General features: G+C 69.4%; 64 protein-coding genes and 1 riboswitch (2 of these 65 cut by a window edge). Of the genes, 47 read left to right on the top strand and 17 right to left on the bottom strand.

Annotated elements, in window-relative coordinates:
* The 4 genes in view from ACZ5J1_RS13845 to ACZ5J1_RS13830 are tightly spaced (at most 36 nt apart) and all read right to left on the bottom strand, a layout consistent with a single transcriptional unit that may run on beyond the window.
* On the bottom strand, window positions 1-363 hold the 5' end (the start) of the coding sequence (locus tag ACZ5J1_RS13845) for a pyridoxal phosphate-dependent decarboxylase family protein (RefSeq protein ID WP_464559747.1). Its footprint begins 1065 nt before the window's first position; 363 of the gene's 1428 nt are visible here — the first part of the coding sequence; it begins with the start codon at window positions 361-363; its stop codon lies beyond the left edge, outside the window.
* Entirely contained in the window at window positions 360-1700 is a 1341-nt protein-coding gene (locus tag ACZ5J1_RS13840) for an MFS transporter (protein WP_464559745.1), read from the bottom strand. Before ACZ5J1_RS13840 ends, ACZ5J1_RS13845 begins: the two co-directional genes overlap by 4 nt.
* A 24-nt stretch (window positions 1701-1724) precedes the next feature.
* Entirely contained in the window at window positions 1725-2930 is a 1206-nt protein-coding gene (locus tag ACZ5J1_RS13835) for an alpha/beta fold hydrolase (RefSeq protein WP_464559743.1), read from the bottom strand.
* A gap of 36 nt (window positions 2931-2966) precedes the next feature.
* Window positions 2967-4364: an alpha,alpha-trehalose-phosphate synthase (UDP-forming) gene (locus ACZ5J1_RS13830; protein ID WP_464559741.1), complete on the bottom strand. Its 1398-nt coding sequence runs from the start codon at window positions 4362-4364 to the stop codon at window positions 2967-2969.
* Window positions 4365-4483: 119 nt separating this feature from the next.
* On the opposite strand from ACZ5J1_RS13830, the gene ACZ5J1_RS13825 reads away from it, so the two are divergent.
* From ACZ5J1_RS13825 to ACZ5J1_RS13785, 9 genes are all read left to right on the top strand, one after another.
* Complete coding sequence (locus ACZ5J1_RS13825) at window positions 4484-4774, top strand: DUF3263 domain-containing protein (protein WP_464559739.1); 291 nt, start codon at window positions 4484-4486, stop codon at window positions 4772-4774.
* A 23-nt stretch (window positions 4775-4797) separates the two neighbouring features.
* Window positions 4798-5310: a LytR C-terminal domain-containing protein gene (locus ACZ5J1_RS13820; RefSeq protein WP_464559737.1), complete on the top strand. Its 513-nt coding sequence runs from the start codon at window positions 4798-4800 to the stop codon at window positions 5308-5310.
* Window positions 5311-5314: 4 nt separating this feature from the next.
* Window positions 5315-7429, top strand: coding sequence for an acyltransferase family protein (locus ACZ5J1_RS13815; protein ID WP_464559735.1), 2115 nt, complete (start codon window positions 5315-5317; stop codon window positions 7427-7429).
* A gap of 64 nt (window positions 7430-7493) precedes the next feature.
* Window positions 7494-8327, top strand: coding sequence for a trehalose-phosphatase (gene otsB, locus ACZ5J1_RS13810; RefSeq protein ID WP_464559733.1), 834 nt, complete (start codon window positions 7494-7496; stop codon window positions 8325-8327).
* A 16-nt stretch (window positions 8328-8343) separates the two neighbouring features.
* Window positions 8344-8479, top strand: a riboswitch (SAM riboswitch).
* A gap of 11 nt (window positions 8480-8490) precedes the next feature.
* Window positions 8491-9738 carry a threonine synthase gene (gene thrC / locus ACZ5J1_RS13805; protein ID WP_464559731.1) on the top strand — a complete coding sequence of 416 codons (1248 nt, stop codon included), beginning with the start codon at window positions 8491-8493 and terminating at the stop codon, window positions 9736-9738.
* 75 nt (window positions 9739-9813) lie between these two features.
* Window positions 9814-10656, top strand: a complete 843-nt coding sequence (locus ACZ5J1_RS13800; protein WP_464559729.1) for an SGNH/GDSL hydrolase family protein — start codon at window positions 9814-9816, stop codon at window positions 10654-10656.
* A gap of 123 nt (window positions 10657-10779) precedes the next feature.
* Complete coding sequence (gene groL, locus ACZ5J1_RS13795) at window positions 10780-12411, top strand: chaperonin GroEL (protein ID WP_464559727.1); 1632 nt, start codon at window positions 10780-10782, stop codon at window positions 12409-12411.
* Window positions 12412-12494: 83 nt separating this feature from the next.
* Window positions 12495-14246: a DUF2207 domain-containing protein gene (locus ACZ5J1_RS13790; RefSeq protein WP_464559725.1), complete on the top strand. Its 1752-nt coding sequence runs from the start codon at window positions 12495-12497 to the stop codon at window positions 14244-14246.
* Window positions 14247-14304: 58 nt separating this feature from the next.
* Entirely contained in the window at window positions 14305-14865 is a 561-nt protein-coding gene (locus ACZ5J1_RS13785) for a LemA family protein (protein ID WP_464559723.1), read from the top strand.
* Window positions 14866-14868: 3 nt separating this feature from the next.
* Here ACZ5J1_RS13785 and ACZ5J1_RS13780 read toward each other — a convergent pair whose 3' ends face one another.
* Window positions 14869-15477 (bottom strand): alpha-ketoglutarate-dependent dioxygenase AlkB, encoded by a 609-nt coding sequence (locus ACZ5J1_RS13780; RefSeq protein ID WP_464559721.1) that lies wholly within the window; start codon window positions 15475-15477, stop codon window positions 14869-14871.
* 99 nt (window positions 15478-15576) lie between these two features.
* Here ACZ5J1_RS13780 and ACZ5J1_RS13775 point away from each other — a divergent pair, with 99 nt between their 5' ends.
* The gene (locus tag ACZ5J1_RS13775) at window positions 15577-16308 is read left to right on the top strand and encodes a GntR family transcriptional regulator (protein ID WP_464559719.1); all 732 of its coding nucleotides are present in this window, start codon (window positions 15577-15579) and stop codon (window positions 16306-16308) included.
* Here ACZ5J1_RS13775 and ACZ5J1_RS13770 read toward each other — a convergent pair.
* The 3 genes from ACZ5J1_RS13770 to ACZ5J1_RS13760 form a co-directional block, all read right to left on the bottom strand.
* A complete protein-coding gene (locus ACZ5J1_RS13770; RefSeq protein WP_464559717.1) occupies window positions 16296-17507 on the bottom strand; it encodes an MFS transporter in 1212 nt (403 codons plus the stop codon). The two genes, ACZ5J1_RS13775 and ACZ5J1_RS13770, sit on opposite strands and share 13 nt — an antisense overlap.
* Window positions 17508-17595: 88 nt before the next feature.
* Entirely contained in the window at window positions 17596-18801 is a 1206-nt protein-coding gene (gene serA, locus ACZ5J1_RS13765) for a phosphoglycerate dehydrogenase (RefSeq protein ID WP_464559715.1), read from the bottom strand.
* Between the two features lie 43 nt (window positions 18802-18844).
* Window positions 18845-20200: a TrpB-like pyridoxal phosphate-dependent enzyme gene (locus tag ACZ5J1_RS13760; protein ID WP_464559713.1), complete on the bottom strand. Its 1356-nt coding sequence runs from the start codon at window positions 20198-20200 to the stop codon at window positions 18845-18847.
* Window positions 20201-20274: 74 nt separating this feature from the next.
* Here ACZ5J1_RS13760 and ACZ5J1_RS13755 point away from each other — a divergent pair, with 74 nt between their 5' ends.
* Both ACZ5J1_RS13755 and ACZ5J1_RS13750 read left to right on the top strand, forming a co-directional pair.
* On the top strand, window positions 20275-20961 hold the full coding sequence (locus ACZ5J1_RS13755) for a hypothetical protein (protein ID WP_464559711.1): 687 nt from the start codon (window positions 20275-20277) through the stop codon (window positions 20959-20961).
* Between the two features lie 48 nt (window positions 20962-21009).
* Window positions 21010-21384 (top strand): hypothetical protein, encoded by a 375-nt coding sequence (locus ACZ5J1_RS13750; RefSeq protein WP_464559709.1) that lies wholly within the window; start codon window positions 21010-21012, stop codon window positions 21382-21384.
* A gap of 42 nt (window positions 21385-21426) precedes the next feature.
* Here the strand turns inward: ACZ5J1_RS13750 and ACZ5J1_RS13745 are convergent, their stop codons facing one another.
* Together ACZ5J1_RS13745 and ACZ5J1_RS13740 are read right to left on the bottom strand one after the other, a co-directional pair.
* Window positions 21427-21921, bottom strand: coding sequence for a hypothetical protein (locus ACZ5J1_RS13745; RefSeq protein WP_464559707.1), 495 nt, complete (start codon window positions 21919-21921; stop codon window positions 21427-21429).
* Window positions 21922-22009: 88 nt separating this feature from the next.
* Window positions 22010-23191, bottom strand: coding sequence for an RtcB family protein (locus tag ACZ5J1_RS13740; RefSeq protein ID WP_464559705.1), 1182 nt, complete (start codon window positions 23189-23191; stop codon window positions 22010-22012).
* A gap of 152 nt (window positions 23192-23343) precedes the next feature.
* Between ACZ5J1_RS13740 and ACZ5J1_RS13735 the strand changes: the two genes are divergently transcribed.
* Window positions 23344-23871 (top strand): GNAT family N-acetyltransferase, encoded by a 528-nt coding sequence (locus ACZ5J1_RS13735; RefSeq protein ID WP_464559703.1) that lies wholly within the window; start codon window positions 23344-23346, stop codon window positions 23869-23871.
* Window positions 23872-24030: 159 nt separating this feature from the next.
* Here the strand turns inward: ACZ5J1_RS13735 and ACZ5J1_RS13730 are convergent, their stop codons facing one another.
* On the bottom strand, window positions 24031-25710 hold the full coding sequence (locus ACZ5J1_RS13730) for a DNA repair helicase XPB (protein WP_464559701.1): 1680 nt from the start codon (window positions 25708-25710) through the stop codon (window positions 24031-24033).
* 82 nt (window positions 25711-25792) lie between these two features.
* On the opposite strand from ACZ5J1_RS13730, the gene ACZ5J1_RS13725 reads away from it, so the two are divergent.
* Window positions 25793-26236, top strand: a complete 444-nt coding sequence (locus ACZ5J1_RS13725) for a cysteine dioxygenase (RefSeq protein WP_464559699.1) — start codon at window positions 25793-25795, stop codon at window positions 26234-26236.
* On the opposite strand, the gene ACZ5J1_RS13720 is transcribed toward ACZ5J1_RS13725, so the two are convergent.
* A complete protein-coding gene (locus ACZ5J1_RS13720) occupies window positions 26208-28190 on the bottom strand; it encodes a helicase-associated domain-containing protein (protein ID WP_464559697.1) in 1983 nt (660 codons plus the stop codon). The genes ACZ5J1_RS13725 and ACZ5J1_RS13720 overlap by 29 nt on opposite strands.
* A 42-nt stretch (window positions 28191-28232) precedes the next feature.
* Between ACZ5J1_RS13720 and ACZ5J1_RS13715 the strand changes: the two genes are divergently transcribed.
* A complete protein-coding gene (locus ACZ5J1_RS13715; protein ID WP_464559695.1) occupies window positions 28233-29498 on the top strand; it encodes an FHA domain-containing protein in 1266 nt (421 codons plus the stop codon).
* 15 nt (window positions 29499-29513) lie between these two features.
* On the opposite strand, the gene lepB is transcribed toward ACZ5J1_RS13715, so the two are convergent.
* Window positions 29514-30227, bottom strand: a complete 714-nt coding sequence (gene lepB, locus ACZ5J1_RS13710; protein ID WP_464559693.1) for a signal peptidase I — start codon at window positions 30225-30227, stop codon at window positions 29514-29516.
* Between the two features lie 50 nt (window positions 30228-30277).
* Here lepB and ACZ5J1_RS13705 point away from each other — a divergent pair, with 50 nt between their 5' ends.
* Together ACZ5J1_RS13705 and ACZ5J1_RS13700 are read left to right on the top strand one after the other, a co-directional pair.
* Complete coding sequence (locus ACZ5J1_RS13705) at window positions 30278-30889, top strand: HAD family hydrolase (RefSeq protein WP_464559691.1); 612 nt, start codon at window positions 30278-30280, stop codon at window positions 30887-30889.
* A 70-nt stretch (window positions 30890-30959) separates the two neighbouring features.
* The gene (locus tag ACZ5J1_RS13700; protein ID WP_464559689.1) at window positions 30960-31358 is read left to right on the top strand and encodes a cold-shock protein; all 399 of its coding nucleotides are present in this window, start codon (window positions 30960-30962) and stop codon (window positions 31356-31358) included.
* 1 nt (window position 31359) lies between these two features.
* Here ACZ5J1_RS13700 and ACZ5J1_RS13695 read toward each other — a convergent pair whose 3' ends face one another.
* Window positions 31360-32712, bottom strand: a complete 1353-nt coding sequence (locus ACZ5J1_RS13695) for an MFS transporter (protein ID WP_464559687.1) — start codon at window positions 32710-32712, stop codon at window positions 31360-31362.
* Window positions 32713-32781: 69 nt separating this feature from the next.
* Here ACZ5J1_RS13695 and ACZ5J1_RS13690 point away from each other — a divergent pair, with 69 nt between their 5' ends.
* From ACZ5J1_RS13690 to trmB, 8 genes are all read left to right on the top strand, one after another.
* The gene (locus tag ACZ5J1_RS13690) at window positions 32782-33558 is read left to right on the top strand and encodes a DUF3027 domain-containing protein (protein WP_464559685.1); all 777 of its coding nucleotides are present in this window, start codon (window positions 32782-32784) and stop codon (window positions 33556-33558) included.
* Between the two features lie 8 nt (window positions 33559-33566).
* The gene (locus ACZ5J1_RS13685; protein ID WP_464559683.1) at window positions 33567-33770 is read left to right on the top strand and encodes a DUF2530 domain-containing protein; all 204 of its coding nucleotides are present in this window, start codon (window positions 33567-33569) and stop codon (window positions 33768-33770) included.
* Between the two features lie 62 nt (window positions 33771-33832).
* Window positions 33833-35098 (top strand): MFS transporter, encoded by a 1266-nt coding sequence (locus tag ACZ5J1_RS13680; protein ID WP_464559682.1) that lies wholly within the window; start codon window positions 33833-33835, stop codon window positions 35096-35098.
* Between the two features lie 142 nt (window positions 35099-35240).
* Complete coding sequence (rpsL, locus tag ACZ5J1_RS13675) at window positions 35241-35612, top strand: 30S ribosomal protein S12 (RefSeq protein WP_464559680.1); 372 nt, start codon at window positions 35241-35243, stop codon at window positions 35610-35612.
* Between the two features lies 1 nt (window position 35613).
* Window positions 35614-36084 carry a 30S ribosomal protein S7 gene (gene rpsG / locus ACZ5J1_RS13670; RefSeq protein WP_464559678.1) on the top strand — a complete coding sequence of 157 codons (471 nt, stop codon included), beginning with the start codon at window positions 35614-35616 and terminating at the stop codon, window positions 36082-36084.
* A 140-nt stretch (window positions 36085-36224) separates the two neighbouring features.
* The gene (fusA, locus tag ACZ5J1_RS13665; RefSeq protein WP_464564799.1) at window positions 36225-38288 is read left to right on the top strand and encodes an elongation factor G; all 2064 of its coding nucleotides are present in this window, start codon (window positions 36225-36227) and stop codon (window positions 38286-38288) included.
* A gap of 83 nt (window positions 38289-38371) precedes the next feature.
* Window positions 38372-39565 carry an elongation factor Tu gene (gene tuf, locus ACZ5J1_RS13660; RefSeq protein WP_464559676.1) on the top strand — a complete coding sequence of 398 codons (1194 nt, stop codon included), beginning with the start codon at window positions 38372-38374 and terminating at the stop codon, window positions 39563-39565.
* Window positions 39566-39671: 106 nt separating this feature from the next.
* On the top strand, window positions 39672-40457 hold the full coding sequence (gene trmB / locus ACZ5J1_RS13655) for a tRNA (guanosine(46)-N7)-methyltransferase TrmB (protein ID WP_464559674.1): 786 nt from the start codon (window positions 39672-39674) through the stop codon (window positions 40455-40457).
* 18 nt (window positions 40458-40475) lie between these two features.
* On the opposite strand, the gene ACZ5J1_RS13650 is transcribed toward trmB, so the two are convergent.
* Genes ACZ5J1_RS13650 through ACZ5J1_RS13640 form a run of 3 tightly spaced genes read right to left on the bottom strand, consistent with a single transcriptional unit; the run spans window position 40476 to window position 43642 of the window.
* A complete protein-coding gene (locus ACZ5J1_RS13650) occupies window positions 40476-41456 on the bottom strand; it encodes a LamG domain-containing protein (RefSeq protein ID WP_464559672.1) in 981 nt (326 codons plus the stop codon).
* A gap of 17 nt (window positions 41457-41473) precedes the next feature.
* Window positions 41474-42307: a hypothetical protein gene (locus tag ACZ5J1_RS13645; protein WP_464559670.1), complete on the bottom strand. Its 834-nt coding sequence runs from the start codon at window positions 42305-42307 to the stop codon at window positions 41474-41476.
* Window positions 42308-42316: 9 nt separating this feature from the next.
* A complete protein-coding gene (locus ACZ5J1_RS13640) occupies window positions 42317-43642 on the bottom strand; it encodes an MFS transporter (protein WP_464559668.1) in 1326 nt (441 codons plus the stop codon).
* 351 nt (window positions 43643-43993) lie between these two features.
* Here ACZ5J1_RS13640 and rpsJ point away from each other — a divergent pair, with 351 nt between their 5' ends.
* From rpsJ to secY, 22 genes are all read left to right on the top strand, one after another.
* A complete protein-coding gene (gene rpsJ, locus ACZ5J1_RS13635; protein ID WP_008360994.1) occupies window positions 43994-44302 on the top strand; it encodes a 30S ribosomal protein S10 in 309 nt (102 codons plus the stop codon).
* Between the two features lie 13 nt (window positions 44303-44315).
* Window positions 44316-44972, top strand: a complete 657-nt coding sequence (rplC, locus tag ACZ5J1_RS13630) for a 50S ribosomal protein L3 (protein ID WP_464559666.1) — start codon at window positions 44316-44318, stop codon at window positions 44970-44972.
* Between the two features lie 2 nt (window positions 44973-44974).
* Complete coding sequence (gene rplD, locus ACZ5J1_RS13625) at window positions 44975-45595, top strand: 50S ribosomal protein L4 (protein ID WP_464559664.1); 621 nt, start codon at window positions 44975-44977, stop codon at window positions 45593-45595.
* On the top strand, window positions 45592-45897 hold the full coding sequence (rplW, locus tag ACZ5J1_RS13620; protein ID WP_464559662.1) for a 50S ribosomal protein L23: 306 nt from the start codon (window positions 45592-45594) through the stop codon (window positions 45895-45897). Before rplD ends, rplW begins: the two co-directional genes overlap by 4 nt.
* 29 nt (window positions 45898-45926) lie before the next feature.
* A complete protein-coding gene (gene rplB, locus ACZ5J1_RS13615) occupies window positions 45927-46763 on the top strand; it encodes a 50S ribosomal protein L2 (RefSeq protein ID WP_464559660.1) in 837 nt (278 codons plus the stop codon).
* A 15-nt stretch (window positions 46764-46778) separates the two neighbouring features.
* Window positions 46779-47060 carry a 30S ribosomal protein S19 gene (gene rpsS / locus ACZ5J1_RS13610; RefSeq protein WP_227782483.1) on the top strand — a complete coding sequence of 94 codons (282 nt, stop codon included), beginning with the start codon at window positions 46779-46781 and terminating at the stop codon, window positions 47058-47060.
* Complete coding sequence (rplV, locus tag ACZ5J1_RS13605; protein ID WP_464559658.1) at window positions 47057-47470, top strand: 50S ribosomal protein L22; 414 nt, start codon at window positions 47057-47059, stop codon at window positions 47468-47470. Before rpsS ends, rplV begins: the two co-directional genes overlap by 4 nt.
* Window positions 47471-47474: 4 nt before the next feature.
* Window positions 47475-48293 carry a 30S ribosomal protein S3 gene (gene rpsC, locus ACZ5J1_RS13600; protein WP_464559656.1) on the top strand — a complete coding sequence of 273 codons (819 nt, stop codon included), beginning with the start codon at window positions 47475-47477 and terminating at the stop codon, window positions 48291-48293.
* A gap of 4 nt (window positions 48294-48297) precedes the next feature.
* Window positions 48298-48717 carry a 50S ribosomal protein L16 gene (rplP, locus tag ACZ5J1_RS13595; RefSeq protein ID WP_464559654.1) on the top strand — a complete coding sequence of 140 codons (420 nt, stop codon included), beginning with the start codon at window positions 48298-48300 and terminating at the stop codon, window positions 48715-48717.
* Window positions 48717-48956, top strand: coding sequence for a 50S ribosomal protein L29 (gene rpmC, locus ACZ5J1_RS13590; protein ID WP_464559652.1), 240 nt, complete (start codon window positions 48717-48719; stop codon window positions 48954-48956). Before rplP ends, rpmC begins: the two co-directional genes overlap by 1 nt.
* 2 nt (window positions 48957-48958) lie before the next feature.
* Window positions 48959-49237: a 30S ribosomal protein S17 gene (rpsQ, locus tag ACZ5J1_RS13585; protein WP_464559650.1), complete on the top strand. Its 279-nt coding sequence runs from the start codon at window positions 48959-48961 to the stop codon at window positions 49235-49237.
* Between the two features lie 179 nt (window positions 49238-49416).
* Window positions 49417-49785: a 50S ribosomal protein L14 gene (gene rplN, locus ACZ5J1_RS13580; RefSeq protein WP_136436435.1), complete on the top strand. Its 369-nt coding sequence runs from the start codon at window positions 49417-49419 to the stop codon at window positions 49783-49785.
* Window positions 49785-50150: a 50S ribosomal protein L24 gene (rplX, locus tag ACZ5J1_RS13575; RefSeq protein WP_464559648.1), complete on the top strand. Its 366-nt coding sequence runs from the start codon at window positions 49785-49787 to the stop codon at window positions 50148-50150. Before rplN ends, rplX begins: the two co-directional genes overlap by 1 nt.
* A gap of 1 nt (window position 50151) precedes the next feature.
* Window positions 50152-50712 (top strand): 50S ribosomal protein L5, encoded by a 561-nt coding sequence (gene rplE / locus ACZ5J1_RS13570; protein WP_464559646.1) that lies wholly within the window; start codon window positions 50152-50154, stop codon window positions 50710-50712.
* Between the two features lies 1 nt (window position 50713).
* Window positions 50714-50899 (top strand): type Z 30S ribosomal protein S14, encoded by a 186-nt coding sequence (locus ACZ5J1_RS13565; protein ID WP_464559644.1) that lies wholly within the window; start codon window positions 50714-50716, stop codon window positions 50897-50899.
* Window positions 50900-50975: 76 nt separating this feature from the next.
* The gene (gene rpsH, locus ACZ5J1_RS13560) at window positions 50976-51383 is read left to right on the top strand and encodes a 30S ribosomal protein S8 (protein WP_464559642.1); all 408 of its coding nucleotides are present in this window, start codon (window positions 50976-50978) and stop codon (window positions 51381-51383) included.
* 29 nt (window positions 51384-51412) lie between these two features.
* Window positions 51413-51952, top strand: coding sequence for a 50S ribosomal protein L6 (gene rplF, locus ACZ5J1_RS13555; RefSeq protein ID WP_464559640.1), 540 nt, complete (start codon window positions 51413-51415; stop codon window positions 51950-51952).
* A gap of 2 nt (window positions 51953-51954) precedes the next feature.
* Window positions 51955-52338, top strand: a complete 384-nt coding sequence (gene rplR / locus ACZ5J1_RS13550) for a 50S ribosomal protein L18 (RefSeq protein ID WP_464559638.1) — start codon at window positions 51955-51957, stop codon at window positions 52336-52338.
* Window positions 52339-52364: 26 nt separating this feature from the next.
* Window positions 52365-53015, top strand: coding sequence for a 30S ribosomal protein S5 (rpsE, locus tag ACZ5J1_RS13545; RefSeq protein WP_464559636.1), 651 nt, complete (start codon window positions 52365-52367; stop codon window positions 53013-53015).
* Window positions 53015-53197 carry a 50S ribosomal protein L30 gene (rpmD, locus tag ACZ5J1_RS13540; RefSeq protein WP_464559634.1) on the top strand — a complete coding sequence of 61 codons (183 nt, stop codon included), beginning with the start codon at window positions 53015-53017 and terminating at the stop codon, window positions 53195-53197. Before rpsE ends, rpmD begins: the two co-directional genes overlap by 1 nt.
* 1 nt (window position 53198) lies before the next feature.
* Complete coding sequence (gene rplO, locus ACZ5J1_RS13535; protein ID WP_464559632.1) at window positions 53199-53639, top strand: 50S ribosomal protein L15; 441 nt, start codon at window positions 53199-53201, stop codon at window positions 53637-53639.
* 174 nt (window positions 53640-53813) lie between these two features.
* A protein-coding gene (secY, locus tag ACZ5J1_RS13530) for a preprotein translocase subunit SecY (protein ID WP_464559630.1) crosses the window boundary here: on the top strand, window positions 53814-53975 show its 5' end (the start). 1146 nt of this gene lie beyond the right edge of the window; the window shows 162 of its 1308 coding nt (coding positions 1-162); it begins with the start codon at window positions 53814-53816; its stop codon lies beyond the right edge, outside the window.

Here is a 53975-nt window from a genome sequence, read left to right as displayed (position 1 = left end):
CGTGGGGATCACCATCCGGGGCCGGGTGATCTCCGGATGGGCGTCCCGCGCCGCCAGCACGGCCAGCAGCACCGATTCGGTGCCGCCGGAGGTGACCGTCCCGACGGCGCCGTCGGGGCCGTCGACGAGGGAGAGGGCGTAGCCGATCAGGTCGTTCTCCAGCTCGACCAGGCTCGGGAACGCCGACGGGTCGAGCCCGTTGGACCCGGCATAGGCGGCGACCGCCTCCCGGGCGACCCGGTCGACCTCGGGCAGGCCGGCGTCGTACACGTAGGCGAGGGTGCGGCCACCGTGCACCGGCAGGTCGGCCTGCTGGGCGGCGGCGAGGCGGGCCAGCACGTCGTTGGACGGGGAGGAGGTCATCGGGAGGTCCCTTCCGGGGTGAGTTCGAGGTCGAGGTCGTAGGAACGCAGCCACCACAGGCTCGCCGCGATCAGCAGCGCCGGCAGCAGGGAGAAGCCGAGCACGATCGCGGTGACGGCGCCGGAGGACTGGGTGATGTCGCCCCCCTCGGAGGAGGCGTAGCCACCGAGCGCCAGGACGAGCGCGTACAGGCCGGGGCCGACCGCGAGACCGAGCGTCTCCCCGGCGGTCCAGATACCGGTGAAGACGCCGATCCGGCTGGCGCCGCTGGTGCGGGCGTCCTCGGCGGCCACGTCGGGCAGCATCGCCATCGGGAACACCTGGGCGCCGGCGTAGCCGATCCCGGCCAGGCCGACGGCGGCGAACACGATCGCGTGCGCCTCGTGCCGGGCACCGATCAGGGTCAGGGCGGCCACCACGAGCATCACCGAGGCGGCCACGTAGCAGCGCTTCTTGCCGAAGCGGCGCCCGAGCGCGGCCCACACCGGGGTGAGGAGCAGACCGGGGGCGACGAAGCAGACGAAGAGGATGGTCGACATCCCGCCGGCGTTGTCCTTGGCCGGATCGGCCAGCACGTGCCGGGCGATGTAGTCGACGCCGGCGAGCATGGCGCCGAAGCCCAACGCCTGGACCACGAAGGTGATCAGCAGCACCCGGAAGTCGCGGACCTTGGCGATCACCGTCAGCTGGTCGCGCAGTCGGCCCGCGGCGGGCTCGATGGTGCGCGAGGTCGTCCTGCGGGTCCCGAAGTAGGCGCCGAGGACACCGATGAGCAGGACACCCGCCATCACGAACCCCATCACCCGGTAGCCGTCGCGGCCGCCGATCGCGTCCCGGATCGCCGGCGCCGTACCTCCGGCGAGCAGGATCGCCAACGCCAGCAGCCCGACCCGCCAGGCCAGCAACGAGGTGCGCTCAGCCGGGTCGTCGGTGATCTCGGCCGGCATGGCGACGTACGGGACCTGGAAGAAGGCGTAGGCGGTCGCGGTCAGGAAGAACGCGATCAGCACCCACCCGACGCTGGCGAACACCGGCAGGTCGGGGGCGGCGAAGAGCAGCGCGAAGCCGGCCACGATGCCGAGCCCGCCGCGCAGCAGCCAGGGCCGACGGGGGCCGCGGGGATCCACGGTGCGGTCCGAGATCCGACCGGCGATCGGGTTCAGCACCACGTCCCAGGCCTTGGGCAGCAGCACCAGCAGTCCCGCCAGGACCGGGGCGACACCGAGGGTGTCGGTCAGGTAGGGCAGCAGCATCAGCCCCGGGACGGTGCCGAAGGTCCCGGTGGCGACCGAGCCGGCGCCGTAGCCGGCTCGGACCCGGGTTGAGAGGTGCGTCACACCCCTGTTTCTACAGGGCCGCCCTCAGGTGGCCGCAGACCGGGACGAACGTCCCAGGCCGCGGGAGTTGGCCGAGGAGTACCGGCGCTTCGGGTTCGACCCGATCGAGGGGCCCGACGCGCCGGTCCCGGGGGCGGTCTCCGGGGACGGGTTCTGGCTGTCGTGCTGGACGATCCAGTCGAGGAGGTGGCGCCAGGTCGTGCCCCGCGCCTTGCGTCCGGTGAGCATGCCCAGGTGTCCTCCGGGGACGATCTCGAACCGGACCTCCGGCGCACCGGTCAGCAGGCCCGTCACCGCCTCGACCGCCCGCACCGGCGCGATCCCGTCGCCGGCGCCACCGAACAGCAGGGTCGGGACCCGCAGGTCACCGAGCCGCACCGTCCGGTCGCGCAGCTCCACGAGGCCGCCGTTGATCAGGAAGTTGCCTCGGAAGAAGCGGTGGAAGAGCTGCCCGAAGGTCCGCCCGGGGTAGGCCGTCATGTTGGCGGTGAAGTGGTCCACGGCTTCGATCTGGGCGAGGAAGTCGGTGTCGTCGAGGTGGCTCGCGATCGCCCACGGCTTGGTGATCAGCTTGTCGACGGAGGTCAGCTGGAACGCCCACCGCACCAACGGCTTCGGCGCCCCGCCGAGCATCTGGTAGGTGGCGGTGACGATCCGTCCGTCGGTGAGGTCGACCAGCGGTCGGACGGGTGCCATCAACGGCACCCGGGAGACGTCGAAGGGGGAGCCGACGATGGTCAGGGAGGCGACCGGCAGAGCGGGGTCGGCGGCCAGCGACAGCGTCGCGAAGATGCCGCCGAGGGACCACCCGACGACGTGCACGGGGCGCCCGCCGGCGTCGCGGGAGGCTGCCCGGATCGCCTCGGGGACGACCTCGTCGACCCAGTGCTCCACGCCGAGCGAGCGGTCACGGAAGGAGACCTCGCCGTACTCCACCAGGTAGGTGCGCCGGCCCAGACCGACCAGGTGCTCGGCCAGGGAGCACCCGCGGCGCAGGTCGTAGCAGATCGCCGGCGCCGCCAACGGGGTCACCAGCAGGATCGGATCGCCGACCTCGGGGACCTCGCCGTCGGCGCGGTACCGGTAGAGCTCACGCAGATGACCCTCGTCGATCAGCGTCCGCGGCATCGGCCGCAGGTCGGCCACGCCGCCGTAGAGGGCCTTGTGGGCGACGTTGCCGGCGGCGGAGACCAACGTCGAACGAGCAGGGAGGCGAGGGAGCAATCGCACACCCGACAACGTAGGTCATCCGTCAACCGACAGGTGTCACTGCGGCGCGGTCGGGGTCTCCAGCTCGGTCATGAACGAGCGTGCCCAGGCGGCGACGTCGTGCCGCTGGATGGTGGCCCGCATGGCGCGCATCCGGCGGGCCAGCTCGTCCGGCTCGGCGTGGTAGGCCTCGAGCAGGGCCGCCTTCATCCCGTTCAGGTCGTACGGGTTGATCAGCCAGGCCTGACGCAGCTCCTCGGCCGCGCCGGCGAACTCGGACAGGACCAGCGCGCCGTCGTCGTCGACCCGGGTGGCGACGTACTCCTTGGCGACCAGGTTCATCCCGTCGCGGTACGGCGTGACGACCATGATGTCGGCCATCCGGTAGAGCGCCGCCATCTCCTCCCGCGGGTACGACGAGTGCAGGTAGTGGATCGCGGGCTGACCGATCCGGCCGAGATCGCCGTTGAGCCGCCCGACCAGCTGCTCAAGCTCGTCACGCAGGTTGATGTAGTGCTCGACCGCCTCACGGCTGGGCACCGCGACCTGGACGAAGACCGCGTCCTCGACGTCGAAGTGGCCGTCCTCCATCACCTCGCCGAACGCCTTGAGCCGGGCCAGGATGCCCTTGGTGTAGTCGAGTCGGTCCACGCCGAGGAAGACCTTGCGCGGATTGCCGAGCGCCTCCCGGATCTCCTTGGCGCGCTCCTCGACCGCCGGGGTGGTGGCCAGCTCCTCGAACCCGCGGGCATCGATCGAGATCGGGTACGCCGCCGCGCGGACGCGTCGCCCGTCGGGGAGGAGCACCTCCTCGCCCTCGGTCGGGTGCCCGACCCGGTCCTTCACCAGGCGGCGGAAGTTGGCTGCCGCCTCCGGGAGCTGGAAGCCGACCAGGTCGGCGCCGAGCAGACCCTCGAGGATCTGGCGGCGCCAGGGGAGCTGCTGGAAGAGCTCGGCCGGGGGGAACGGGATGTGCAGGTAGAAGCCGATCTTGAGGTCCGGGCGCAGGTCGCGCAGCATCGCCGGCACCAGCTGCAGCTGGTAGTCGTGCACCCAGACCGTGGCGCCCTCGGCGGCGAGGTCGGCGACCTTGGCGGCGAAGCGTCGGTTGACGTGCTGGTACATGTCCCACCACTCGCGGTGGAACTCCGGCTTGGCGACCAGGTCGTGGTACAGCGGCCACAGGGTGCCGTTGGACATGCCCTCGTAGTGGCCCTCGATCTCGTCGGTCGACATCGAGATCGGGACCAGCTTGAGCCCGCCGGACTCGAACGGCTCGAGGTCGGTCTCGGTGCCACCCGGCCAGCCCACCCAGATGCCGTCGTGCAGGCTCAGAACGGGCTCGATCGCGCTGACCAGTCCGCCCGGCGACGTGCGCCAGGTCGGCTCGCCTGTGGGCGACTCGACCCGGTCGACGGGGAGTCGGTTCGCTACGACCACGAGGTCGGCTGCCATGTCTCGACCCTAGCCGGTCGCCGGGCGCTCCGAGCGCCCTCCCCGCCTCAGTCGTCCCATCTGTCACAGGCGGGCGGGTTGAACTACATACCTGTCATTCGCTCGTCTACAGTGGCGCTATGTCTGCGACGCCTGCCCGCCACGAGCCCGTGGTCACGAGTGAGCTCAGCGACCGTGACCGCGAGATCCTCGACTTCGAGCGCCAGTGGTGGAAGTACGCCGGCGCCAAGGAGACCGCGGTCCGGGAGAAGTTCAACATGTCGGCGACCCGCTACTACCAGGTGCTCAACGCCCTGATCGACCGCCCGGAGGCGCTCGCCGCGGACCCGCTGCTGGTCCGTCGTCTGCGCCGCCTGCGTGCCGCCCGCCAGCGGCAGCGCTCGGCCCGTCGTCTCGGCTTCGAGATCTGAGCTCCACGCCAGGTGCGTCTGTGATGTCCGTACGTCGACCGAGTAGCTCCCAGCGGGGCTTCGTCCTGCCCTCCCCGGTGGTGCTGCTGAGCATCGTGGCCGTGGTGATGGCCGGCGTCGCCTTCTTCGTCACCCGCGACAGCGGCGACGCCGTCGTCGCGATCCCGACCGCGCCGTTGACCTCCTCGGCCAGTGCGTCCGCGAGCCCGAGCGTCACCCCGACCCCGGCGGCCAGCCCGACCCCGACCGTCGCGCCGGTCAAGCGCGGCAAGGTCGACGTGGTGATCTTCAACAACACCGCGATCAGCGGACTGGCCGGCACCGTGAGCGACCGGGCCGAGAAGATCGGCTGGGACGTCGTCGGTGCCGACAACTGGCACGGTTCGGTCCCGGCCACCACCGTCTACTACCCGCGCAAGCTCAAGGCGGCCGCCAAGCAGCTGGCCCTGGACCTGGGGATCAAGCGCACCGCACCGGCGCAGAGCCCGATGTCGAAGTCGCGCGTGACGGTCATCCTCACAGGACCACTCGACTAGGTCGATGACCGCGCTCGAGGCTCCTGCCGAGTCGGGTAGTACGACGACCTCGGTCGAGACCGAGGTCGTCGCGCCGAGCCGTCACGAGGACCAGCCCCGCCGACGCAAGCGGGGCGACATCCAGGGCCTGCGCGCGCTCGCGGTCGCGCTGGTCGTCGCCGACCACATGGGGCTGCCCGGGATGGACGGCGGCTTCCTCGGGGTCGACGTCTTCTTCGTCATCTCCGGGTTCCTGATCACCGGGCTGGTCCTGCACGAGGCACGCTCCCGGGGCCGGATCTCGCTCTCGGGCTTCTGGGCCCGCCGGGCCCGACGGGTGCTGCCCGCCGCCACGCTCGTCCTGCTGGCGACCCTGGCCGCGACCGCCTACTGGGAGTCCGTCGCCACGACGGAGCAGGCGGCGAAGGACGCGGTCTGGTCGGCCGGCTTCCTCGCCAACGTCCACCTCGCGATGCAGGGCACCGACTACTTCGCCAACGCCGCACCGTCGATGTTCCAGCACTACTGGTCGCTCGCGGTCGAGGAGCAGTTCTACCTCGCCTGGCCGATCGTGCTGGTCCTCGCCGTGCGCTGGGGGGTGGGCAAGTGGCGGATGCTCGCCATCGTCGGCACCGTCACGCTCGCCTCCTTCGCCTGGGCCCTGCACATCACGCCGCTGGACCCTTCGACGGCCTACTTCAACACGCTGGCTCGGGGCTTCGAGTTCGGCGGGGGAGCCTGCCTGGCGGTCCTCGCCCCGCGGTTCCCGCGCTGGATGCAGTGGCTCCTGGGCTTCGCCGGCGCCGCCCTGCTGACGGTCGCGGTGGTCACGTTCAGCAGCGACTCCCCGTTCCCTGGCTGGCGGGCCGCGATCCCGATGCTGGCCACCATGGCGCTGCTGGCCGCACCGCAGGGGCCGGTCTCCCAGGTGCTGCGCTGGGCACCGCTGCGGGCGCTCGGCACGATCTCCTACTCGGTCTACCTCTGGCACTGGCCGGTGCTGCTGCTGGCGCCGGCCCGACTGCCGGCCGGCTGGAGCGAGACCGAGCGGGACCTGGCGATGGTCGGGATCGTGCTGCTGCTGTCCCTGCTGTCGTGGGCACTGCTCGAGGTGCCCTTCCAACGAGGCTGGATCCCCGGCCTGCGGGGTCGGGGCGCGCTCGTGCTCTGGCCGGTGACCTTCGCGCTGGTGGTCGGGGCCGGCTTCGGCGCCACCGCCTACGCCCAGGACCGGCTCGACCAGCGCAACGCCGCCGCAGCGGCCTGGCAGGAAGCGCACCCGGAGCCGACGCCCGCAGCCGCGGCCGCCGCGCCCAGGCTGAGCGAGACCATCGACGCCGCCCTGGACCAGGCCCGCGCCGGCGCCCCGCTGCCGCCCTTCGACCCCGCCGCGCACCGGTCCGACTTCTGGCGCACCGGCTTCGGCTGCTTCGCCGACCAGGCCGACAGCACGGCGCCGACGTGCACCTACGGCGACACCCAGGCCGATCGCGTGGTCGTGGTGCAGGGCGACTCCCACGCCGGCATGTGGCTGCCCGCCCTGGACGCGCTGGGCAAGCAGCAGCACTTCCAGGTGGTGCCGCTGATCAAGCTCGGGTGCGCGCCGTACTTCGTCCCGCAGACCTCGAGCGGGGATCCCTTCCCGACCTGCGCCGCGTTCCGACTGTGGGCGGTGGCGAAGATCCAGGCACTGCGCCCCGACGCCGTGGTGGTGGCCGGCCGTGGGTTCTACGAGACCTCCCCGCGGGCCGGCCAGACCATGGAGCAGACCTGGAACTGGTCGGTGGAACGGCTGATCACCCAGATCGCGCCCGCCACGGGTCAGGTCGTCGTCCTGGGCGACCTGCCGGCGCGGACCGAGCCGCTCGACGTCTGCGCCACCACCCCGGGCAACACCCAGTCCTCGTGCGTGGCCCCGGCCACCGGCGACGGGATCCGCAGCAACCCGTTCACCGAGGCGGCCGCGACCAAGGCGGGCGCCCGGTTCGTCGACACCGTCGGCCTGGTCTGCTCGAACGGACAGTGCCCGGCCGTGGTCGACGGGACCTGGACCTACTTCGACGACGACCACCTCGCCGCCTCCTGGGTGCGACACGTCGCCGGCGAGCTGGGCGACCGGATCGGGCCGCTGTTCGAGTGATGTTCGCCGCTTCCGGGCGCCGACCATTGCCGCGGACACCGCCTGCTGTGGAACGCTGCACGACATGCGTTGGGTGTCGCCGGAGGGAGAACGCCGTTACTCGGCCCTGGTCGAGGTCGGCCACGGGGCGCTGATCGCGCTCGACTTCGACGGCACGCTCTCCCCGATCGTGGACGACCCGACCCGGGCACGGATCCACCCCGCGGCGGCCGAGGTGCTCATCTCGCTGGCCCCGCTGGTCGGTGCCATCGCCGTGGTCACGGGCCGCCCCGCACGCCAGGTGCTCGACCTCGGCGGGCTCGAGGAGGTCGCCGACCGGATGGCCGAGCTCGGCTGCGAGCTGCGGGTCTTCGGCCAGTACGGCGCCGAGCACTGGACCGCCTCGCACCGCACCATCGTCGGCCCCCGGCCGCCGGTGGGACTGGCCTCCTTCCTGCGCGAGCTGCCCAAGGTGCTGCGCGACGCGAACGCCTCCGAGGCGTACGTCGAGGAGAAGGGGCTCGCCGTCGCCGTCCACACGCGGCGGCTCGCCGACGCCGACGCGGCCTTCGCCCGCCTGCTGCCCCCGCTGACCCGGGCCGCCGAGTCCCACGACCTCGAGGTCGAGCCCGGGCGGGCGGTGATCGAGATCCGCGACGGATCGATGGACAAGGGGCTCGTGGTCGACCGGCTGATCACCGGGCTGCCCGCCACCGGGGTCCTCTTCGCCGGGGACGACCTGGGCGACCTGGAGGCCTTCGAGACCATCACCGCGTGGCGGGGCGAGGGGCTGCCCAGCCTGCTGGTCTGCTCCGGCTCCGACGAGGAGGGGGCGCTGGCGGCGCTCGCCGACCTGGTCGTGCCCGGGCCCGACGGCGTGCTCGACTTCCTGAAGCGATTGGCACGCGATCTCTCCTGACCGCTACAGTGACCCCAGCTCATCGAGAGGGACTGAGGGAACGGCCCAGTGAAGTCCCGGCAACCGACCGCGAGTCTCCTCCCCGTCAAGGGTGGGTCGCGGAGCAGGTGCTAAATCCGGCCTGTGCGACCGTCGCCCAGGGAAGATGAGGAGGAGGTTTCTCATGAGCACTGGTCCCCGTCAGGGTGCGTTCGGTAACGCCACTGCCCTTGCCTGTCGTGAATGCGGCACGCAGATCGACCTCGGTCCCCACTACGCCTGTCCGGAGTGTTTCGGCCCCCTCGAGGTGGCCTACGACTTCCCGACGATCACCCGTGAGGAGATCGCCGCCGGCCCGGCCAACATCTGGCGCTACAAGGCGCTGCTGCCGGTCCCGGCCGACATCGAGTCCAGCCCCAACACCGAGCCCGGCTTCACCCGCCTGATCGAGGCGAAGAACCTGGCCGCCGAGCTGGGCATCTCGCGGCTCTGGGTGAAGGACGACTCCACCAACCCGACCAACTCGTTCAAGGACCGGGTCGTGGCCTGCGCCCTGAGCGCCGCGGTCGAGCTGGGCGCCAAGGTGTTCGCCTGCCCCTCGACCGGCAACCTGGCCAACGCCGTCGCTGCCGCCGGGGCCCGCGCCGGGATCCCGACGGCCGTCTTCATCCCGAGCAACCTCGAGCAGCCCAAGCAGATCAACTCCGCGATCTTCACCGACCGCCTGGTCGCCGTCGAGGGCAACTACGACGACGTGAACAAGCTCGCTCAGGAGATCGCCGCCGAGGAGGAGGGCTGGGCGTTCGTCAACGTCAACGTGCGCCCCTTCTACGCCGAGGGCTCCAAGACGCTGGGCTACGAGATCGCCGAGCAGCTCGGCTGGCGCCTGCCCGACCAGGTCGTCATCCCGGTCGCGTCCGGCTCGCAGCTGACCAAGGTGCACAAGGCCTTCCAGGAGCTGATCAAGCTCGGTCTGGTCGAGGCCAAGGACTACCGGATCTTCGGTGCGCAGGCCACGGGCTGCAACCCGGTCTCGACGGCGTACAAGGCCGGCGTGGACGCGATCCGGCCGGTCAAGCCCGACACCATCGCCAAGTCGCTCGCGATCGGCAACCCCGCCGACGGCATCTACGTCCTCGACATCGCCCGCACCACGCACGGCGCGGTCGAGGAGGTCACCGACGACGAGATCCGTGACGGCATCGTGCTGCTGGCGCGCAGCGAGGGCATCTTCACCGAGACCGCCGGTGGCACCACGGTCGCGGTGACCAAGAAGCTGGTCGAGACCGGCCAGCTCGACCCGACCCTCGAGACGGTGATCATCAACACCGGCCACGGTCTCAAGACCCTGGACTCGATCGCCGACCGCGTCGGCCCCGCCGCCACGATCGCGCCCAACTACGACGCCTTCGAGGCCGCGAACATCATCTGAGCGCGAAACCCGGGTTTCGTACCGTCGAAACCCGGGTTTCGCCCAGGGTTCACGTCCGGCGGATAGACACCGGATGTGGATCGCAACGGTCGGCTGCTGATCGGGGTCGGTGCCTCGGCCGCAGTCATCGGCGGAGTCAGTGCTCTCGCGATGGGCGGGTTCGTCGCGCTGCTCAAGCGCCAGGCGGCCCAGGCCCGCGAGACGATCGGGAAACCGCTGGGCGAGGTCGCGATCCCGGCCGACAAGGTCTACCGCCGCCGTCACGGCGCCGGCGTGGAACCGCTCGACCTGCTGGTGCTGGGTGACTCGATCGCTGCCGGGCTGGGCGCCGACCGGGCCAAGGGCACCCTCGGCGCCCGCCTCGCCAAGGAGCTCGCCGACCGGATCCACCGACCGGTGCGGCTGCGCACGGTCGCGAAGGTCGGCGCCGAGACCTGGATGATCCAGGAGCAGCAGCTCGCCATCCTCGAGCCCGGCTACCGCCCCGAGCTGGCCGTCCTGATCGTGGGCGGCAACGACGTCACCCACCGGATCCCGGTGGCCGAGTCGGTCGCCTCGCTCACCGAGGTCATCGACGCCCTCCGCGGTCGCGGCGCAGCGGTCGTGGTCGGCACCTGCCCCGACCTGGGGGCGCTACGACCGCTGCCGGATCCGTTGCGCAGCCTGGCCGGACGGGCCTCGCGGCTGCTCGCGGCCGCGCAGGGCGAGGCGGCGCAGAGTGCCGGGGCCCACGTCGTGTCGCTGGCCCAGGTGGTCGGGCCGTTCTTCGAGACCAACCCCGACGACATGTTCGCCATCGACCAGTTCCACCCGAGCGAGCTGGGCTACCGCCGTACGGCGGAGGCGTTCCTGCCCTCGCTGCTGGCGGCGTTGGGGGAGCGGGACTCGGTGCCGTTCGGGCACCGGCTGCCGATCTGAGAGGCCCTCGCGAACGGCCCCTCTCCTTGCACTCTCAGGGGTCGAGTGCTAAACATGAATCTGGCACTCTCGACCGGAGAGTGACAACCAATGAACTTCGATCCACGAAGGATGCCGAGCGCAATGCCTAAGCTGATTGCCTTCAACGAGGAGGCCCGTCGCGGCCTCGAGCGTGGCATGAACACCCTCGCCGACGCCGTCAAGGTCACCCTGGGGCCCAAGGGCCGCAACGTGGTCCTCGAGAAGAAGTGGGGCGCCCCCACGATCACCAACGATGGTGTCTCCATCGCCAAGGAGATCGAGCTCGAGGACCCGTACGAGAAGATCGGTGCCGAACTCGTCAAGGAGGTCGCCAAGAAGACCGACGACGTCGCCGGTGACGGAACCACCACCGCGACCGTGCTCGCCCAGGCTCTCGTCCGCGAGGGTCTGCGCAACGTCGCCGCCGGCGCCAACCCGATGGGCCTGAAGAAGGGCATCGAGAAGGCCGTCGACGCCATCTCCGCGCAGCTCCTCGAGAACGCCAAGGAGATCGAGACCAAGGAAGAGATCGCGGCCACCGCGTCCATCTCCGCCGCTGACACCACGGTCGGCGAGCTCATCGCCGAGGCCATGGACAAGGTCGGCAAGGAGGGCGTGATCACGGTCGAGGAGTCCAACACCTTCGGTCTGGACCTCGAGCTCACCGAGGGCATGCGCTTCGACAAGGGCTACATCTCGGCCTACTTCGTCACCGACCCCGAGCGCATGGAGGCGGTCCTCGAGGACCCCTACATCCTGATCGCCAACCAGAAGATCAGCTCGGTCAAGGACGTCCTCCCGCTGCTGGAGAAGGTCATCCAGTCCGGCAAGCCGCTCGTCATCCTCGCTGAGGACACCGACGGCGAGGCGCTGTCGACCCTGGTCGTGAACAAGATCAAGGGCACCTTCAAGTCCGTCGCCGTCAAGGCTCCGGGCTTCGGTGACCGTCGCAAGGCCATGCTGCAGGACATCGCGATCCTCACCGGCGGTCAGGTCATCTCCGAGGAGGTCGGCCTCAAGCTCGACACCGCGGACCTCACCCTGCTCGGCCAGGCTCGCAAGGTCGTCATCACCAAGGACGAGACCACCATCGTCGAGGGTGCCGGCGACGCTGCCCAGATCGAGGGTCGGGTCAACCAGATCCGCGCCGAGATCGAGAAGTCGGACTCCGACTACGACCGCGAGAAGCTCCAGGAGCGCCTCGCCAAGCTCGCCGGCGGTGTCGCCGTGATCAAGGTCGGCGCTGCCACCGAGGTCGAGCTCAAGGAGCGCAAGCACCGCATCGAGGACGCCGTCCGCAACGCCAAGGCTGCGGTCGAGGAGGGCATCCTGCCCGGTGGTGGTGTCGCGCTGGTCCAGGCCGCTGCCGCCGTCTTCGAGAAGCTCGAGGCCGACCTGTCCGGCGACGAGGCCACCGGTGCCGCGATCGTCAAGGCCGCCGTCTCGGCTCCGCTGAAGCAGATCGCCATCAACGCCGGCCTCGAGGGCGGCGTCGTGGCGGAGAAGGTCGCCGGTCTCCCGGCCGGCCAGGGCCTCAACGCCGCCACCGGCGAGTACGTCGACCTGCTGGCCGAGGGCATCATCGACCCGGCCAAGGTCACCCGCTCGGCGCTGCAGAACGCTGCCTCCATCGCGGCGCTCTTCCTCACCACCGAGGCCGTCGTCGCCGACAAGCCGGAGAAGGCCGCCCCGATGGGCGACCCGACCGGTGGCATGGGCGGCATGGACTTCTGATCGAGCAGATCACCAGTCGAAACCGAAGGGCCCGATCCGTGTGATCGGGCCCTTCGGCATTTCTGCCCACTAGAGTCACGGGCGTGAAGCGCGCCCTCGCCACCGCCGTGGCCGTCCTGGCCCTGGCAGCGCTGGTCGCGTTCCCGGCGGTGCTCTGGGGCGTCGACACCGACGGCCAGGCCGTCTCGGACCCGACCAGCATCAGCCGGTACGACGCCGACTTCACCGTCGACGCGGACGGCGACCTGGAGGCGACCGAGACGATCGACGTCGACGTCACCACCTCGGACCGGCACGGCATCTTCCGCTTCTTCGACCGGTACGACGCCAACGCACCGCAGGCACGCCGCACCCCGCGCGACATCTCCGTGACCCGGGACGGCCACCAGGAGCCGTGGACGACCGAGGCCCGTGAGGGCGGCCGGTACACCGTGGTCCGGATCGGAGACGCCGACACGTTGCTGACCGTCGGCACCCACACCTACGTCATCCGCTACACGATCCCCGGGGTGCTGCTCCCGGCCGAGAAGGGCGGCTCCACCTTCTACTGGAACGTCGTCCCCGGCGGCTGGCTGCAGTCGATGAGGAACGTCTCGATCCAGGTGCGCTTCCCGGTGCCTGCCGGACCGACGGTGCGCTGCGCGGTCGGGACGGGAGTCGACGCCGTCGCGTGCGCCCCGACCGGAGCCGGCACCGAGCTGGTCAGCCTCCACCTGGACACGCTCACCAACCTGACCCCCGTCACCATCCTCACCCGGTTGGACATGGCGACCCCGGCCGAAGGCGGACACCTGCCGTGGCCGCAACGGTGGGACCGGGTGCTCGGCACCCGCCCGTGGGCGGTCGTCCTGGTCGGCCTGCTCGCCGTCGGTGCCGGCATCGGCGGCGCCCGGCTCGGGGCTCGCTCCCGGGAGAAGGACCCGCCGTTCCCGCTCGTCTACGCACCACCGCCCGGGATCAACCCGGCCCAGGCGGCGTACCTGCTGCGTGAGACCGTGCCCCGGCACGCCTTCATCGCGACCCTCCTCGAGGGGGCCGATCGCGGCGTGATCACCCTCGACCGCGCCGAGGAGGGCTGGAGCATCGCCGCCCACGGCGACATCGTCGAGGGCGATGCCGCCCAGGTGGCGGTCCGGGCGCTCGCCGGCGAGGGCGGCACGTTCACCGCCTCGCGGAAGTCGGTCTCGGCCGGACAGGCGTTGCAGGCCGAGATCGCGCGGTTCACCAGCTGGGTCAAGATCTGGGGGATCGAGTCGGGGAACATGTCCCGGACCGGGTTCGCCGGCACGGGCGTGACCGTGGTCGTCCTGGCGCTGATCGCGATGGGCGTCCTGGTCTTCTGGAACCCGTTCGGCATGTCGCTGGTCGCGATCGTCCCGGGAGCGTTCGCGATCTTCGGCTTCTCGATGGCGATGACCGGCGCCGGCACCCGGCGCACTCGGGCGGGCCGCGAGCTGTGGTCGCAGGTCGGCGGGTTCCGGCGGGTGCTCTCGACCCCGTCGAGCCAGGACCGGTTCGACTTCTCCGGCCGTCAGGAGCTCTACACGGCCTACATCCCCTGGGCGGTCGCCTTCGACTGCGCCGACGAGTGGGCGGCCAAGTACCGCACCGAGGTGGGCAGCGAACCCCCGATGCCCAGCTACTTCGGTGGCTACTACGCCGGCGCGGCGCTCGCGCACGGCGGGGTCGCCGACGTGGTCGGGGACTTCGACTCGACGGTCAACGGCGCGATCGCGTCGTACGCCGCGACCCAGCGGTCGAGCTCCTCGGGCGGCGGTGGCGGGGGATTCAGCGGCGGTGGCGGCGGCGGAGGCGGTGGTGGGGGCTCCTGGTGAGCTCTGCGAACGTCGGGGCCGGGTGACAGCACTGCCCGGATAGGAAAGGATGCCTGCCATGTGGATCGCGATCATCGTGCTCGTCGTCGTGGTTCTCCTCGTCGGCTTCGTCATCGTCGGGTTCAACAGGCTCCGCACGACCGACGTGGGCGCCCAGGAGGCACTCGGCGGGATCGACGTCCAGCTGACCCGACGGGCCGAGCTGATCCCCAACCTGGTCGAGACCGTCAAGGGGTACGCCGCCCACGAGCGTGAGGTGCTCGAGGAGGTGACGCGGGCACGGGCCCAGCTCGTGACCGCGGCAGCGGGCACCGACGTCCCGGCGAAGGCGGCCGCCGACGCGGCGATGGAGCAGTCGCTGGTCCGGCTCAACGCCACCGCGGAGGCCTACCCGGACCTCAAGGCCAACCAGAACTTCCTCGACCTGCAGAAGCAGCTGGCCGAGACCGAGAACCAGATCGCGTTCGCCCGCACCTACTACAACGACGCCGTCTCGACCCTGAACAAGCTGGTCGTGACGATCCCGTGGATGTTCCTCACCGGACTGGCGAAGGTGTCGGCCCGGGACTTCTACAAGGCGCCCGAGGGGCAGCAGACCGCGCCGACGGTCCAGTTCTGAGCCTCAGAACACGTTCAGCGGTCGGAACTGCACGCTGAGCCGCGGCCCGGCATGGGCCACCTTCGGAACGGCGTGCTCCCAGGTGCGCTGGCAGCTCCCGCCCATCACCAACACGTCGCCGTGACCCATCTCGAAGGAGATCGTGTCGCCGCCACCGCGCGGTCGCAGCGCCAGCCGCCGCGGGTCGCCCAACGAGACGATCGCGACCATCGTGTCCTGGGTCCGACCGCGGCCGATGGTGTCACCGTGCCAGGCCACCGAGTCGCGGCCGTCGCGGTAGTAGCAGCAGCCAGCGGTCCGGAACCGCTCGCCGAGCTCGGCCTCGTAGTGGTCGCTGAGCGCCTCGCGGGCAGCGACCAGTGCGGGGTGCGGCAACGCGCCGTCGGCCAGGTAGGTGTGCACCAGGCGCGGCACGTCGACGACCCGGTCGTACATCTGACGTCTTTCCGCCCGCCACGGGACCTCGGCGATCAACGTCGCGAAGACGTCGTCGGCCTCGGGGAGCCAACCCGTGGCGACGTCCACCCAGGCGCCGGCGCTGAGCGGGGTGCGGTGGAGCGCCCGGGTGTCGGGGCCGGCGGGCGCCTCGAACAGCGATCCCTGGAAGTCCATGCCTCCAGATTAGATCATATGTTCGAATGGATGGCGGTGCAGCGTGTCGGATCGAGGGAACGACGGACGGTTCGGCACTGCGCCGCATAAGGTGACGTCATGGGTGGGGGGACCGAGCCTGTACTTGCGCCGGGGCAGCGGTCGCTCAAGCACGAGACGATCCGCGAGTACGTGCGCACTCTGGTCGCGACCGAACCCCCCGGAACGCCCGCCCCGTCCGAGCGTGAGCTCGTCCATCGCTTCGGCGTCGCCCGGATGACGGTCCGTCAGGCGCTCGACGCCTTGGTGGTCGAGGGCCTGCTCGAGCGGATCCCCGGGCGAGGCACGTTCGTCGCCCGACCCCGGCGTCGCTCCACCCCGGTGATGTCCTTCACCGAGGAGATGTCCCGTCGCGGCAAGCGGGCCGACGCCCGCTCGCTCGCCACCGAACGCCAGGGCGCCTCGGAGTCGGTCGCCCGGGCGATGGGCCTCTCGCCGGGGGACGCCGTGATCCACTGGCGCCGGCTCCGCACCGCCGACGGGCAGCCGGCCTGCCTGGTCGACGCGTGGCTCAACGAGGTCATGCTGCCGGGCTTCATGCACGGTCCGATGCCGACCAGCCTGTACGACGACCTCGGCGCGCGCGGGCTCCGGCCGACGTGGGCGGAGGACATCGTGACGGTCTCGCCGGCCACGGAGGACGAGAGTCGACTGCTCGAGGTGCCGGCCGGCGACCTGGTCGTGCGCGGGCAGCGACGGGCCTTCGCCGGAGAGACGATCATCGAGGTGAGTCGGAGCGCGTGGCGCTCCGACGTGTTCCAGCTGAGGTTGCAGCTGGGTCAGGCCGACTGACCGACCGGTTCCGTCTCGAGCTCGGCGAGTGCCTCGGCGCGGCGGTCGAAGCTGCGCGTGACGACGAGGGCGATCACGGCGACGGCCAGACCACCCAGGCCGGCGTACGCGAAGCCCGCCGACCATCCGCCGTGGTCCAGGGCGATGCCGATGAAGGGCGCGCCCAGGGCCGAGCCGAGCGTGAGCGCCGACCCGTGCCACCCCATTGCCTCGCCCCGGATGCTGGCCGGCACCTGGCGGGAGAGCGCGTCGACGGTCGCGGTGATGGTCGGGGCGCAGAAGCCGCCCGAGATCAGGAGCAGCACGACGAACATCCAGGTGGTGTTCGCCAGCGCGATGAGGGCGGTCGAGCCCGCGAGTCCGATCAGCAGGACCGCAGCGCCCGGGGGACGCTTCATCGCGCCGTACACGAGGGCCCCGACGCCGGACCCGGCGCCCCACAGGGCGAGCACCCAGCCGATGTGGGACGGGGTGCCCCACTCCCGCAGCGCCGCCACGGTGGACAGGTCCTCGGCGGTGAGGATGGCGGTCGAGATCGCAGCCATCGCGAGGATCGCGATCGCCGACGGGGTCAACCAGTCCCGCGGCGGGATGTGCCCGGCCGAGATGTCGGAGTGGACGCTGAGCAGGGGCGGGTTGACCCACCACAGCGCCGTCGCGCCCGCGATGACCGCCATCTGGCAGAGCAGCAGGGCGATGTCGGTCGGCAGGTAGGTCGCGGCCAGCACGCCCAGCACCGGGCCGAAGAGGTAGCTCATCTCGACGGCGATCGAGTCGATCGACAGGGCCGTCACCCGCTGCTCGTCGGGCACGTGGCTGATCAGCACCTGCCGGATGATGGTGAAGGTCGGCACGGTGAAGAGGGCGGCCAGACCGGCCAGTGCCGCCAGCGCCCAGAAGCCGACCCACGGCGCGATCACCCAGACGGCGGCACCGATGAGGAGCGAGGGCAGCAGGGCCTTGCGCAGGCCCAGGCGGTCCATCCGCCGGCCGCGCCACGGACCGCTGATCGCCATGCCGGCCGAGACGATCATCGCCACCAGCCCGGCCTCGGCGTACGACCGGCCCAGGGAGGTCACGATGTGCAGGGTCAGCACGATGTTGGCCGCCCACAGCGGGATGCGGATGACAAGGCCCAGGAGGACGGTCCGACGGATGACCGGCTCCCTCAGCACCTCGGTGTACGTCGCGAATCCCACGGTTCCATTGTCCGTTGCCGAATCGATTCAGTCGAATCGTTAAAAACGCCCCCTCCGACGGGTCGGAGGGGGCGTTCTGAGGGCGTTGTCAGGCGCTGAAGTGCCTCAACCACTGGGTGTGCGGCGACGCGGACAGCTTGGCGAGTGCGGTCTCGGGGAGCTCCCCGGCGAGGTCGGTCACCACGTAACCTTGCTCACCTCGGGTGGCCAGGTACTGGCCGGTGACGTTCGCGCCCTCGCTGGCCAGGACGTTGTTCACGTCGGCCAGGACGCCGGGGACGTTGGCGTGCAGGAAGCCGACCCGGGTGCCCTCGACCAGGGCCGGGGGCTGCACGGCGGGGAGGTTCACCGACAGCTCGGTGGAGCCCTGCTGCTGGAAGTTCTTCAGCTTGCTGGAGACGAAGTAGCCGATGTCCTCCTGCGCCTCCTGGGTCGAGCCGCCCACGTGCGGGGTCAGGATGACGTTGTCGAGACCGCGCAGCGGCGACTCGAACACATCGCCCTGGGCCTTGGGCTCGATCGGGAAGACGTCGAGCGCGGCACCGGCGATGTGGCCCGACAGGATGTTCTCGCGCAGCGACTCGGTGTCGACCACCATGCCGCGGGCGGCGTTGATGAAGAGGCTGCGCGGCTTCATCGTGGCGAACTGCTCGGCGCCGAAGATGCCGGCGTTGCCCGGGCGACCGTCGACGTGCAGCGAGACCACGTCGGCCTCGGCGAGCAGCGCGTCCAGGCTCGGCATCCGGCGGGCGTTGCCGTGCGCGAGACGGTCAGCGATGTCGAAGAAGATCACGTACATGCCGAGCGCCTCGGCGAGGTTGGACAGCTGGGTGCCGATGTTGCCGTAGCCGACGATGCCCAGGGTGCGCCCGCGGACCTCGTGGCTGCCCTTGGCCGACTTGTCCCAGACGCCGGCGTGCATCTTGTCGGTCTTCTCCGGCAGGCGGCGGGCGAGGCTGATGATCTCGGCGATCACGAGCTCCACGACGCTGCGCGTGTTCGAGTACGGCGCGTTGAAGACCGCGACCCCGCGCTCGGCCGCCGCGACCAGGTCGACCTGGTTGGTGCCGATGCAGAAGCAACCGATCGCCTTGAGGTCGGGCGCAGCGTCCAGCACCCGCGCCGTGACGTGGGTGTTGGACCGGATCCCGATCAAAGAGACGCCCGGCAGGGCCTCGATCAGCTCGTCCTCGGACATCGAGGCGCTGCGCAGGTCCACCTCGAACCCGGAGCGCTCGAGGTTCTCGACCGCGACGGGGTGGATGTTCTCGAGCAGCAGCACCTTCTCAGCCATGACCCAATCCTAGGTGGCGGCCGAGGAGGTGCTGCGCCGGGATTCAGATGGCGGGCACGGTGGCCAGTGCCGCCTGGAGCGCGTCCTCGGAGAGCGCGTCATCCTCGAGGGTGCCGGAGAGGAACTGGGCGTAGGCGCCGAGCTCGAGCAGACCGTGGCCGGACAGGCCGATCACGATCACCTTCTCCTCGCCGGACTCCTTCGCCGCCAGCGCCTCGGCGCGGGCCGCGGCCAGCGCGTGCGCCGACTCCGGGGCCGGCACGATGCCCTGCGTCCGGGCGAACTCGACGCCCGCCTCGAAGCACTCGTTCTGGTGCAGCGCGACCGCCTCGATCATGCCCTCGTGCACGGCGTGCGAGACCAGCGGAGCCATCCCGTGGTAGCGCAGACCGCCGGCGTGGATCGGGCTCGGCACGAAGTCGTGACCCAGCGTGTACATCTTCATCAGCGGCGTCATGCCGGCGGTGTCGCCGAAGTCGTATCGGTACTCGCCCCGGGTCAGGGTCGGACAGCTGGTCGGCTCGACGGCGACGATCCGCGTCGTCGTACCGGCGGTGAGGTTCCGGCCGAGGAACGGGAAGGTGAGGCCGGCGAAGTTGGAGCCGCCGCCGGCGCAGCCGAAGATCACGTCGACCTTCGTCTCGCCGGCCTTCTCCAGCTGCTTGAGCGCCTCCTGGCCGATGACGGTCTGGTGCAGCAGCACGTGGTTGAGCACCGAGCCCAGGGCGTACTTGGTGTCCTCGGCCTGGGCGGCGACCTCCACGGCCTCCGAGATCGCGATGCCGAGCGAGCCCGGATGTCCCTCGGGGAACGCCTTGCCGGACTCGGTCAGCTGGCTGGGGGAGCGGTGGACGGTGCCGCCGAAGACCTCGATCAGGGTGCGGCGCTGCGGCTTCGTGTCGTACGACGCCCCGACCTGCCACACCTCGCACTCGACCCCGTAGAGCGCCGAGGCGTACGACAGGGCGGTGCCCCACTGGCCGGCACCGGTCTCGGTGGTCAGCCGGCGGATGCCGTGCAGTGAGTTGTAGTAGACCTGCGGCACCGCGGTGTTGACCTTGTGGCTCCCGGCCGGGGAGACGCCCTCGTACTTGTAGTAGATCCGGGCGGTGGTGCCGAGCAGCTTCTCCCAACGGCGTGCGCGGTAGAGCGGGCTGGGTCGGTACTGGCGGTAGACCTCGCGCACGGCGTCGGGGATCTCGACGTACTTCTCGGCCGAGACCTCCTGCAGGATCAGCTCGATCGGGAACAGCGGGGCGAGGTCGTCGGGGCCGACGGGCTCGTGCGTGCCCGGGTGCAGCGGCGGCGGCGGAGGCGTCGGAAGGTCGGCGACGATGTTGTACCAGTGCGTGACCTCCTCGTCGGGGCCGAGCGTGTACATGACCTGGTCGTCGCTCATCGGGATCGCCTTCACAGCCGGAGATGGGTGAAAAGAACGTAGCGAGCAGGGGATCGGGGTGTCACCCTTTTTCGGTGCCTCTCGACGCCGACTCCTTCGCCGCCCTCGCGCGGTCCTCGCCCTGGCGGTTCTCGAGCGTGCACTTCCGTTACCGGTGCGTGGAGTTCGACGAGGACGTCGAGGCGTGGCTCGAGCGCCCGGGGATGCTCCGGGTGCGACGCCCCGATGGCAGCGAGTCCGTCGAGCGGGGGATTCCGGAGTCGCGCGCGGTGATGGAGATCAGCGACTCGGGCGTGGTGTCGTCCCGGGTGGTCACTCTGCGGCCGCCGACCGAGTTCACTCCGCTGCTGCGGGCCGACGGGCTCGTCGCCGTACGCCCGGACGACCCTGACGTCGGCTACGGCGACCCGATGTACAACACCTATCGCTGGGTCGCGATGCTCGACCCGGTCGAGCTCTCTCACCACGTGGAGATCACCGAGGTGCGGGCCGACCAGGTCGCGGGCCGGACGGTCTGGCGAGCCCGCGTCGCAGCGGCGGAGGGCTACGAGCCCCGGTGCGGTTGCTGTCCGCTGCTGAACTCCTGGATCGCCGCCCGCGACGAGCACCAGTGCGGTGGCCCGGACCCGCGGCCGCTCGAGGACTACCCGACGGCGTACGACGTCGCGCTCGACCGGCAGACCGGGATCGTCGTCTCGCTCGATCCCGTCGGCGGCGTCCTCAGGGACGGGTTCACCGTCGAGATCCACGAGGCACGCTGATTCCGCATCCGGAGGGTGGCGGACGCACGGGAGTGGGAGACTCCCGTCATGCAGGACCAGATCGAGCAGGCTGAACCCCCGACCCTGCCGGCTCCGGTGAGGACGCCGTGGGGACCGATCGTGGTGTCCGTGTGCGCCGTCGCCTTCGCAGGCTTCTGGACGCTGATCCACCTCCTCGGCCTGAGCATCCTGCTCTCGTTGCCCGAAGGGATCGCCCCGCCGGGCGTCACCGAGGTCGGACCACGGGTCGGCGACATCGTTGGTCTGATCGTCCGGATCGTGGTGCTCCCCCTGCTCACGGTAGGTGCGGGAGCACTGACCTGGTGGTGGTCGTTCCGTGGACGTCGGCGCGACGCATGGCTCGCTGCCGGCGGAACCGTGCTGGCGGCCTTGCTCACGACGGGATGGGCGCCCTTCATCTGACCCGTGCCGTGACATGAGCGCCACCGTGAGGTGGCCCTGGTGTCACGCCTCCAGGTCGGCCATCGCCTCGAGGTCGTGGGCGAGCAGGCCCTCGAGCCGGGCGAGGAGGTCGGGGTTGTCGCCGGCGACCGTGGTCTTGGCGATCAGACCCAGGATGCCGATCGCGTTCTCCCGGTGACGCTCGAGCAGGCTCTGCAGGGTCACCGCCAGCTCGGGGTCGTACTCCGGCGTGGCCGGGTCAGCGACGCGGGCCGGGGAGCCGAGCTCGAGGTTCTCGGTGGGGCCGGACTGCTCGATCGTGACGACCATCTCCTCCAGCGAGGTGATCATCTCGGGCTCGGCACCCTCGCCGAGCGCGGCGGCCAGGGAGCCCCGGGCGCGAGCCAGGCTGAGCCGGTGCAGCGCGATGCCGTTGCGCTCGACCTGCTTGAGCCGGGCGTCGAGTGCCTCGAGCGCCTCGTCCTCACTCAGTCCGGCCACGCTGGCCGAGACCTCTTCCAGGCGGCGGGCGAACTCTTCGTCAACGTTCTCGGACATGGTGTCCAAGCGTACGTCGCCGAGACCGGGCGGCCGAACGGTGGAGCGCCACGGTCACCTGGTGACCATGACGCCCCACCGTCTCGCGTCAATCTCCCTTCACGTTCACGATCTGACGCAGCGTGTGCCGGATCTCGACCAGGTCGACGGCGTCCGCCATCACCTGGTCGATGTCCTTGTACGCCGCCGGGATCTCGTCGATGAACGCGTCGGTGTCGCGGTACTCGATCCCGACCATCGCCGACCGCAGGTCCTCGGCACTGAACTGCCGACGTGCTGCCGACCGGGAGAAGTTCCGCCCGGCGCCGTGCGGTGCGGAGTTGAGCGCCACCTTGTTGCCGAGCCCGGAGACGACGTACGACGCCGTGCCCATCGAACCCGGGATCAGGCCCGCGCGCCCGGCCTCAGCGTTGATCGCGCCCTTGCGGGAGAGCCACACCTCACGACCGAAGTGGGTCTCCACCTCGGTGTAGTTGTGGTGGCAGTTGATCTCCTCGAGCCGCTGCACCTCGTCGGCGGAGGACAGTCCGACCCACTCGGCGAACTGACGCACGACCCGATCCATCATCTCCTCACGGTTGAGCAGCGCGTAGTGCTGCGCCCACCGCATCTCGCGGATGTAGGCCCAGAACTCGTCGGTGCCCTCAGCGAGGTAGGCGAGATCCTTGTCGGGCAGACGGATCCACCACTTCTCGCACAGAGCGGCCGCGACCTTGATGTGCCGCTGCGCGATCCGGTTCCCGACCCCACGGGAGCCCGAGTGCAGGAAGAGCCAGACCTGGTCGAGCTCGTCGACCGTGACCTCGATGAAGTGGTTCCCCGAGCCGAGCGTGCCGAGCTGCAGGTCCCACGCCTTGGCGTACGCACCGGGCTCGAAGCCGGCCTGCTCCGCCTCGGCGGTGAGCAGGTCGAGTCGGGCCTGGGTGTGGTCGCGGCTGACCTTGCGGTTCGCGGCGCCGGCCGAGAGCGGGATCGCGCGCTCGATCGCCTCACGCAGTGGGCGCCGATCGGCGGGCAGCTGGTCGCGGTGGAACTGGGTCCGCACCGCGATCATGCCGCAGCCGATGTCGACGCCGACGGCCGCCGGGATGATCGCGCCGAGGGTCGGGATGACCGATCCCACCGTCGCGCCGAGCCCCAGGTGAGCGTCCGGCATCAACGCCACGTGCGGGAAGACGAACGGCATCGTGGCCGTGGTCTGCGCCTGCGCGCGGGTGTTGTCCTCGAGGATCGAAGCCCAGTTCATGAGCTTCGGAGTGATCTTCTCCATCGTGGTTTCCTCTGGTCTGTCCTCTCGTGAGAGTTCTGCCCACGCTCTGTGGGCACGGCGGAGGAACCTACGGACGCAGAAACCGCTTGTACGACGGGTTTTCGGCGTGCCTGTTGGGCGACCGCCCGACGAGCGGCCCTAGGGTCTCGGACATGACGCAGCCGACCCTCCGTGGCGATCAGGTCATCCTCCGCCCCTGGGACGAAGGCGATCTCGACTTCGTCCTGTCTGCGGCGATCGATCCGGACATTCCAGCGATCAGTGAGGTTCCGGCCCGATGCGACCTCACAGGAGCCCAAGCCTTCATCGAGGCGCAGGCCGATCGGATTGCAGCGGGCAAGGGTTGGGCGTGGGCGGTCGAAGCAGACAGCGAGACGGTGGGTTACGTCGGTGCCCTGTGGATTTCGCGCCCGGCCGGTCGAGCATCGATCGGGTACTGGGCCGGTGCTGCGAATCGCCGACGAGGGCGGACGGCCGACGCGGTGGCGACGGCGACGCGGTGGCTGCTGAGCGAGGGTGGCGTCGCTCGCCTTGAGGCTTTCATCGAGCCCGGCAACCAGGGATCGATCCGGGTGGCCGAGTCCGCAGGATTCACCAGGGAGGGCCTGATGCGGTCGTTCGCGCCGATGCGAGGAACCCGTCGAGACGCTTACCTGTTCGCGAGGATCGCGGGCGACTGACCGTTCGTGCGCGAGTGCGGAACGACACGCCGCAGGAGTCGGTGTGTCGCGCTCCGGCGGTGCACGTGCAGTCAGGCGTCGGGCGCCCGATCCAGGTCGTCGGCAGAGCGCCCGCGGGCGCTTGCCTCCTCGCTCGCCACATGACGCGAGCAAGCTCGGTCATGGGCTCACTTCGTCGGCATCGACGATCCGGTACGCGTACCCCTGCTCGGCCAGGAACCGCTGCCGGTTCGCGGCGAAGTCGGCGTCCACGGTGTCCCGCGAGACCACGGTGTAGAAGTGCGCCACCTTGCGTGAGCCGTCGGGCAGCGGGTCCCCGGGCCGGAGCAGGCGACCCAACCGCTGAGCCTCCTCCTGCCGCGAGCCGTAGGAGCCCGAGACCTGGATCGCCACCTCGGCAGAAGGCAGGTCGATGGAGAAGTTCGCGACCTTGCTCACCACCAGCAGCTTGATCTCGCCGGCACGGAAGGCGTCGTAGAGGCGCTGCCGCTCCTTGACCGTGGTCTCACCCGAGATCACCGGGGCGTCGAGCTTGTCGGCCAGCTCGTGCAGCTGGTCGAGGTACTGCCCGATCACCAGCGTGGGCTGGCCGGCATGGCGGTCGAGCAGGGAGCGGACCACGTCGATCTTGTGGTGCGTGCACGAGGCGAGCCGGTAACGCTCCTCGGGTTCGGCGGTGGCGTAGACCATCCGCTCCGACGACGGCAGCGTCACCCGCACCTCGACGCAGTCGGCCGGCGCGATGTAGCCCTGCGCCTCGATGTCCTTCCAGGGGGCGTCGTACCGCTTCGGCCCGATCAGGGAGAAGACGTCGCCCTCGCGGCCGTCCTCGCGCACCAGGGTGGCGGTCAGGCCGATCCGGCGGCGGGCCTGCAGATCGGCGGTCATCCGGAAGATCGGCGCAGGAAGCAGGTGCACCTCGTCGTAGACGATGAGGCCCCAGTCGCGGGCGTCGAGGAGTTCCAGGTGCGGGTAGACACCCTTCCGCTTCAGCGTCAGCACCTGGTAGGTCGCGATCGTGACCGGCCGGATCTCCTTGGTGGTCCCGGAGTACTCGCCGATCTCGTCGGCGGTCAGGGACGTGCGCTTGATCAGCTCGTCCTTCCACTGCCGCGCCGAGACCGTGTTCGTCACCAGGATCAGCGTGGTCGCACCGGCGTGCGCCATCGCGGCCGCACCGACGATCGTCTTCCCCGCCCCGCACGGGAGTACGACGACCCCGGACCCGCCGTGCCAGAACGACTCGGCCGCCTCGCGCTGGTAGGGCCTCAGCGTCCAGCCGTCCTCGGCCAGGTCGATGGGGTGCGCCTCGCCGTCGACGTACCCGGCGTAGTCCTCGGCCGGCCAGCCGAGCTTGAGCAGCGCCTGCTTGAGGTTGCCGCGCTCGGAGCCGTGCACGACGACGGCGCCGCCCGAATAGTCAGGGTCCGGGCCGATGTCCTCCACGCGGGCGCCGAGCATGCCCGCGACCTTCTTGGAGCGGACCACCTCCTCGAACACGGCACGGTCCGAGGAGGCCAGAACCAGGCCGTGGGTGGGGTGCTTCTCCAGCCGAAGTCGGCCGTAGCGCGCCATCGTCTCGGCGATGTCGACCAGCAACGCGTGCGGGACGGCGTACCGGCTGTAGGCCAGCAGCGCGTCGATGACCTGCTCGGCGTCGTGACCGGCGGCCCGGGCGTTCCACAGGCCGAGCGGGGTGAGGCGGTAGGTGTGGATGTGCTCGGGGGAGCGCTCCAGCTCGGCGAACGGCGCGATCGCCTTGCGGGCCTCGCCGGCAGCCGGGTGATCGACCTCCAGCAGCAGCGTCTTGTCCGACTGAACGATCAGGGGCCCATCCATAACGGGCCATTCTAGGAGTGGTGTCCCAAGGGGCGGACCATCTCGACTTTAAAGTCTAGTGAATCACTGTAGTATTTCGACCATGACCGCCCTGACCGTGCTGCCGCTGCTCGAAGCGCTCCGTGAGTTCGCCGCCGACCCCGAGCTCGTGGACCTCGTCGAGGCGCCGGCCGAGGGGCGGGAGTTCCTCCTGCTCCAGCGCACCCCCGAGCTCGAGGTGTGGCTGATCGCCTGGGCGCCCGGCGCGGAGACCGGCTACCACGACCACGGGTCGGCGGCCGGGGCGCACGCGGTGCTCCAGGGGGCGCTGGTCGAGTACAACGTCGACGGGGGCCTCCAGCTGGCCGACCTGGTGCCGGGGGAGTCGCGGGCCTACGCGGCCGGCCACGTCCACCACGTCCGCAACCTCAGCGACGCTCCGGCGATCTCGATCCATGCCTACTCACCGCGGCTGGACGCGATGAACCACTACGACTTCCGCGGCGACCGGCTGGTGCTCACCGCGGCTGAACCCGGACGTCCCTGATCCGGTGGACCGCGAAGGCGCGGTCCTCTCCGCTGCGTTCGTCGAGGGCGCGCAGCATCCCGTCCAGCAGCGCGCGTGGCCGCACCGGGCGGTCGCTCAAGGTGCCGTGGTTGTCGACGTAGGTCAGCACCACGGTCTGGTTGAGCTCGATCGCGGTGCGCAGGGCGCCGAGTGCGTCGGCCGGTGAGAGTGGACCCTCGGCCCGGGGGCGGGCGGCAGCGGCGGCGTCCCCGGCCCTGATCGCGGCGACCACGCCGGGGATCCGAGCAGCCTCCCGTGCCACCGCCGCCGTGCGGTGCCGGTCGCGGGGCTGGCGGGCCCGGTGGTGGTCGGGGCGGGCGACGTGTACCGACCCGTCGAGCGACTCGACCACCGGCGCGACGCCCCACTCACGCAGCCGCGGGAGCAGCACCTCCAACGGGGTCGCGGAGATCAGCACCGTCGGCGCGATCAGGCGCAGCCCGAGCCGCTCGGCCTGGGGATGGTGGACCAGGGCGAGCAGTGCCTCCTCGTCGTCGGAGCGCAGGAACGTCTCCGCGTGGCCGACCCGCACCGTGCCGAAGGTCCGGGCACAGTCGTCGACCAGGTAGGTCAACGGCTGGGGGACCGGCGTGGCCGAGATCGTGGTGAGGAAGGCGTGGATCTCCGCCGCGCTCCACCCGGCGTCCAGGCCGCGACGCATGCTGTCGGCGCTGAAACGGTAGACCGTCGCACCGCCGCCCGACTCGACGTCGGCCAGCAGCCCGAGGTCCCGGGCCAAGCCGCTCTCCAGCGGGCCGGGCGCCACCGCGGTGAGATCGGCCTGGATCACGACGTGGTCGATCGGTGCGGGGAGCACGGTGGCGAGCGCCGCCACCGCTTCGGCCGCGTCGCCGGCGATCAGGTGCCGGGTCCAGGTCGCGGCCCCGTCGAGGCCGAACAGGCCCAGCTCGGCGGCTTCGGTGAGGGTCCATCCCACCTGGCGTTCGCGCTCCGGGCCGCGCCGTGGGCGCTTCCAGCCGAGCGCGGCGAGGAGCCCGGGCAGTCCGGTGCCGGCGGCCAGGGTGACGTCGGGCCCCAGTTCGGCGACCGTCGCCAGGGCCGCGGTCCGCGACTCGACGATCCCGATCGCGCCGAGCTCGGGGGCCAACGCGTTGATCGGCTTGTCCTGACCGTCGCGTTCGCCGACCAGGGCCGGTGCCCGGGAGAGCGCCAACCAGGTTCGCGCCAACGGGATCCAGCGTTCGGCGGGATCCTGGTCCAGCCAGGTGTCGTAGGCATCGGTCGGCATCCACGCGGGATCCCCGTCGGCGTTGGCCGCGGTCGTGGCCAGGCCGGCCGCGGCGGCGATCTCGACCAGCAGTGCCGCCTGGGCGGGGGTGACCAGCAGGGTTCCGGCCAACGACCGCAGGTCGCGCACCCCCAGCCCGCCGGCACGCAGCGCGGTCACCGGTCGGTGGCTCCAGGTCTCCAGCACCAGCTCGATCCGGCGGACGGCCTCGAAGGCAGCACCCGCCGCAGCACGGTCGATCATCGACTGGTCGCGCGCCGCGGTCGGGATCGCCGGTGCCGCCGGCGACGTGCTGGTGGGGAAGCCGCCCGGGCCCAGTGCCTCGGCCACCCCGGACACCACGCGCAGGCCCTCCGGCGAGGGCCACACCAGCGCGCGTTCCTCCAGGGTCCGTACGGCGTCGGCGACCGCGGCACCGCGGCCGGTCAGGTCGTCGCGGGGGACCGGCTGGGCGGTCAGCACCGCACCGATGATCGCCAGCTCGAAGTGGGTCAGGTCGTCGAGTGCTCGGGCCGAGCTCGCCCGGGTCGAGATCCGGGACGCCAGCTGGGAGGAGTCCTGGGGCGCGGGGGTGGCGAGATCGGGTCGGGTGCGCAGCAGCGTGCCCAGGGCGCCCTCGTCCCACCCGCGCAGGTGATCGGCCAAGGAGCGTGCGCCGCCGGAGGTCGCCGATTGCGTGCTCATCCCTCCAACGGTAGCGAGCCTTGATGTGATGGGATGACTCCCGTGACCGAACGGACCCTCACCTATCGTCCCGGCAGCTGGCTCGGCGTCATCGGAGCGAACGCGACGGTACTGCTCCCCGGGTCGGAGAAGGCCCGCGCCGCTGCGCTGTGGCCCTTGGTCGACGACGGGGCCGAGTTCGACGCCGTGCTCGACGCACTCGTCGCCGGCGGACTCTCCTCGCTGCCCGGGTTCGTGCTGCTGACCATCACCCCGGAGACCGTGCGGATCCTCGTCCGTGGAGGCGCGGTCGCGACCCTCGAGACCGAGGACGGAACGACCCGCGTCGCGGCCGACCCCGGTGCGATGTGGACCGAACGCACCGTGCACGCCACCGACTTCGCGATCGCGCTGCCCGACGAGACCGCCGACGGAGCGGCCCTGGCCGTGGTCGACGGGCTGGTCCGTCTGGGTGCGCTCGAGACCCCGGTGGTCGCGCCCCCCAACCTTGCTCCGGTGGTCCAGCTCGCGCCCGTGGCGGTCCCGGCGGCCGACCTGGATCTCGACGACGACCTCGAGCACGACCTCGACGACGACATCGACGACGAGGTGGACGGCGAGGTGGACAGCGACCTCGAGGACACCGGTGCCGACGGCGTGGCTCCGCTCGGTCCGCCCCCCACCTGGACCCCGGGCGCACCGTCCGCCCCGCCGCTGCCCCCGGTCGCGTTGGCGCCGGTGGTCGCGGTGCCCGTCGACGTACCCGACCTCGACGCGCCGGACTTCGACGACGCCGAGACCGACATCCTGGGAGTGATCCAGGAGCCGATCGCCGTCCCGGACCCGTTGACCGACCCCCTCGACGAGCCCGAGGCCGTTGCCGATGACGAGCCGACGGGTCAGGCGGAGCCGATCACCGAGACGTTCACCGGGCCGATCGCCGCGGACAACCTCGTCACCGAGGCCCTGGTGCCGCCGCCGGTCACGGTGGCGCACCTGGTGTTCTCCAGCGGGGAGGAGGTCGACGTCGAGGGCCTGGTGGTGATCGGGCGCCGTCCCGACGCCGGCCGCTTCCCGCCGGAGGACCAGCCGCGACTGGTCGCCGTCCCGAGCCCGCACTCGGAGATCTCCTCGACCCACCTCGAGGTCCGGCCCGGTGCCGGCGCCGATCTCGGCAAGGCCGTGGTCACGGACCTGGGCTCCACCAACGGCACCCTGATCGTGCAGCCGGGTCAACGGCCCGAGGAGCTCCGGCCCGGGATCGCCGTCGTGCTCGACAGCGGTGCCCTCGTCGACCTCGGCGACGGCCTCACCATCCGGGTGCGCTGACCCGGGGATCTCCGGCTACTGCGGTGCGGCGACGTTCTCGAACGTCGCCGGCCGGTGCTCGATCTTGAACCGGCTCAGCGGCCACACCAGCGCGATCACGCGGCCGACCACCAGGTCCTCGTCGACGTAGGCGTCGTCGGGGTCGCAGGTCGCCTCGGTCCCGGGCTGGCACAGGTGGAACGAGCTGTCGGCCGACTCGTCGCGGTTGTCGCCCATCACGAAGAGCTTCCCCGCCGGGACGACCGCCTTCCAGCCGCGGCTGCAGTCCGCCATCGGGCCGTTGCACTCGGTCTGGGGGTCGATGTAGTCGTCCTCGTCCAGCGGGGTGCCGTTGACCGAGATCCGGCCCTGCTTGTCGCAGCAGACGATCGTGTCGCCGCCGACCCCGATCACGCGCTTCACCAGGTGGCCGCCGCTGGGGTACAGGCCGATCCGCTCCAGCGTCTTGGAGACCACGCCGGCAGGCGCCGCGCTCTCCGCTCCGGCGAGCCAGTCGCCGGGATCGCTGAACACGATGATGTCGCCGCGCTGCGGGTGGCCCCACCAGTAGGAGGGCTTCTCCACCAGGATCCGGTCGTTCACCTGCAGACCGGGTTCCATCGACCCCGACGGGATGTAGAACGCCTGGACGAAGAAGGACTTCACGACCACCGCCAAGGCGACGGCCACGACGACCAGGAACGCGGTCTCCCGAAGGACCTTCCACCCACTGCGTTGTTCTGCGGCCACGACCGGACACTACCGGCCGGGTGGATGGACCGGTGGGTAGGCTCGTGCCCATGTCCGGTCAGCTGGTGGTGGGGTTCGATCTCGACATGACGCTGATCGACACCGCGCCCGGTTTCGCGGACGTGCTGCGTGCGCTCGGCGCCGAGATCGGTGTCGACCTTCCGGCCGAGGAGCTGGTGACCCGACTCGGTCCGCCGATCGACCAGATGCTCGCGCCGTACGTCGCCGCCGAGGAGATGGCCGGTGTCACCGACCGCTTCCGGGCGCTCTACCCCGAGCACGCGATCACCAGCGTGCCGGCCCTGCCCGGTGCGCACGAGGCGATGGACGCGGTCCGGGCCCGTCAGGGCCGGGTCATCATCGTGACCGGGAAGTTCGAGCCCAACGCCCGGCTGCACGTCGAGCACCTCGGCTTCGACATCGACCACCTCGAGGGGTGGGTCTGGGGCGTGGGCAAGGCCGACGTCCTGCGTGCCGAGGGTGCCTCGATCTACGTGGGCGACCACATCCATGACGTCGAGGGGGCGCTCGCCGCCGGGGTCACCAGCGTGAGCGTGCTCACCGGCGGGTGCACCCGAGCCGAGCTGCTCGAGGCCGGAACCCACGTCGTGCTGGACTCCCTCGCCGATTTCCCTGCGTGGCTCGAGGGCCATCTGGGCTAGGCTCTGTCGGCCCGGCCAGCGGTCGGATCAGCACAGTCAGCAATGTTCGACGCAAGAAGAGGTCAGCTCGGTGCCCAGTGGCAAGGTGAAGTGGTTCGACGCGGAGAAGGGCTTCGGCTTCCTCTCCTCCGACGACGGTGCCGACGTGTACGTGCACGCCGACGCGCTGCCGGCCGGGGTCGCCAAGACCCTGAAGGCGGGCACGCGGGTCGAGTTCGGCATCGCCCAGGGACGCCGGGGGGAGCAGGCTCTCCAGGTCCGGATCCTCGACGCCCCGGCCTCGGTCTCCCGCAACGTCTCTGCCTCCAAGCGGCGCAAGCCCGAGGAGATGGAGCTGATCGTGGAGAACGTGATCAAGCTGCTCGACGACATTCGTGAGGGCTACGCCCACGGTCGTCCGCCGACGCGCGACCTCGGCCGCAAGATCGCCCCCGCCCTGCGAAATCTCGCCGACGAGTTCGAGCTCTGAGCTAGGCCGCGCTGCGCGTGCGTCGGGCGCCGCTCAGGACAAAAGAGGTCCAGGCTCCGAGCACCACGGTGGCGACGCTCATCCCCAGGTGCGGGTTGAGCGGCAGCGCGATCCCGACGAATCCGCCGATCACCCAGGCGAGCTGCAGCGTCGTGTCGGCCCGGGCGAACGCCGAGGTCTGCACCGAGGGCGGGATGTGGCTCTGGACCGAGGAGTCGAGCGAGAACCTCGCCAGTGACGCGCCCAGCCCGGTCACCAGGCCGAGCAGCACCAGGACCGGCACGGAGTAGAACAGCGCCGCCACCAGCACGGCGGCGGTGTCGGCGACCATCACCACCGAGACCGTCACGGCCGGCCGGATCTGCTTGACCAGGGACGCGGTCACCACGCCGATCAGGTTCCCGAGACCGGCGCTCCCGGCGACCAGTGCCAGCAGCACCGTGGGGGACCAGTCCCCGATCGGTTCGGCCTGCAGCAGGAACGCCATGAACATCAACAGGAACCCGTAGAGCCACTTCGGTGCGCAGTTCGCGCGCAGCGCGTAGGCGACACCCGCCGGCATCGGCATCAGCACCTGCCCGGCGACGGTGGAGCCGTCGCGGCGCAGCGCGAGGGAGCTCTCGCCCACGTTGGAGTCGACGCCCTTCGGCAGCCGGATCGCCATCACGGTGCCGCCGATGAAGACGACGAAGGCCCAGCGCAGCACCCACTCCGAGCCGATCAGCGACACCAGGCCAGCGACCGGAGCCGAGATGGCGACGCCCACGATCCCTGCCATCGCGACCCGGCCGTTGGCCTTGACCAGGGTCACCCCCTCGGGCACCAGACGCGGAACGGTCGCAGCCTTGCTGACGCCGTACGCCTTGGAGGCGACCAGCACGCCGAGGGCGGCGGGGAAGACGAGCGGCGACTCGTTCGCGAACGCCCCGGCCAGCACCCAGCACAGGAATGCGCGCAGCGACATCGTGATCCCGATCGCCCACCGGCGTCCGTGGGCGACCCGGTCCAGCACCGGCCCCAGCAGGGGCGCCACGATCGCGAACGGCAGCATCGTCAGGGCCAGGAAGAGCGCCACCGACTCCCGCGAGGAGGAACCGCCGGAACCCGGCATCTGGAAGAAGAGCGAACCGGCCAGGGCGATCGCCACCGCGGCGTCGCCGGCGGTGTTGAACGCGTGCATCTCGATCAGGCGGGACAGCCCGGTGGACTCGGCGCCCTCGGCCGACGCGGCCCGGCGGGCCTGGCGGTACGCGTAGCGCGAGGCCCGCCCGACTCCGCGGGCCGTCGCGGCCGTGCCGCGGCCCACCGATCCGGCCACCCGGCCGGTCGTGCCGCCCTTCTCGCCCTCACTCACGCCGCCCATCATGGCAACCCGGACCACCCCGAGGAGACAGCGCACCGCCGGATCGGCGATGATGACGCCATGTCTGGTTCGCCCTTGGCCTCGAGCCTCGCCACCGACGCTCCGTCGGGCGAAGTCGACGCCGCTCGCGCCGCTCTCTCCACCGAGTCCGGAGTGGGCCGCTGGCTCGGCTTCGTCGCCGAGGATGACGACGCTGCCGGGGTGCGCACGCACTACTTCCTCACCGACCAGCCCGGCTACGTCGGCTGGCACTGGGCCGTCACCCTCGTCGTGATCGACGGCGTCCCGACCGTCGACGAGGTCGTGCTGCTGCCGGGCGTCGACGCCATCATCGCGCCGGCCTGGGTGCCCTACCGTGAACGGATCCGCCCGGGCGACCTCTCCCCGGGTGACCTGCTGCCGGTCTCCGACGAGGACCCGCGGCTGGTGGCGACGTACTCCTTCGGCGACGACGACCTGGACGCCGACGCGAAGGCGCAGGTCCGCCAGGTCGCGGCCGACCTCGGGCTGGGCCGCGTCCGCACGCTCTCCTCGGAGGGCCTCGACCAGGCGGCACAGCGCTGGTACGACGGCCTCGGCGGTCCGGCCGCCCCGCTCGCCCAGTCCGCGCCGCACCCCTGCCACTCCTGCGGGTTCATGGTCCGCCTGGTCGGTTCGCTCGCGTCGACGTTCGGGGTCTGCGCCAACCGGGACGCCAACGACGACGGCCGGGTGGTCGCGTTCGGGCACGGCTGCGGGGCGCACTCCGAGGTGCGGCTGGCCCGCAAGCACGAGCCGCGCCCGCTGCCGGAACCCGTCATCGACGACCTGACCTCAGAGCTGCTCGAGACCTTCTGAGTCCGGCCGTGGAGCGTCCTCCTCTCGACCTGGCCCGACTCTTCTGGATCGGTTCGATCCTGTGGGCGATCGCCCTGGTCGGCCTGCTGCCCTTCGCCGGTGTCCTCGCCGACGCCGGACGCACCTGGTGGATCTGGTGCTGCGTCGCCGGCACCGGGATCGGACTCCTGGGCTGGGAGTTCATCCGCTGGCGCTCGCGCCGCGTCGTCTGACCCGCTGAGCCGCCGAGACACTCGGCGGAATACTCTGGGCAGATGCATTGTTCGGCTATGCAGTGAGCCAGACCTTCCGCGCCCTGCGCAATCCCAACTACCGCCTCTACCTGGCGGGGAGCCTGGTGTCGAACACCGGCACCTGGATGATGCGCATCGCCCAGGACTGGTTGGTGCTCAAGCCGCTCGACGGCGGCGGTGCGGCGGTCGGGCTCGTGACCGGACTCCAGTTCCTCCCCGTGCTGCTCCTGACCCCGTACGCCGGGGTGATCGCGGACCGGGTGCCCAAGCGGGTGCTGCTGCAGATCACCCAGGCGGTGATGGCCCTGGCATCGCTCGCCAGCGCGGTCGTGGCGCTGACCGGGCACTCCTCGCTCTGGTTCGTCTACCTCTGCGCGATCGTGCTCGGCATCGGCGCGGCCTTCGACGCGCCCGCCCGGCAGTCCTTCGTCTCCGAGATGGTCGGCCCTGAGGACCTGACCAACGCGGTCGGCCTGAACTCGGCCAGCTTCAATGCCGCCCGCCTGGTCGGTCCCGCGTCGGCGGGACTGCTGATCGCGCTGTGGGGGAGTGGTCAGGCAGCGACCGGTGGCGTCTTCGCGCTCAACGCCGTGTCCTACCTCGCCGTCATCGTCCAGCTCGCCCGGATGGACGTGACCCTGCTGCGGCCCGAGCCCCGGCAACAGCGCCGGCGGGGAGCACTCGTCGACGGGGTGCGGTACGTCGCCGGCCAACCGCGGATGATCTACGTCCTCATCCTGGTCTTCTTCGCCGGCACCTTCGGACTGAACTTCCAGCTCACCAGCGCGCTGATGGCGACCGAGGTCTACGGCAAGGGGGCCGGGGAGTTCGGGGTGCTCGGTTCCGCGTTGGCAGTCGGATCGCTGGCCGGCGCCTTGATGGCCGCTCGGCGCATCCGGATCCGGCTGCGCCTGCTCGCCCTGGCCGCGATCGGCTTCGGCGTCGCCGAGATCATCGCCGGCTCGCTGCCGACGTACCTGCTCTTCGCCCTGTTCTCCCCGGTGATCGGGTTCTGTGCGCTCACCCTGCTGAACTCGGCCAACTCGACGATGCAGGTCGCTGCCGACCCGGCGATGCGCGGGCGGGTGATGGCGCTGTACCTGACCGTCGTCCAGGGCGGCACCCCCATCGGGGCACCGATCGTGGGGTGGATCGGTGCCACCTACGGCGCCCGCTGGACGTTGTGGCTCGGAGGTGGTTTCGTGGTGCTCGGAGCCGTGCTCGCCGTCGGCGTGCACAGCCGCCTCAGTACCACGGCCAGAGCCACCCCGGTTGGCGTTTTGACCCCCTCACCGGCACGCCGGTAGCCTTGGGGATCGTGTCTGGGACGACCAGGCCGCATCGCATTCCACGAACCGCCCCTTCTCACGGGTGGATGCACACGTGGAAGCGCGAACCTCCGGGGCATGGCGCCGCGGAGAGACAGTAGACAGGAAAGGGAACCACCCGGTGCCCACTATTCAGCAGCTGGTCCGTAAGGGCCGCCAGGACAAGGCGTCCAAGTCCAAGACGCCTGCCCTGAAGGGATCTCCGCAGCGCCGTGGCGTCTGCACCCGCGTTTACACCACCACCCCGAAGAAGCCGAACTCCGCCCTCCGGAAGGTCGCCCGCGTGCGCCTCTCCTCCGGCGTCGAGGTCACCGCTTACATCCCCGGTGTTGGCCACAACCTTCAGGAGCACTCCATCGTGCTCGTCCGCGGTGGTCGTGTGAAGGACCTCCCCGGTGTCCGTTACAAGATCATCCGCGGCACGCTTGACACCCAGGGTGTCAAGAACCGCAAGCAGGCCCGTTCGCGCTACGGCGCGAAGAAGGAGAAGTGACATGCCTCGTAAGGGTCCCGCTCCCAAGCGTCCGATCGACGTCGACCCGGTCTACGGGTCGCAGCTCGTCACGCAGCTCGTTTCCAAGGTCCTGAAGGACGGCAAGAAGCAGGTTGCCCAGCGCATCGTCTACACCGCGCTCGAGGGTTGCCGCGAGAAGACCGGCACCGACCCGGTCCTGACGCTCAAGCGCGCCATGGACAACGTCAAGCCGGCCATCGAGGTCAAGTCCCGCCGCGTCGGTGGCGCGACCTACCAGGTTCCGATCGAGGTCAAGGGCACGCGTGGCACCACGCTCGCGCTGCGCTGGCTCGTCGGCTACTCGCAGGCCCGCCGCGAGAAGACGATGGCCGAGCGCCTCATGAACGAGATCCTCGACGCGAGCAACGGCCTGGGCGCCGCTGTGAAGAAGCGCGAGGACACCCACAAGATGGCCGAGTCCAACAAGGCCTTCGCGCACTACCGCTGGTGATTCTCTGAGGGCGCCGGCCGGCGCGAACCGTTGGCCGGCGCACTCTTCACCGATCCACACTTCATCCAGTCCTAAGGAACACAAAGACAGTGGCTGTCGACATCACCACGGACCTCAAGACCGTCCGCAACATCGGCATCATGGCGCACATCGATGCCGGCAAGACCACCACCACCGAGCGCATCCTCTTCTACACCGGTATCTCGTACAAGATCGGTGAAGTCCACGAGGGTGCCGCCACGATGGACTGGATGGAGCAGGAGCAGGAGCGCGGCATCACGATCACGTCCGCCGCGACGACCTGCTGGTGGAAGAAGCACCAGATCAACATCATCGACACCCCCGGGCACGTCGACTTCACCGTCGAGGTGGAGCGTTCGCTCCGCGTCCTCGACGGCGCCGTCGCCGTCTTCGACGGTGTGGCCGGTGTTGAGCCCCAGTCCATGACCGTGTGGCGCCAGGCGAACAAGTACGCCGTGCCCCGGATGTGCTTCATCAACAAGCTCGACCGCACCGGTGCTGACTTCTACCGCGTCGTCGACACCATCGTCAGCAAGCTCAACGCCACCCCGCTGGTGCTCCAGCTCCCGATCGGTGCCGAGTCCGACTTCATCGGCGTCGTCGACCTGGTCGAGATGAACGCCAAGGTGTGGCGCGGCGAGACCAAGACCGGCGAGGACTACGTCGTCGAGGAGATCCCCGCCGACCTGGCCGACAAGGCCGCCGAGTACCGCGAGAAGCTCGTCGAGACGCTGGCCGAGGCCGACGACGCGACGATGGAGACCTACCTCGAGGAGGGCGACGTCTTCGACGTTCCCACCCTGAAGGCTGCGATCCGCCGCGCGACCCTCGCCGACAAGCTCAACCCGATCCTCACCGGCACCGCGTTCAAGAACAAGGGCATCCAGCCCCTGCTCGACGCCGTGGTCGACTACCTGCCGTCGCCGATGGACGTCGACTCGATCGTGGGCCACAAGCCCAACAACGAAGAGGTCGAGATCACCCGGCAGCCGTCCGACGACGAGCCGCTGTCCGCGCTCGCCTTCAAGATCGCGACCGACCCGCACCTCGGCAAGCTGATCTACGTCCGCGTCTACTCGGGCAAGCTCGAGGCCGGCGGCACCGTGGTCAACGCGACCAACGGCCGCAAGGAGCGGATCGGCAAGGTCTACCAGATGCACGCCAACAAGCGTGAGGAGATCGCGTCCGTCGGTGCCGGCCAGATCGTCGCCGTCATGGGTCTCAAGGACACCAAGACCGGTCACACCCTGGCTGACCCGCAGAACCCGGTCGTGCTCGAGTCGATGACCTTCCCGGCCCCGGTGATCGAGGTCGCCATCGAGCCGAAGACGAAGTCCGACCAGGAGAAGCTCGGCGTCGCGATCCAGCGTCTGTCCGAGGAGGACCCGACCTTCGTCGTCAAGACCGACGAAGAGACCGGTCAGACCATCATCGCCGGTATGGGTGAGCTCCACCTGGAGATCCTCGTCGACCGGATGAAGCGTGAGTTCAAGGTCGAGGCCACCGTCGGCAAGCCGCAGGTCGCCTACCGCGAGACCATCCGTGGCACCGTCCGCGGTCACGGTTACACGCACAAGAAGCAGACCGGTGGTACGGGTCAGTTCGCCAAGGTCCTCATCGACCTGGAGCCGAACATCAACCCGGAGACCGGCCTCGGCGCTGGCTACGAGTTCGTCAACACCGTCACGGGTGGTCGCGTCCCGCGCGAGTACATCCCGTCGGTCGACGCTGGTGCCCAGGACGCGATGCAGTTCGGTATCCTCGCCGGCTACCCGATGGTGGACGTGAAGTTCACGCTCACCGACGGTGGCTACCACGACGTGGACTCCTCCGAGCTCGCCTTCAAGATCGCCGGTAACCAGGCCTTCAAGGAGGCCGCCCGCATGGCCAAGCCGGTCCTGCTGGAGCCGATGTTCGCCGTTGAGGTCACGACCCCCGAGGACTACCTCGGTACCGTGATCGGTGACATCAACTCCCGTCGTGGCCAGATCCGCGCGCAGGAGGAGCGTCACGGCGATCTCGTCGTGTCCGCCCTTGTGCCGCTGTCCGAGATGTTCGGGTACGTTGGCGACTTGAGGTCCAAGACCTCGGGTCAGGCCTCGTACTCGATGGAGTTCGACTCGTACGCCGAGGTTCCCACGAACGTCGCCGACGAGATCATCAAGAAGGCTCGCGGCGAGTAATCGTCCGGGGATTTGTCCCCGAGAGCCTGCGGCATCACCCTTAAGTACGAGTCAAGTAACACATCACACAGGAGGAGCCCACAGTGGCTAAGGCGAAGTTCGAGCGGACCAAGCCGCACGTCAACATCGGCACCATCGGTCACATCGACCACGGTAAGACGACGCTGACGGCGGCGATTACCAAGGTGCTGCACGACGCGTACCCGGACCTCAACGAGGCTTCGGCGTTTGACCAGATCGACAAGGCTCCCGAGGAGCGCCAGCGCGGTATCACGATCTCGATCGCGCACGTCGAGTACCAGACGGAGTCGCGTCACTACGCGCACGTCGACTGCCCCGGTCACGCGGACTACATCAAGAACATGATCACCGGTGCGGCCCAGATGGACGGTGCGATCCTCGTCGTCGCCGCCACCGACGGTCCGATGCCGCAGACGCGTGAGCACGTGCTGCTCGCTCGCCAGGTCGGCGTGCCGGCCCTGGTCGTGGCGCTCAACAAGTGCGACATGGTCGACGACGAGGAGCTCATCGAGCTCGTCGAGATGGAGGTGCGCGAGCTCCTCACCGAGTACGAGTTCCCGGGCGACGACATCCCGGTCGTTCGCGTTGCCGCCTTCCCGGCGCTGCAGGGCGACGCCAAGTGGGCCGAGTCCGTCCTCGAGCTCATGAAGGCCGTCGACGACTACATCCCGACCCCGGCTCGTGAGACCGACAAGCCGTTCCTCATGCCCGTCGAGGACGTCTTCACGATCACCGGTCGTGGCACCGTCATCACCGGTCGTATCGAGCGCGGCATCGTCAAGGTCGGTGAGGAGGTCGAGATCATCGGCATCCGCGAGGTCGCCCAGAAGTCGACCGTCACCGGTGTCGAGATGTTCCGCAAGCTCCTCGACGAGGGCCAGGCTGGCGAGAACGTCGGTCTGCTCCTCCGTGGCACGAAGCGCGAGGACATCGAGCGCGGCATGGTCGTGATCAAGCCGGGCACGACCACCCCGCACACCAACTTCGAGGCCAACGTCTACATCCTCTCGAAGGAGGAGGGCGGCCGTCACACGCCGTTCTTCAACAACTACCGTCCGCAGTTCTACTTCCGTACGACTGACGTGACCGGCGTTGTGACCCTTCCCGAGGGCACCGAGATGGTCATGCCGGGTGACAACACCGAGATGTCGGTCGAGCTCATCCAGCCCATCGCCATGGACGAGGGCCTTCGCTTCGCGATCCGTGAGGGTGGCCGCACCGTCGGCGCCGGCCGGGTCACCAAGATCACCAAGTGATCCCCGCGGCCTAGGCCGCACCTGCTTCATCGGAACGCCCCGGGCTTCGGCCCGGGGTGTTCTGCATTTCCGCCTGGGGCGAGGCGGCAGGGACAATGGACCTGCCATGAACTCCGCGATGAACCCCGAATCCCACGACAAGCACGGCAAGCTCGCCCGGAGCAGGAACGCCTCTCCGGAGGCTCGTCCGACCGTGCGGCTCAACGAGGACGGCCGTCCGTTGCGCGAGGTGCTGTCCTACGCCCGGCGCGGCAGCCGGTTCACGGCGCGCCAGGCCGACGCCTGGGACCGGCTGGGACCGTCGTGGGTGTTCGGTGCTGACGCCGTCACCGGGTTCACCGGGACGCTCGACGTCAACCGCGCCTGGTTCGACCGGGACGCGCCGCTCTACGTCGAGATCGGTTCCGGGGTGGGGGAGACGACGGCGTCGTACGCCGCGGCCCATCCTGAGGTCAACGTGCTCGCCTTCGAGGTCTGGCAGCCCGGTGTCGCCGACACCCTGTACCGGCTCGAGCAGGCCGGCGCCGAGAACGCCCGGCTGTGCACCGTCGACGCGGCCTGGTCCATCACCGAGCTCTTCGCGCCCGGCTCGATCACCGAGCTGTGGACGCTGTTCCCCGACCCGTGGCACAAGAAGCGGCACCACAAGCGGCGACTGGTCAACCAGCCCTTCGTCGGTACGGCGGCCTCACGCCTGATCCCCGGCGGGGTGTGGCGGTTGGCCACGGACTGGGGTGACTACGCCGAGCACATCGACGAGGTGATGGCCTCCGAGCCGACGCTCACCGGTGGGCGGGTGGAGCGGTGGGTCGACCGACCGTTGACGAAGTTCGAGCGTCGCGGGATCGCCGAGGGCCGCGAGATCGCGGACTTCAGCTACCGCCTCAGCTGAGGCGGTAGCCGGGTCCGGTCAGCAGGGCCCGATCGAGGAGGCCGCCGTGCGGGCCAGCACCGGCGCGTGCGCCAGGGCCTTCCGCTTCTTCTTGTTCTTGGTCGTCTTCTTCAACGTCCAGTACCGGGCCCAGTCCATCTGGGTCGCGGTGAAGGCGGTGTGCAGGCTCGGGTCGGTCGAGCCGAGGATCGACTCGCGGAACATGAAGGGGACGTTCTGCGTCGAGGCCGGACGTGGTGCCCGACGGGTCACCTTGCCGTCCATGAACCACGTGATCGTGGTCGGCTTGAGCTCGACCCCCCACACGTGCCAGGCCGACTTCTTGGAGTTGACCGGGCCGGTCCACTGCCGCTTCGACGACAGGTCGCCGACCTGCGACCACGGGGTCACGGTGCCGGCGTAGGAGGCCGACGGGGAGGTCACACCGATGGTCGCGGTCCGACGCGCGGCCGGGTTGTAGCCGGCCATCAGGATGCTGGTGGGGGAGCAGCGCTGGGCCGGGGTCCCGGCGGGGACGAGCTCGAGCCGGATGCCGGCGTCGACGCCCTTGACCCAGTCGTAGTACCCGTCGGCGTTGCGGACCGGGACGGTCGCCGATCCTGCGTCACGCTGCGACATCGACCGGAAGCGCACCTCCCAGCGACCGTTCACCCAGGACTGCGTCCAGTCGGTGTGGGAGTCTCCGCTGTCGGCGAGCATCTTCACGGCCAGGGTGCCGCTGCCGACCTTCCCTGCTGCCCAGACGTCGGTCGTTCCGGTGCGGCGCCAGGACGGCGGCGGGGTGGTGCCCTGGGCGGTCTTGAACTCGTACCGCTTGGCCTCCGGCCACCAGCCGTAGGTCGAGCCGGCGTGGATCAGCTCGAACTTCGTGCAGCCGGCCTTGCGGCCGCAGCTGCCGGGCTTCGCCTCGGCGGGAGCGCTGACCAGGAGGCCGGCCGCAAGGGCTGCGGCGACCGTGGCTGCGAGAACGGACAGGCGCGGAGCACGGCGCAGGTTCATGGGAGGGACGGTACCCGTCAGCAGGCGGCCTTATTCACGGTTTGGCGAGGAGCGGGCGCCTTGCCGAGCGCCTTGCCCTTCTTCTTCATGCTCCAGTAGCGGGCCCAGTCGAGCTGGAGCCGGGTCTTCTCCATGGTGGCGCCCTCGGTCGGGATCAACCGGGCCTGCATGGTGAAGGCGGCCCGGGAGAGTGCCGCCGGGCGCTTCTCGATCGCGGCGACCCGGCCGTCGATGAACCAGGCGATGTGCTTCTTGGTGACCTCGACGCCGAAGACGTGCCACTCGTCGCCGCCGACCGGACGGGACAGCGACTTCTTGTAGGTGAAGCTCAGCGCGGGTCGGGTGTGGGCGGCGACCTTGACCGTCGAGCGACGCTTCGGGGTGTAGTCGAGGAAGGTGACGTCCTGAGCACCGCAGTACCGCTGCTTGTGGTTGGCCGGCACGAGCGCCAGCTGAACCCGGAACGGCGTCCCCTTGCCGTAGGTCCGGGTGCGCATCCGGGACTCCCAACGGCCCTGGCTGTAGGAGACACCCGACCAGGTCGAGGCCACCTCGCGGCTGTGCACGCCGGGCTTGCCGACGATGGTCAGCATGCCGTTCTGCTGGTACTGGGAGGCGCGTCCGCGGATCTTCCACTGCTTCGGTTCGGTGCGGCCACCCTTGAACTCGTAGCGCCACGCGACCGGGTACCAGCCGTAGGTGGCACCGGCGGAGACGAGCTCGAAGCGGGTGCAGCCGCTCACCCGACCGCAGGCCAGGGCCTGGGCGGGGGCAGGCACGAGGGGCAGCAAGCAGGCGAGGATCGACACCAGCGCGGCGAGCCGGAGGCGTGAGGTCATCTTCTCGGACATTCCGGCACGCTAACCCGCGCTTCGTGGTGCCTCCGAATCGTCGATCCGCGCTCCGGCACCGTTCCGAGCCGCAGGAATGGTCAGGCAGACGCCCGCGGCGACCAGGCACAGCACCCCCGCCGTGATCCAGGCCGCGAGGTAGGAACCGGTGCTGTCCCGGGTCCATCCGGCGAAGCTCGCAGCGACCCCGGCGCCGACCATGTGCGCCGCGAAGACCCACCCGAACACGACCGCGGAACTCTCCAGCCCGAAGTGGATCCGACACAGCGCGACGGTCGGCGGCACGGTCGCGACCCAGTCGAGCCCGTAGAAGAGGACGAACAGGAAGAGACTCGGGTGGATGGTCTCGCCGAGGAGCTGGTCCACCCAGAGCAGCGAGAGCCCGCGCAACAGGTAGTAGAGGAACAGCAGCAGGCGCGGATCGACCCGGTCGGTGAGCCAGCCCGAGGCGATCGTGCCCACGATGTCGAAGATCCCGATCAGGGCCAGCAGGCCGGCCGAGGTGGTCTCGGCCATGCCGTGGTCGTGGGCCGCGGGGATGAAGTGGGTGCCGATCAGGCCGTTGGTCGACCACCCGCACACCCAGAACGTCGCGAACAGCGCCCAGAACGTCCAGCGGCGCGAGGCGAACGCCAGCGTGGTCAGCGCGAGCCTGGCGGCGCCCTCCGTGCGTGGCACCACCACCGGCACGACCTCGGGCGGGGAGCCGTACGGCGTCGTGCCGACGTCGCCGGGGGAGTCACGCATCACCAGCCAGACCACCGGTGCCAGCAGCAGCGCGAACCCGGCGACCAGGAGCGCCGCCCACCGCCAGCCCGGACCGTCGGCCAGCACCGCGATCAGCGGCAGGAAGACCAGCTGGCCCGTCGAGCTGGCCGCCGAGAAGACACCGGTCACCAGTCCGCGCCGGGTGGCGAACCAGCGGTTGGCCACGATCGCCCCGAAGACGAGCGCCAGGGCGCCGGTGCCGATCCCCACCACGAAGCCCCACAGCACCCACAGGTGCCACGGCTCGGTCATCACCACGGCCAGACCGGCGCCGGCCGCGGTCAGCAGCAGCGCCAGGGGGACGACCCGGCGCATCCCGAACCGACCCATCAGCGCGGCCGCGAACGGGGCGGTGAGGCCGTAGACGATCAGGTTGAGCGAGACCGCGCCGGAGGTGACCGTCCGGGACCAGCCGAAGTCCTCCTCGAGCGGGATCAGGAGGGCACCGGTCGAGCTGCGGAACCCTGCCGCCGCGACCAGGGTCAGCAGCGTGACCGCGGCGATCGGCCACGCCCGGTGCAGTCGCGGCCGTCGTACGGGTGCCAGAACTTGATCGGACGCTGCCACAGGCCTCATGCTGGTGCCTGGCTCGACCAGATGCCATCGTTATTCCGCCTGCCGTCGCCGATTTGGCGCCGGTGCGAGACGGTGGCAGACTTTCCGAGTTGCTCCGGCAGGTTTCCGGAGCGCGGCTACATCTTGATTACTGAATCGCTTCTCCTGAGCCTCGCGCTCAGTCGTGTGTCAGTGGTCGGGCTGTGTCCGTGCTGACGGAGACCCGATTCAGCCTGACAGTCCCCTGGCAGGCGTAGACCAAACCGAGCAGACCGTCCCTGACAAGGGCGTGGTGCGCGAAACACTCGCGACACGCCCGACCGCGGGGGTCGGAGCTGCTGAAGAGAAGGACGAGAGAGACAGATGGCGGGACAGAAGATCCGCATCAGGCTCAAGGCCTACGACCACGAGGTCATCGACACCTCGGCGCGCAAGATCGTCGACACGGTCACGCGCACGGGTGCGAAGGTTGCCGGCCCGGTGCCGTTGCCGACCGAGAAGAACGTCTACTGCGTTATTCGCTCGCCCCACAAGTACAAGGACTCTCGCGAGCACTTCGAGATGCGCACCCACAAGCGCCTCATCGACATCATCGACCCGACCCCCAAGACTGTCGACTCCCTCATGCGCCTGGACCTCCCGGCGGGTGTCGACATCGAGATCAAGCTCTGAGGCGGGTGACGACATGACTTTCGAACGTAACGTCAAGGGACTGCTCGGCACCAAGCTCGGCATGACCCAGGTCTGGGACGAGAACAACAAGGTCATCCCGGTGACCGTCGTTGTCGCGTCGACCAACATCGTGACCAAGATCCGCCAGCCCGAGGTCGATGGCTACAACGCCATCCAGGTCGGCTTCGGCGAGATCGCGAGCCGGAAGGTGACCAAGCCGGTCGCCGGCCAGTTCGCCAAGGCCGGTACCACCCCGCGCCGCCACGTCGCCGAGATCCGCACCGCGGACGCTGCTGGCTACACGGTCGGCCAGGAGATCGCCGTTGACACCTTCGCCGAGGGCGACGTCATCGACGTCACCGGCACCTCGAAGGGTAAGGGTTTCGCCGGTGTCATGAAGCGCCACGGATTCCACGGCGTCTCGGCGTCCCACGGTGCTCACCGCAACCACCGCAAGCCGGGCTCCATCGGCGCCTGCGCCACCCCCGGCCGCGTGTTCAAGGGCGTCCGCATGGCGGGTCACATGGGTACTGACACTGTCACCACCCAGAACCTCACCGTGCACGCCGTCGACGTGGAGAAGGGCCTCATCCTGCTCAAGGGCGCCGTTCCCGGCCCCCGCGGCGGTCTGCTGGTTCTGCGCTCCGCCGCGAAGAAGACGGAGAAGTGACCATGGCTCTCAAGACTGTCAAGGTCGACCTGCCCGCCGACATCTTCGGCGTTCCGGTCAACATCCCGCTGATCCACCAGGTCGTCGTCGCCCAGCAGGCTGCTGCGCGTCAGGGCACGCACGCCACCAAGACCCGCGCCGACGTGCGCGGTGGTGGTCGCAAGCCCTACAAGCAGAAGGGCACCGGCCGCGCCCGTCAGGGTTCGACGCGTGCTCCGCAGTTCGCCGGCGGTGGCATCGTGCACGGCCCGCAGCCGCGTGACTACTCGCAGCGCACCCCCAAGAAGATGATCGCCGCGGCTCTGCTCGGCTCTCTCTCGGACCGCGCCGCGAACAACCGCGTCCACGTGGTCGAGGGCTTCGGCGTCGCCGACAAGCCGTCGACCAAGTCGGCCCTCGAGGGTCTGCGCGGTTTGACCGAGCGTCACAAGTTCCTCGTGGTTCTTGAGCGCGACGACGAGATCACCTGGCTCTCCCTGCGCAACGCGCCGGAGGTCCACCTGATCGCTGCCGACCAGCTCAACGCGTACGACGTGCTGGCCGCTGACGACCTCGTCTTCACCAAGGGCGCGTTCGACGCGTTCGTGGCGAAGAAGGCCGCAAGTAAGGAGATTGCCCAGTGAGCACCCTGCACAAGGACCACCGCGACATCCTGCTCGCGCCGGTCGTCTCGGAGAAGAGCTACGGGCTCCTCGACCAGAACAAGTACACCTTCCTGGTGCACCCCGACGCCAACAAGACCGAGATCAAGATCGCGGTCGAGAAGGTGTTCAACGTCAAGGTCACGTCGGTGAACACGATCAACCGGAAGGGCAAGGTGCGTCGCACCAAGTTCGGCCTGGGCAAGCGCAAGGACACCAAGCGCGCCATCGTTTCACTCGCTGAGGGCCACCGCATCGACATCTTCGGGGGTCCGGTCGCCTGACCGGGTCTTGACTAAGGACTGATCGAACAATGGCTATTCGCAAGTACAAGCCGACTACCCCGGGCCGTCGCGGCTCCTCGGTGGCCGACTTCGTCGAGATCACCCGGACCACGCCGGAGAAGTCGCTGGTTCGCCCGCTCTCCAAGACCGGCGGTCGCAACAACCAGGGTCGCATCACCACCCGTCACAAGGGCGGCGGGCACAAGCGTGCCTACCGCGTGATCGACTTCAAGCGCTACGACAAGGACGGCGTGCCGGCCAAGGTCGCTCACATCGAGTACGACCCCAACCGCACCGCCCGGATCGCGCTGCTGCACTACGCCGACGGCGAGAAGCGCTACATCATCGCGCCGAAGGACCTGTCGCAGGGCACGGTCATCGAGGCCGGTCCGACCGCCGACATCAAGGTGGGCAACAACCTGCCGCTGCGCAACATCCCCGTCGGTAGCACGATCCACGCGATCGAGCTCCGCCCCGGTGGTGGCGCGAAGATGGCTCGTTCGGCCGGTATGTCGGCCCAGCTGGTCGCCCGTGAGGGTAGCCGCGCGACGCTGCGTCTGCCCTCGGGCGAGATGCGCTACGTCGACGTGCGCTGCCGCGCGACGATCGGCGAGGTCGGCAACGCCGAGCAGTCGAACATCAACTGGGGTAAGGCCGGCCGCATGCGGTGGAAGGGCGTTCGCCCGACCGTCCGTGGTGTGGTCATGAACCCGGTCGACCACCCGCACGGTGGTGGTGAGGGTAAGACGTCCGGTGGACGTCACCCCGTCTCCCCGTGGGGTAAGCCGGAGGGCCGCACGCGCCGCCGCAAGGCATCTGACGCCCTCATCATCCGACGCCGCAAGTCCGGCAAGAACAAGCGTTGATAGGGGAGTAGTCCAATGCCTCGCAGCCTGAAGAAGGGTCCCTTCGTCGACGGCCACCTCGAGAAGAAGGTGGACGCCGAGAACGACAAGGGCACCCAGAACGTCATCAAGACCTGGTCGCGCCGCTCCATGATCCTGCCGTCCTTCATCGGACACACGATCGCGGTGCACGACGGTCGCAAGCACGTCCCGGTCTTCATCACCGACTCGATGGTCGGCCACAAGCTGGGCGAATTCGCACCGACGCGGACCTACAAGGGTCACGTCAAGGAAGACCGGAAGGGGAAGCGTCGATGAGCACCACTGAGCGCCGTCGCGTCAGCGCCCGTCGCGAGTCCGTCCTCGGCGACCAGGTCGGTTCCTTCGCGAGTGCCCGCTTCGTGCGGATCACCCCGCTGAAGGCCCGTCGTGTGGTCGACATGGTTCGTGGCCTCCCGGTCGACGACGCCCTGTCCCTGCTGCAGTTCGCGCCGCAGGCCGCCTCGGAGACCGTCTACAAGGTCCTCGAGAGCGCGATCGCCAACGCCGAGACCACCGAAGGCCTCAACCGTCGCGACCTGATCGTGTCGGTGGCCATGGTGGACGAGGGTCCGACCATGAAGCGCTGGCGCCCCCGGGCCCAGGGCCGCGCCACGCGCATCAACAAGCGCACCAGCCACATCACCCTGGCCGTGCAGCCTGCCGATGTCGTCAAGAAGGTGAAGTGAACTAATGGGTCAGAAGATCAACCCCAACGGCTTCCGCCTCGGCATCTCGACGGACCACAAGTCGCGTTGGTACGCCGACAAGCTCTACAAGTCGTACGTCGGCGAGGACGTCGCCATCCGCAAGCTTCTTGCCAAGGGCATGGAGCGCGCTGGTATCGCCCGCGTCGAGATCGAGCGCACCCGTGACCGCGTGCGTGTCGACATCCACACGGCCCGTCCGGGCATCGTCATCGGTCGCCGCGGCGCCGAGGCCGACCGGATCCGGACCGAGCTCGAGAAGCTCACCGGCAAGCAGGTCCAGCTGAACATCCTCGAGGTCAAGAACCCCGAGGTCGACGCTCAGCTGGTCGCCCAGGGTGTGGCCGAGCAGCTCTCCGGCCGTGTCCAGTTCCGTCGCGCCATGCGCAAGGCGATGCAGACCACGATGCGTTCGGGCGCCAAGGGCATCCGTATCCAGTGCTCGGGTCGTCTGAACGGTGCTGAGATGTCGCGGACCGAGTTCTACCGCGAGGGTCGCGTCCCGCTGCACACGCTGCGTGCCGACATCGACTACGGCTTCTACGAGGCCCGGACCACCTTCGGCCGCATCGGCGTCAAGGTCTGGATCTACAAGGGTGAGGTGTCCGGCAGCCGCGCCGAGCGTCAGGCCCAGCAGGCTGCCCGCGCCGGCGTCCCCGGTCGCAGCGGTCGCCCGGCCCGTGGTGGCAACGACCGCCCGAGCCGTGGCTCGCGTGGCGCCCGTTCCGAGGCTGCTGTCGAGGCGCCCGCCGCTGAGGCGAGCGTCGAGGCCGCTGCCGCTCCGACCGAGACCCAGGAGGGCTGACCCCATGCTGATGCCCCGTCGGCTCAAGCACCGCAAGCAGCACCACCCCAAGCGGGATGGCGCTGCCAAGGGCGGCACCTCGCTCGCCTTCGGTGACTTCGGTATCCAGGCGCTCGAGGGTCACTACGTGACCAACCGACAGATCGAGTCGGCTCGTATCGCCATGACGCGTCACATCAAGCGTGGCGGCAAGGTGTGGATCAACATCTACCCGGACCGCCCGCTGACCAAGAAGCCTGCCGAGACCCGCATGGGTTCCGGTAAGGGTTCCCCCGAGTGGTGGGTCGCCAACGTCAAGCCCGGCCGTGTCATGTTCGAGCTTTCCGGTGTGCCGGAGGACGTGGCCCGCGAGGCCATGCGCCGCGCGATCCACAAGCTCCCCATGAAGTGCCGGTTCATTACGCGAGAGGCTGGTGAGTTCTGATGGCAAACCAGATCACCGCGAACGAGCTCGACGAGCTCAACGACGTTGACCTCGAGGCGAAGCTCCGTGAGTCCAAGGAGGAGCTGTTCAACCTCCGCTTCCAGGCGGCCACCGGCCAGCTGGAGAGCCACGGTCGCCTTCGCACGGTCAAGAAGGACATCGCTCGGATCTACACCGTGGTGCGTGAGCGCGAGCTCGGTATCCGGACCGCTCCGGGCGCGAACAACGAGGAGGCCTGATCATGGCTGAGACCACTGAGCAGACTGAAGAGCGCAACAGCCGCAAGGTGCGTGAGGGCCTCGTCGTCAGCGACAAGATGGAGAAGACCATCGTCGTCGTTGTCGAGGACCGCGTGAAGCACCCGCTGTACGGCAAGGTCATGCGTCGCACGAGCAAGCTCAAGGCGCACGACGAGCAGAACAGCGCCGGCATCGGCGACCGCGTGCTGGTCATGGAGACCCGCCCGCTGTCGGCCACCAAGCGGTGGCGCCTGATCGAGATCATCGAGAAGGCCAAGTGAGCCTGGCGCCCTGCGCCAAGTGACATCGGCGGCTCCCTCGCCGCCAAATTGACCATCTGACCGGGTGCCGGGGACACTTAAGTGTTCCCGGCGCTCGTTCGGGTAAACAAACCACATCAGTTCGGCAAGGCTCGTACGCCCTGGATGCGTGCGAGAACCGGCTCGACAAGGAGTTATCCATGATTCAGCAGGAGTCGCGGCTCAAGGTCGCCGACAACACGGGTGCCAAGGAAATTCTCTGCATCCGCGTTCTCGGTGGCTCTGGTCGTCGCTACGCCGGCATCGGTGACACGATTGTCGCCACTGTCAAGGACGCGATCCCGGGCGGCAACGTCAAGAAGGGTGACGTCGTCAAGGCTGTCATCGTGCGCACCGTCAAGGAGCGCCGTCGGCCCGACGGTTCCTACATCCGCTTCGACGAGAACGCGGCCGTCATCCTGAAGAACGACGGTGAGCCGCGTGGCACCCGTATCTTCGGCCCCGTCGGTCGTGAGCTGCGCGAGAAGAAGTTCATGAAGATCATCTCGCTCGCCCCGGAGGTGCTGTGATGCCCGGTAAGTCGTTCAACATCAAGACCGGTGACGAGGTCAAGGTTCTCGCGGGCAAGGACAAGGGTGCGACCGGCAAGGTCATCCGCGTCTTCCGCGACGAGGACCGCGTCATCGTCGAGGGCGTGAACATCATCAAGCGCCACGTCAAGGCTGGGCAGAACGCTGCCGGCCAGTCCACCCAGGGCGGGATCGTCGCGGCTGAGGCCCCGATCCACGTCTCGAACGTTCAGCTGCTCGAGGACGGCAAGCCCGTCCGGATCGGCTTCCGTCGCGACGCGGTCACCAAGCGCCGCCCCGACGGTTCGACCTACTCGGCCGAGCGCAGCGTCCGCGTGTCGCGCAAGAGCGGCAAGGAGATCTGAGATGACTGACACCGCCACTCAGCCGCGCCTCAAGGCGCGCTACCGGAGCGAGATCGCCCCGGCGCTGCAGCAGCAGTTCGAGATCGCCAACGTCATGCAGATCCCCGGTCTGACCAAGATCGTGGTCAACATGGGTGTCGGCGAGGCCGCCAAGGACTCGAAGCTGATCGAGGGGGCCATCAAGGACCTCACCGCGATCACCGGCCAGAAGCCGCTCGTCAACCGGGCCAAGAAGTCGATCGCGCAGTTCAAGCTGCGTGAGGGCATGCCGATCGGCGCGCACGTCACCCTGCGTGGCGACCGCATGTGGGAGTTCCTCGACCGCCTGCTGGCGCTCGCGCTTCCCCGCATCCGGGACTTCCGTGGTCTCAACCCCAACCAGTTCGACGGCCGGGGCAACTACACCTTCGGTCTCAACGAGCAGGTCATGTTCGTCGAGATCGACCAGGACAAGATCGACCGTACCCGCGGTATGGACATCACCCTGGTTACCTCTGCCACCAACGACGACGAGGGTCGCGCGCTGCTGAAGGCGCTCGGCTTCCCGTTCAAGGAGAACTGACATGGCGAAGACCGCGCTCAAGGTCAAGGCTGCGCGCAAGCCGAAGTACGCCGTTCGTGGCTACACCCGCTGCCAGCGGTGTGGCCGCCCGAAGGCCGTCTTCCGGAAGTTCGGCCTGTGCCGTATCTGCCTGCGTGAGATGGCCCACCGTGGCGAGCTCCCCGGCGTGACCAAGTCCAGCTGGTGACTCCCAACTTCTAGTCAAAGCAGGTCGCTCCAGCCCTCGCTGGCTGTGCGAAACCACTTCGAGAAAGTAAGCAATCATGACGATGACTGACCCGATCGCAGACATGCTGACCCGTCTGCGTAACGCCAACCAGGCGTACCACGATGCTGTGACGATGCCGCACAGCAAGATCAAGCAGGGCGTTGCCGAGATCCTCCTCCAGGAGGGCTACATCGCCTCCTTCGAGGTCAAGGACCCCGCCGAGGGCGAGGTCGTCAAGACCCTCACCCTCACCCTCAAGTACGGCCGCAACCGTGAGCGTTCGCTCGCCGGCGTGCGCCGCATCAGCAAGCCCGGCCTCCGCGTCTACGCCAAGCACACCGGTCTTCCGCGTGTCCTCGGCGGCCTCGGCGTGGCGATCATCTCCACCAGCCAGGGACTGCTCACCGACCGTCAGGCCAACCAGAAGGGCGTGGGCGGCGAAGTCCTCGCCTACGTCTGGTGACCCGGGAATAACGGAAGGAAACCAAGAGCATGTCTCGCATTGGAAAGCTTCCCGTCCCGGTTCCCGGGAACGTGGATGTCCAGATCGAAGGCCAGACCGTCACGGTCAAGGGCCCCAAGGGTTCGCTGACGCACGTCGTCGCCGAGCCGATCACCGTCGAGAAGGGTGACGGCGTCCTCGACGTCAAGCGCCCCGACGACGAGCGCCTGTCGAAGTCGCTTCACGGCCTCTCCCGCACGCTGATCTCCAACATGGTCGTCGGTGTCACCGAGGGCTACGAGAAGAAGCTCGAGATCGTCGGCGTCGGTTACCGCGTGCTGCCGAAGAGCCCGACCCAGCTGGAGTTCCAGCTCGGTTACAGCCACGTGATCATCTTCGACGCCCCCGAGGGCATCACCTTCACCACTGAGGGTCCGACCAAGCTCGGCGTCGTCGGTATCGACAAGCAGCAGGTCGGCGAGGTTGCGGCCAACATCCGCAAGCTCCGCAAGCCCGAGCCGTACAAGGGCAAGGGTGTTCGTTACGCCGGCGAGAACGTCCGCCGCAAGGTCGGAAAGGCTGGTAAGTGACCATGGCCATCTCGCTGTCCAACAACAAGCACACCGCTGCCCGTACCAAGGCTCGCCTCGCGCGCCAGGTTCGCGGTCGCAAGAAGATCTCCGGTACCGCCGAGCGTCCGCGCCTCGTCGTCACCCGCTCGGCCAAGCACATCACGGCCCAGCTGGTCGACGACCTGGTCGGCAAGACCGTCGCGTCCGCGTCGACCCTCGAGGCCGACCTGCGCGCCGGTGACGGCGACAAGACCGCCAAGGCCAAGGCCGTCGGTCAGCTCGTCGCTGAGCGTGCCAAGGCTGCTGGGATCGAGGGCGTCGTCTTCGACCGCGCCGGCAACAAGTACACCGGTCGCGTTGCGGCCCTGGCTGATGGCGCCCGCGAGGGCGGCCTTCAGTTCTGACCGCGAACGAGAGAAGAGGACATCTGATGAGCGCAACCGCTCCCCAGCGTGACGGCCAGCGTGGCCAGCGCGACGGTCGCGGCCGTGGTCGCGACGATCGTCGCGGTGGCCAGGCCGAGAAGAGCACGTACATCGAGCGCGTCGTCGCGATCAACCGTGTCGCCAAGGTCGTGAAGGGTGGTCGTCGCTTCAGCTTCACCGCCCTCGTGATCGTCGGTGACGGTGACGGTCTGGTCGGCGTCGGCTACGGCAAGGCCAAGGAAGTTCCCGCGGCCATCGCCAAGGGCGTCGAGGAGGCGAAGAAGAACTTCTTCCGCGTCCCGCGCATCGGCGGCACCATCCCTCACCCGGTTCAGGGTGAGAAGGCTGCCGGCGTCGTCCTGCTCCGTCCGGCTGCCCCCGGTACCGGTGTGATCGCCGGTGGTCCGGTCCGCGCCGTGCTCGAGTGCGCCGGCATCCACGACGTGCTGAGCAAGTCGCTCGGTTCGTCCAACCAGATCAACATCGTCCACGCGACGGTCGAGGCGCTTCGCCTGCTCGAGCAGCCGGAAGCTGTGGCTGCCCGCCGCGGTCTCCCGCTCGAGCACGTGGCTCCGGCCGCCCTGCTGAAGGCCCGCGAGGAGGCTGCCGCTGAGGCTGCCGCCGCTCCGGTCGAGACCGCCGAGGTGAGTGCGTGATGGCTCAGCTCAAGGTCCGTCAGAACAGGGGCCTCGTCGGTCTCAAGCAGAACCAGCGCGACACGCTTCGCTCGCTGGGTCTGAAGCGAATCGGCGACGTGGTCATCAAGGAAGACCGCCCGGAGATCCGCGGCATGGTCAACACCGTCCGTCACCTGGTGACGGTCGAGGAGGTTGAGTGAGATGACTCTCAAGCTGCACCACTTGCGTCCCGCTCCGGGCGCCAAGACTGCCAAGACCCGCGTCGGTCGTGGTGAAGGTTCCAAGGGTAAGACCGCGGGCCGCGGTACCAAGGGTACGAAGGCTCGCTACCAGGTTCCCGTCGCCTTCGAGGGTGGCCAGATGCCGATCCACATGCGTCTGCCCAAGCTCAAGGGCTTCAAGAACCCGTTCAAGGTGACCTTCCAGGTCGTCAACCTCGACAAGCTGAACGACTCGTTCCCGGCCGGTGGCACCGTCACCGTCGCGGACCTGGTCGCTGCTGGTCTGGTCCGGAAGAACGAGCCCGTCAAGGTGCTCGGTTCAGGCGAGATCTCGGTCAAGGTCGACATCACCGTGGACGCTGCTTCGGCCGCGGCCAAGGAGAAGATCGAGGCCGCTGGCGGCTCGGTCACCGTCGCCTGAGGTTTGCTTTCGTAGGAACGCGGCCAGGGATCCTCGATGAACGGCTCACGCCGGTCGTCGCAGGGACACCCTGGCCGCGTTTCTTCGTACCTGCCCCTGTTAGGCTTCCCCGGGCCTCAGTGCATCCTGGATGCACGGCCCTGACCTGCTCATTGTCGAGAAGAGGAATACCCCGTGCTTGGCGCTTTCGCGAACGCGTTCCGTACCCCGGACTTGCGTCGCAAGTTGCTGTTCGTCCTGTTGGTCATCGTGATCTTCCGGGCGGGGTCCCAGCTGCCGGCTCCTGGCGTGAACGTCGCCAATGTCGAGGACTGCATCAACTTGACGAAGGAGGGC

This window comes from Nocardioides sp. JCM 18999 (assembly GCF_055391175.1).
Note: the sequence above shows the minus strand (reverse complement) of the source record. Positions and strands in the feature narration are given on the sequence as shown.

Bases quoted from the DNA above. Each gene is read 5' to 3' on its own strand.
- ACZ5J1_RS13690 (WP_464559685.1), top strand. From the start codon at position 32,782: ATGTCTGGTTCGCCCTTGGCCTCGAGCCTCGCCACCGACGCTCCGTCG.
- rplB (WP_464559660.1), top strand. From the start codon at position 45,927: ATGGCTATTCGCAAGTACAAGCCGACTACCCCGGGCCGTCGCGGCTCC.
- rpsJ (WP_008360994.1), top strand. From the start codon at position 43,994: ATGGCGGGACAGAAGATCCGCATCAGGCTCAAGGCCTACGACCACGAG.
- ACZ5J1_RS13785 (WP_464559723.1), top strand. From the start codon at position 14,305: ATGTGGATCGCGATCATCGTGCTCGTCGTCGTGGTTCTCCTCGTCGGC.
- ACZ5J1_RS13730 (WP_464559701.1), bottom strand. From the start codon at position 25,710: ATGGATGGGCCCCTGATCGTTCAGTCGGACAAGACGCTGCTGCTGGAG.
- rplO (WP_464559632.1), top strand. From the start codon at position 53,199: ATGACTCTCAAGCTGCACCACTTGCGTCCCGCTCCGGGCGCCAAGACT.
- ACZ5J1_RS13735 (WP_464559703.1), top strand. From the start codon at position 23,344: ATGACGCAGCCGACCCTCCGTGGCGATCAGGTCATCCTCCGCCCCTGG.
- rpmD (WP_464559634.1), top strand. From the start codon at position 53,015: ATGGCTCAGCTCAAGGTCCGTCAGAACAGGGGCCTCGTCGGTCTCAAG.
- rpmC (WP_464559652.1), top strand. From the start codon at position 48,717: ATGGCAAACCAGATCACCGCGAACGAGCTCGACGAGCTCAACGACGTT.
- ACZ5J1_RS13780 (WP_464559721.1), bottom strand. From the start codon at position 15,477: ATGGACTTCCAGGGATCGCTGTTCGAGGCGCCCGCCGGCCCCGACACC.
- rpsE (WP_464559636.1), top strand. From the start codon at position 52,365: ATGAGCGCAACCGCTCCCCAGCGTGACGGCCAGCGTGGCCAGCGCGAC.
- otsB (WP_464559733.1), top strand. From the start codon at position 7,494: ATGCGTTGGGTGTCGCCGGAGGGAGAACGCCGTTACTCGGCCCTGGTC.
- ACZ5J1_RS13775 (WP_464559719.1), top strand. From the start codon at position 15,577: ATGGGTGGGGGGACCGAGCCTGTACTTGCGCCGGGGCAGCGGTCGCTC.
- ACZ5J1_RS13645 (WP_464559670.1), bottom strand. From the start codon at position 42,307: ATGTCCGAGAAGATGACCTCACGCCTCCGGCTCGCCGCGCTGGTGTCG.
- rplF (WP_464559640.1), top strand. From the start codon at position 51,413: ATGTCTCGCATTGGAAAGCTTCCCGTCCCGGTTCCCGGGAACGTGGAT.
- rplD (WP_464559664.1), top strand. From the start codon at position 44,975: ATGGCTCTCAAGACTGTCAAGGTCGACCTGCCCGCCGACATCTTCGGC.
- trmB (WP_464559674.1), top strand. From the start codon at position 39,672: ATGAACTCCGCGATGAACCCCGAATCCCACGACAAGCACGGCAAGCTC.
- ACZ5J1_RS13725 (WP_464559699.1), top strand. From the start codon at position 25,793: ATGACCGCCCTGACCGTGCTGCCGCTGCTCGAAGCGCTCCGTGAGTTC.
- ACZ5J1_RS13820 (WP_464559737.1), top strand. From the start codon at position 4,798: ATGTCCGTACGTCGACCGAGTAGCTCCCAGCGGGGCTTCGTCCTGCCC.
- rplN (WP_136436435.1), top strand. From the start codon at position 49,417: ATGATTCAGCAGGAGTCGCGGCTCAAGGTCGCCGACAACACGGGTGCC.
- rplP (WP_464559654.1), top strand. From the start codon at position 48,298: ATGCTGATGCCCCGTCGGCTCAAGCACCGCAAGCAGCACCACCCCAAG.
- rplV (WP_464559658.1), top strand. From the start codon at position 47,057: ATGAGCACCACTGAGCGCCGTCGCGTCAGCGCCCGTCGCGAGTCCGTC.
- ACZ5J1_RS13740 (WP_464559705.1), bottom strand. From the start codon at position 23,191: ATGGAGAAGATCACTCCGAAGCTCATGAACTGGGCTTCGATCCTCGAG.
- ACZ5J1_RS13815 (WP_464559735.1), top strand. From the start codon at position 5,315: ATGACCGCGCTCGAGGCTCCTGCCGAGTCGGGTAGTACGACGACCTCG.
- ACZ5J1_RS13565 (WP_464559644.1), top strand. From the start codon at position 50,714: ATGGCGAAGACCGCGCTCAAGGTCAAGGCTGCGCGCAAGCCGAAGTAC.
- ACZ5J1_RS13650 (WP_464559672.1), bottom strand. From the start codon at position 41,456: ATGAACCTGCGCCGTGCTCCGCGCCTGTCCGTTCTCGCAGCCACGGTC.
- serA (WP_464559715.1), bottom strand. From the start codon at position 18,801: ATGGCTGAGAAGGTGCTGCTGCTCGAGAACATCCACCCCGTCGCGGTC.
- rpsH (WP_464559642.1), top strand. From the start codon at position 50,976: ATGACGATGACTGACCCGATCGCAGACATGCTGACCCGTCTGCGTAAC.
- ACZ5J1_RS13750 (WP_464559709.1), top strand. From the start codon at position 21,010: ATGCAGGACCAGATCGAGCAGGCTGAACCCCCGACCCTGCCGGCTCCG.
- rplX (WP_464559648.1), top strand. From the start codon at position 49,785: ATGCCCGGTAAGTCGTTCAACATCAAGACCGGTGACGAGGTCAAGGTT.
- groL (WP_464559727.1), top strand. From the start codon at position 10,780: ATGCCTAAGCTGATTGCCTTCAACGAGGAGGCCCGTCGCGGCCTCGAG.
- thrC (WP_464559731.1), top strand. From the start codon at position 8,491: ATGAGCACTGGTCCCCGTCAGGGTGCGTTCGGTAACGCCACTGCCCTT.
- ACZ5J1_RS13705 (WP_464559691.1), top strand. From the start codon at position 30,278: ATGTCCGGTCAGCTGGTGGTGGGGTTCGATCTCGACATGACGCTGATC.
- ACZ5J1_RS13760 (WP_464559713.1), bottom strand. From the start codon at position 20,200: ATGAGCGACGACCAGGTCATGTACACGCTCGGCCCCGACGAGGAGGTC.
- rplE (WP_464559646.1), top strand. From the start codon at position 50,152: ATGACTGACACCGCCACTCAGCCGCGCCTCAAGGCGCGCTACCGGAGC.
- rplC (WP_464559666.1), top strand. From the start codon at position 44,316: ATGACTTTCGAACGTAACGTCAAGGGACTGCTCGGCACCAAGCTCGGC.
- ACZ5J1_RS13745 (WP_464559707.1), bottom strand. From the start codon at position 21,921: ATGTCCGAGAACGTTGACGAAGAGTTCGCCCGCCGCCTGGAAGAGGTC.
- fusA (WP_464564799.1), top strand. From the start codon at position 36,225: ATGGCGCACATCGATGCCGGCAAGACCACCACCACCGAGCGCATCCTC.
- rpsS (WP_227782483.1), top strand. From the start codon at position 46,779: ATGCCTCGCAGCCTGAAGAAGGGTCCCTTCGTCGACGGCCACCTCGAG.
- rpsG (WP_464559678.1), top strand. From the start codon at position 35,614: ATGCCTCGTAAGGGTCCCGCTCCCAAGCGTCCGATCGACGTCGACCCG.
- ACZ5J1_RS13720 (WP_464559697.1), bottom strand. From the start codon at position 28,190: ATGAGCACGCAATCGGCGACCTCCGGCGGCGCACGCTCCTTGGCCGAT.
- rpsQ (WP_464559650.1), top strand. From the start codon at position 48,959: ATGGCTGAGACCACTGAGCAGACTGAAGAGCGCAACAGCCGCAAGGTG.
- ACZ5J1_RS13830 (WP_464559741.1), bottom strand. From the start codon at position 4,364: ATGGCAGCCGACCTCGTGGTCGTAGCGAACCGACTCCCCGTCGACCGG.
- ACZ5J1_RS13825 (WP_464559739.1), top strand. From the start codon at position 4,484: ATGTCTGCGACGCCTGCCCGCCACGAGCCCGTGGTCACGAGTGAGCTC.
- rpsC (WP_464559656.1), top strand. From the start codon at position 47,475: ATGGGTCAGAAGATCAACCCCAACGGCTTCCGCCTCGGCATCTCGACG.
- rplR (WP_464559638.1), top strand. From the start codon at position 51,955: ATGGCCATCTCGCTGTCCAACAACAAGCACACCGCTGCCCGTACCAAG.